The following is a 54,595-nucleotide window of genomic DNA, read 5'->3' as shown; positions in this document are numbered from 1 at the left end:
CGACCTCGGTGTCGGCGAGCACCAGCCGCGCTCCCTCTTCGGCAAAGCGGAGCGCAATGCCCTTGCCGATGCCGCGGGCGGCGCCAACGATGAGCGCCACCTTGTCCTTTAGCCGTCCTGTCATGCGAGCCGTCCTGTCATGCGAGTCTTTGGCGAATGGTTTGCTTGAAGGCGTCGAGCAGCACCGCGGCCAGCACCAGCAGGCCATGAATCACCTGGGTGAAATTGGCCGGCAGGCCCATCAAATTGATCGCCGTGTTGATGGCCGAGAGCAAAAGCACGCCGGCATAGACGCCAGGCAAGGTGCCGACGCCGCCTTTGAGGCTGACGCCGCCGATGACGACGGCGGCGAAGGCGTTGAACAAAAGGCCGACGCCGAGATTGGCGGTGGCGCCCGAGGTGCGGATGGCCAGCAGCCAGCCGGCGAGGCCGGCAATGGCGCCGGCTAGCACGAAGGCGATGATGAGATTGCGGTTCACCCGGATGCCGGCACGAAAAGTTGCCGTCTCGTTGCCACCGATCATGACGAGATGCCGGCCGAACGGCGTCTTGGCCATAATCAGAGAAAAGACGACGAAGCAAGAGACCGCGATCCAGGCGGTGAGCGGCAAGCCGACAAGGCGCTGGATGCCGAACCAACGGATGGCCGGCGCCAGGTCCTGCGCCGAGCGGCCACCCGACACGACCAGCACGAGGCCGCGCACCCAGATGTAGGACGCCAGCGTGATGATGAAGGCGCTCATCTTCACCTTGACCACCAGATAGCCGTTGAAGGCGCCGATGAGGCCGCCGACGGCCAGCGCCAGCAGCAGCGAAACCGGAACCATCAGCCATTCGGGATGCAGCTGCACGCCCATGCCTATACCTGACGAGCAGAACAGGATGCCGACCGCCATGGCGCTGAGCGCTGCGACGGATTCGACCGACAGATCCATGTGGCCGGCGATGATCACCAGCGCCAGGCCGATCGACATGACGCCGAGCACGCTGGAAGCCTCGATGATGTTGGCGAAAATGCCGAGCTGAAAGTAGTTCGGGACAAAGATGGAGAAGACCACCAGCACGAACAGCAGCATGAACCAGACGAGGTTGTCGAGTACGAACTCCAGGGCTTTGCGTGTGCGCGGGTTCATGGGCTGATCCGGTTGGCGCCCCCGCGAAATCAAAATCGATTTCGTCGGATTCAGGCGCGGATTCAAATTCGCCACGGCATCCTTTCGGACGCGGCGTTGTGAAAGGGCAGGCTCCGGGCTGCTATGGCCCGGAGCGCTTTCAATGACTATTCGACCGACTTGACGGTGTCCGTCGGTGGCTTCTGGTTGCCCCAGAAGGCCGGATTGTCGACGTTTTCCTTGGTGATGGCGGCACCGGGGATCTTGATGTTCGGACCCCAGGCTTCCGTGGTCACGGTCGATTTCAGGCCGAGCACGTCGTATTCGCCGGGCTTGATCTCCTGCTTCTTGACGATCTTGTCCATGAACATGGCGACAGCCGCGGCCTGCGCGTAGAGCGGCTGCTCGATTTCGGCGTTGAGCCAGCCCTTGCGGATCAGGTCGAGGCCGACCGGAGCGCCGTTCGAGCTCATCAGCATGACGTCGCCCGGCTTCTTCCCGGCTGCCTCGAGCGAGGCGACGGCGGCGACCGAAAGGTGCGCGGCATGGCTGAAGATCAGGTCGATGTCGGGATTCGCCAGCATCTGGTCGGCAACGATTGTGCCGGCATTGCTGGCTTCCCATTGCATGGCCGGAAGCGAGATGATCTTGACGTCCGGAAACGCCTTCATCTTCTCCTCGAAGCCCTTCTGGATGTCGAGCGTATAGGGATCGCCGGGATCGCCGAGCACCTGCAGCACCTTGCCCTTCACCGAACCGTGCTTTGCCTTCAGCAGCTTCTCGGCCTGGTCGGCGGCGACGTAGCCGATCTCGACCGTTCCGGCGACAGAGGTGAAGTCGGATGGCGTCGAGGTGATCTGGCGGTCGAACTCGACCACCGGGATGCCGGCGGCGCGGGCCGCCTCGATCGACGGTTTCAGTGCATTGAAGTCGACTGCCGCCAGGATGATGGCCGCCGGCTTCAGCGCGATGACATCGTTCATCTGCGATTGCTGGGCGTCGGTCTTGTTGTCGGCGTTCAGCGTCTTCATCTCGTAGCCGGTCTGCTTCAGGAACAGTTCCAGCGCGCTCACCGAGCCGGTCTGGAACTCGTCCAGCAGGGTCGGCACCATATAGTAGACGATACCCTTGGACTGGGCGAATGCCGGCGTGAGCGTGGCAAAGGCCAGTGCCAGGATACCGAAGACAGCAAGAAGTATTCGCTTCATGTCGTTCGCTCCTCTTAAGCCGGACCCCTCTTTTGTCCCTCAGCCCGTCGGTCCGGCACCGGCAAGCGTCTCACCGGTGATCATGTTGATCACCGCATCGGGACTTGTTTTGTTGCGCGCGACATCGCCGGCCACGACGCCTTGCCGGATCACCACGATCCGGTCGGCGACCTGGAAGGCCTGCTGCATGATATGGGTGATGATGACGACGCCGATGCCCTGGTTCGCCACCTGGCGGATCATGTCGAGGCCGCGCCGCGTCTGTTCGACACCGAGCGCTGCGAACGGTTCGTCTAGCAGCACCAGCTTGCCGCCCCAATGCACGAACCGGTTGAGCTCGATGGCTTGCCGCTGGCCGCCCGAGAGATGCTCGACATTGGCCCGCAGCGAGGGGATGCGGGTGCCGGCACTGGCCAGCGCCTTTCCGACGACGGCCTCCATGGCGCGCTCGTCGAGCACGGGAATGCCGAAAACCTTCCTGGTGATTTCGCGGCCCATGAAGAAATTGGCCACCACGTCGACATTGGTGCACAGCGACAGGTCCTGGTAGACGGTCTCGATGCCGGCTGCCTTGGCCTCTGCGGGCGACCGGGCAAGGAACTCCTTGCCCTCGAACAGCATTCGGCCGGAGGTCGGCTCCAGTCCGCCGGCGATAATCTTGACCAGCGTCGATTTGCCGGCGCCGTTGTCGCCCAGCAGCGCCACGACCTCGCCCTTGCCGATCGAGAAGCTGATGCCCTTGAGCGCTTCGATCGCGCCATAGTTCTTGGTGACGTTGTCGAGCACCAGCAGGGGTTCACTCATGCCGCAATCTCCCTGCCTTTGAGAAGGTCGCGCTCGCGTTCGCGTTCGGCCGCGAACATCTGCCCGAAGCGGGGTGACAGCACCCCGGAAACCGCAAGGGCGGCGGCGCCGCGCAGCACGGAATGCTGCCCGCCGCGTGCGACCACAACCCTGGGCGTGGTGCGGTCCTTGCGGGCCGAGACGGAGTTGTGCAGGCCTCCGGCCGAACCAGCCAGCATTTCGAGCAGGTCGGTGGACGCCAGCCCGCCGAGGATGACCGTCTCCGGGTCGAACAGGTTCTCGATGACGGCGACGGCGTTGTGAAAGATCGGCGCGACTTCGGCGACCCAATCCGCCTCGCTGCCGTTCCAGCGCCGGAGCGCTTCGAGCGACAAATATCTTTCGAGACAGCCGCTGTTGCCGCACGGGCAAGCCTGGCCGCCCGGAATGACGGGAATGTGCCCGATCTCGCCGGCATTTCCCCAGGCGCCGCGCAAGGCGCTGCCGTCATGAATCATGACACCGCCAAGGCCGACGCCGAAATAGAGATAGTAATATTCGGAAAACTGGGCGCCGAGGCCGTAGAGCCGCTCGCCCATGGCGGCCGCGGCCATATCGGTTTCAAAGAAGGCCGGCAATCCGGTGGAGGCCGCCAGCCGTTCGCGCAGCGCTACATCCTTCCAGCCGGTCATGGTGGTCGGCCCGACGAAACTCATGGACTCCACGTCGAATGGGCCGGGCAGGGCCATGCCGACGCCCAGCACTCGTCCGCCAGCCCGTAGTCTGGTCAATTCCACCACCATCGCCCCGATCAGCTCGAAGGCGTGGTCCGGCGTCGCATTCGGCGCCTCGCGGTAGATGCTCTCGATCACGTCGCCGCTCAGATTGATCAAGGCGGCGCTGATACCAAGCGGAGTGATGTGGATGCCGACGGCATAGCCGCCATCGGGGTTGATCCGGAGCGTTGCCGGCGGCAGACCGCGCCCCTTCGGCTCTTCGCGCAGCGACAGGATGTAGCCCTGATCTTCCAGCTCACGAACGATGGTCGACACCGTCTGGACGGTGAGGCCGACGCGCCGGGCGATCTCGCCGCGGGCGATCGGCCCATGCAGGCGGATGGACTCAAGCACGATGCGCCGGTTGTACGGCCGCCCGAACTCCTGATTGGTCCCCCGCAGTGCCATGCCTTGCGCCCCTTAGGAGAGAGTAGTTTCGCATTGCTTATTTATTCAGTCAAATGGAATTCAAAAATAAATTCTCGGCGAAAGCTTTCCAGGAGGAAGGCCGTGGAGGGCGTATTCGGTCCAGGACCTGCCCACGCGTCGTCCTGGCCGATTGCCGCCATGGTGAAACCTCTTCAATGGTGAGCGAACCCCGCGACCGTTGATCTGACAAAGCATGGAGCAAAGATGATCGAATTGCCGTTTGCCCGCGACGAGTACCAACAGCGGCTTCGCAAGATCCGCACCGAGATGGCGAAGCGCGATCTCGAGCTCCTTGTCGTCAACGACGTTGCCAACCAGCATTACATCACCGGCTACGATGGCTGGTCGTTTTATACGCCGCAGGTGGTGCTGGTTCCAATCGAGGATGTCGAGCCGGTCTGGATCGGGCGCGCCATGGATGCGGCAGGCGGTCTTCTGACCGCCTGGATGAAACCGGAAAACGTGGTCGGCTTTCCGGAAGATCATGTTCAGCGCGTCGATCGCCATCCCATGGACTGGATCGCGAACTGGATCGTCGCCAGGGGCTGGGGTGTCAGACATATCGGCATCGAACTCGAAGCCTATTATTTCTCCCCCAAGGCGCACGCCCGGCTTGTCGCCGGACTTCCCAACGCAAAATGGCACGATGCCGACCTGCTGGTGAACTGGATCCGCGCGGTCAAATCGGCGCCCGAGATCGCGTATTTGCGCAAGGCATCGACCCTGGCCGAAGCGGCCGTCACGCGGGCTTTCGAGGTGATTGCGCCGGGTGTTCGCGAATGCGATGCCATCGCCGCCATCCAGGCGGCGCAGATTGCGGGCAGCCCGGATTTTGCCGGCGACATCACCGCGCTTCCACCGACAATCCTCGGTGGCGAGAATGCCTCGGCGCCGCACATCATGTGGAGCGACCGGCGGTTCGGAGAAAACGAGACGATTGCGCTGGAACTTGCCGGGGTCTGCCGCCGCTATGCCGCAGGCCTCGCCAGGACCATGCAGCTTGGCAAGACGCCGACTAATGTTTCCGACACGGCAAAAGCGGTGATCGAGGGCATGGACGCGGTGCTCGACGCGGTCAGGCCGGGAACGTCAGCCGAAGCCGTCGAAGCCGCCTGGCGCAAGGTCATCCAGCGCCATGGACTGAAGAAGGAATCGCGCATCGGCTACTCCATCGGCGTCGCCTATCCGCCGGATTGGGGCGAACACACGATCAGCCTCAGGCCGGGCGACAAGACGGTGCTTGTATCAGGCAACGTCGTGCATTCCATCCTCGGCATGTGGATGGACGGCTGGGGCATCGAGATCAGCGAGACCATCCTGGTCACCGAAACCGGCCACGAGACCCTGACGAAGTTCCCGCGAGAGATCCATGTCAAATCCTGAGGGTTCGGCCACGGCGGGTGGTGTTGCGAAAACCGTGACGACCGATATCGCCGCCGGAATTCTCGACCGGATGATCGAGGTCCGCCGCCATCTGCACCGCAATCCCGAGCTCTCGAACCAAGAGGCCGGCACGCAGCGTTATCTCAGGCAGATGCTGGTGGATCAGGGAATTGCCGACATTCGCGACATCGCCGGCTTCGGCCTGGCCGTCGACATTATCGGCACCGGCAAGCCGTCAAATCGAAAGGTCGCCATTCGCGCCGACATCGATGCCTTGCCGATCGAGGAGGAGTCCGGCGTCGATTATGCATCGACGAATCCAGGCGTGATGCATGCCTGCGGTCACGACGCCCATGCATCGATGGCCTTTGCGGTCGCCGCGCATCTTCACCAGTCGCGGGAGAGTTTTGGCGGTACCGTTCGCCTGATCTTCCAGCCGGCGGATGAGGACGAACCGTCGGGCGGCAGGCGGGTGGTGGAAGAGGGGCTTCTCGACGATATCGACGCCGCCATCTGCGTCCACGTCGATCCGTACACACCGACCGGCAAGATCGCCGTCGGCTCCGGTCCCTACACTCTGGCCTGCGACACGTTCGATGTGGCCGTCATCGGCTCGGCGTCGCACGCGGCAAAACCGCATGAGGGTGTCGATGCGTTGGCCGTGGCTTGCTCCCTGGTGAGCGAATTGCAGAAGATCGTTTCGCGCGAGATCGACCCCTACGATCCGCTGGTGATCTCCGTGACGGCCATCAACGGCGGCAACGCCTACAATGTCACCGCCGGCAAGGTCACGTTGAAAGGCACCATCCGAAGCGGCAGCGACGCCACCCGCGAGCGGGCCTGGCGCCGCCTTCGTACGATAGCCGATGGGGTAGCGACAAGCCACGGCGCGCGTGTCGAGGTCGACATCCACAAGGGCGAACCGGGTGTCGTCAACGATGTCGAGATGACTGAACTGATTGCCGCCAGCGCCAAGGCCTGCATCGGTGCCGACAACATCCTCAACACGCCCGGATGGACGATCGCGGACGACTTTGGCTACTACAGCGAGAAACGTCCTTCGGTCTATTTTCGGCTGGGAATCCGAAACGAGGCGATCGGATCGGTCTTTCCGCTCCATCACGCCCGGTTTCGTGTCGACGAGGCCGCGTTGAAGGTCGGCGCGGCCACCCTGGTTTCGGCAGCGACGGCGTTTCTGTCGGCGGGAGCGCCTTAGTCAGCCATCATGATGATCATCGGCGCATGGGGCAGGAGCCCAGGATCGCTTACAGATACTGGGCGACCTTCTTGCCGACCGTGAGGAAGCGCAAGGGATCGATCGCTTCGCCATTGTGGCGGACTTCGTAGTGCAGATGCGGGCCGGTTGAGCGGCCGCTGCTGCCGGTCTTGCCGATGACGGCGCCGGCATCCAGTTTCTCGCCCACGGTGACGTCGATTTCACTGAGATGCCCGTAGCGTGTCGCAAAGCCATTGCCGTGGTCGACTTCCACCATGCGGCCATAGCCGCCGTTCCAGCCGGCCTTGGTGACGGTGCCGGGCGCGGTGACCTTGGCGGCCATGCCGATCGGCGCCCTGAAATCCATGCCGGAATGCAGTGCCGCGGTGCCGAGGATCGGGTCGGTGCGCACGCCGAACGGGCTGGTGACGGAGTGGCCCGGTGCGGGGTTGGTCAGCGGCAGCTGGCGCGCTTCCTTCTTGAGATGGTCGAGCGCGTCAAGCGCTTCGTCCAACTCCTTGACCTTGCTGTCGAACATCATCGAACTGTCGACCGGGATGAGCGGTCCGCCGACATCGCTGTCGCCCTTGCCGAAGTCGCTGTCGACGGGCAGTCCGGCCGCCTCGAGCGCCTGGGTGATGGCATCGGCGCTCTTGTAGGCATTGTCGGCAAGCGTGCTTATGCGGGTCAGTTGATCGCTCTCGATGGATCTCAGCGATTGGTTGATCGAGACGAAGAGCTTGTCGGCACGATCGGCGGCTGAATCGTTGGGCAGCGGATCGGAGCGGGTCGACCACAGCGAGAACGGCCTTGTGTCGCCGGCCCCGGGATCGGCGCTCAGGCTGGCGACCGCATAATTGCGCGCGGGCTCCTTGATGCTGCCGGTCACTTCGGCGCGTTTGTCCGGCTTCGCAACCGCTGCCGGATATTCGGCCGGCGCTGCGCCGACTTCGCTCTCGGCGCGTTCGAGCAGCGGGCCAAGGCGGCCGTGACGCTGGCTCAGCTGGCTCTGCCGTTCAAGCAGTTCGCTGACCTTGGTTTCCATCAGTTGCTGGTCGAGCAACTGCCGGCTGGTGATGCGGTCGACCTGGGCGCGAAGCGCCGAAATGCGATCTTCATATGCTTGCTGCATGCGCGCCTGACGCGCCGTGGTGGCGCCGATCAAATCGTCGCGCAGCACGAGATAGGAGGTGGCCATGAGGTAGCCTATGGCAATGGCGGCCAGCGCCGAGCCGATAAAGGCCGCCAGCCACGGTCGGATCGTAAAATGCCTGATCTCGTTGCCCCGGGCGATGATGACCGTATGGGGCTCCTTACGTCTGCCGAATACTGCGGACTGACCGGTTGCGTTCACGGGACCAAGCTTTCGTTTACGACACCACGACAGCTTGACTACACATTATTAAGGTTAACAAAGGCTTGCAGCGCCGACTTGTCCGCAGCGGTTGCCCGCCAGGCGTGCGCAAGGTTGTAAGGGAAACCGGGCCGGCCTCGCCGGTAAAATCTCAAAGCGCACGAACGGCCTCAAGCACCTCTTCCGCATGGCCCTTGACGCGGACCTTGCGCCAAATCCTGGCGATCCGCCCGTCGCGGCCGATCAGGAACGTCGCGCGCTCGACCCCCATATACTTGCGGCCATACATCGATTTCTCGACCCACAGATGGTAGGCCTCGATCACCTTGCGCTCCTCGTCGGCGGCGAGGTCGATGGTCAGATTGTACTTCGACTTGAACTTGTCGTGCTTCTTGACGGGGTCGGGCGACAGGCCGATCACCACGGCGCCGGCCTTCTCGAACTCCGGCTTCAGCTGCGAGAAGCTGATCGCCTCCTGCGTGCAGCTTGTTGTGTCGTCCTGCGGATAGAAATAGAGCACGATGGGCTTGCCGGACGATGCGGCAAGGCTGACTGATCCGCCGCCGTCCCGCGGCAGGTCGAATTGCGGCGCGAGATCGCCTACGTCGAGGTCAGCCATACCGATGCCCTTGTTTGAGGTTACGCGCGAAGCCACACCGATATAGTGTCGGACGGGGATTCGTCCACGATCGAGTTCGTACAACGGAAAATTGCGTGGATCAGGAGCGACCGCAGCACGAGAAGATCCGGTTCAGGCGTGATGAGATCACCGACCTGGGGACCTTTCCGTCCGCCTGCCGTGTGCCGCCGCTCGGTCAGGCGTCGATCGGACGCGGTTTTCGCATCCTGTCGCGACTGTTCGCAGGTCTGGTCGCTTTCGTGCTGCTGGCCGCCATGCTCGTTTATCTGGTTGGCGCCTCCGGCATCGGAGCCGACCGGCTTCGCACCGAGGCGGAAACGGCGCTCGAGAAACTGGCGGGCGTCGATGTCAATGTCGCGGTCGGGCCTGCCCGCATCACGCTCGACGGTTCGAGTTTCATCGCGCTTCAGGTCAGCGACGTCAGCTTGAAGACATCGGACGGCAAGCCGATGGCCGATGCCGGCCGCGTGCGCTTCGGCGTGCGTCTGTTCCCGCTGCTGTGGGGGGATGTGCGGCTGACCAGCGCCAGGATCTCGGATGCCCGCATCGTCGTGGCGGCGATGCCGTCAGGCGGCGACTGGACTGCCGGCCTGCGCAATGCGGACGGCCTCATCGATCCGGAGAAGCTGTCCGCCGCGGTGTTCGGAAACATCAACCACGCACTCGATGCCGTGCGGGAGGATTCGCTGCGCCGGATCGACCTTCGCAATGTCGAATTCGTGCTGCCCGAAACCGGAGCGATCAAGCTCGTCAAGATCACCGACGCCACCGTCGTGCAGTCAGGCCCGGGCGGCATGCAGTTCTCGTCCACGGCGGACATCGACGGCAGGACGGCTACCGTTGCCGCTTCCGCCTCCCGCGATATCGCGGCGCACCGCGTCACGGCACTGGATGCGAGCGTCGATCTGGCCGATACCGGCGACATGGCGGCCGCTGCCGGCAAGCTGGGAACCGTCGCGCTGAAGCTGACGGGATCGGAAGGGTTCGGCGCGAACGCATCGCGGCTGACGGCCGCTTTGTCGTCGACGGGTTCTGTCCTTGATCTCGGCACGCGAGGACTGCTGCCGGCGGACGTCGATATCAATGCGACGCTGGTTGCGGGCAGCAACAAGATCCAGGTCGACAGATTGCTGCTGAAGACCGGCCGCTCGACATTCGATTTCGCCGGGTCGATCGGGCCGAAGCCGGCAAGCGGAGCGGTGGGTGAAGAACCCTCCTATCGCTACGACCTGACCAGCGACGGGTCGTCGCTTGCGCCTTCGGAGTCGCCCGAGCCGGCACTCACCTTCCTCGCCCGGATTGCCGGGGTCTACAATACGGTGAGCCACAAACTGGTCGCCGAGCAGATCGCGCTCCGGTCCGCCGGCTCCGGCGAGATGCTTGGCACCGCCGCCGTGGCGTTCGTCGACGGCAAAGTGCCGGGGATCAATCTGGCGTTCAACATCCACGACATGCAGGTCTCTCACGTCAAGCAGCTATGGCCGTGGTTTTCGGCGCGCAATGCCCGGCTGTGGGTGCTGGCCAATCTGTTCGGCGGCCGTGTCGTCGACGCCAACCTTCAGTTCCAGGTTGTGCCGGGCCGGCTTGGCAACGGCGTGCCGCTTTCGGCCGATGAGGTGTTCGGCCGCTTCCAGATCGAGGGATCGCGCTTCGACACCGCCGGCCGCATCCCGCCGATACGCGACGCGGTCGGTGTCGTCGGTTTCCACGGCAACGATGTCGATATCTCCCTGTCCTCGGGCACCGTCTACATGCCCAGCGGCCGCACCGTGGCGGCCAGCAACGGCACGCTGACGGTCAAGGCGGCCAACCGCCCGCCGGTCGTCGGCGCGCTCGATATCGACGTCGACGGCGAAGCGTCGGCCGTCGCCGAACTCGCATCCTACGAGCCGATCAACGCCATGCGCCATGTCGGCATTCTGCCGGAAGACCTGTCGGGCAGCGTCACCGGCCACGTCAAGGCTGATATTCCGCTGCAGTCGGGCGTCGACAGTTCGAAGCTCGATTGGCTGGTGTCGCTCGACTACACCGGTATGTCCTTGGCCAAGCCCTTCGAGGGCCAGATCGTGACGGATGCCGACGGTTCGATCACCGTCGATCCGGAGAAGGCGGTGATCTCCGCCAAGGCATTGCTGAACGGCATTCCGGCCGAACTCGATCTGGTAGAGCCGCTCAGGGATGACGGGCCGGCGCGCAGCCGCAAGGTGGCTCTGGTGCTTGACGACAAGATCCGCGCCGCCGCCATGCCCGGCCTGAAGCCGCTGCTTGCCGGAACGGTAAAGGTGGCGATCGACAAGAACGGCAGCGGCGACCAGAACGTCTCGGCCGACCTGACCAACGCCAGGCTGGACATTCCCTGGGCGGGCTGGAGCAAGGGGGCAGGGGTCCCCGCCAAGGTCACCTTCGTCATGACCAGGTCCGGCGAGACCATGACGCTGTCCGATTTCGACCTCGACGGAAAGACGTTCTCCGTCGACGGCAGCATCGTGCTGGTCAATGGCGCCTTGTCGTCGGCGCGGTTCAGCAAGGTCACCTTGAACAGGGGCGACGACGTTGCCGTGTCGGTGAAGCGGTCCGGCAAGGGCTATGCGGTCGACATATCGGGCAACGCGCTCGATGCCCGCTCGCTCATCAAGCAGTTCACTTCGGACGTCGACACGGCTACCAAGACCACCGGTTCCGATGCCATTTCCGTCAGCGCCGATGTCGACCGGCTGACCGGTTTCCACGACGAGCAATTGTCCAATCTGAAGCTCGACTACAGCGCGGCCGGCTCGCGGGTGAACGGGCTGAAGGTCAGCGCCACGGCCAGTTCAGGTGCGGCCATATCAATCAGCAACACCACCGGCGCCGGCCGGCGCACGCTCAACATGCAGTCCGCCGACGCCGGCGCCATTCTGAGATTCCTCAACATCTACGAGCATATGGAAGGCGGCGCGATCACGCTCGCACTGGCCGGGCCGAGCGACGGATCGCTCAAGGGCAAGGTCGACACCAGCAACTTTTTCGTCGTCAACGAACCGAAACTCGCCTCCATCGTCTCGACCACGCCGGCCGGCGACAACCGCAGCCTCAATCAGGCGGTCAAGGGCAAGCTGGACACATCGCGGGTGAAGTTCGAACGCGGCTACGCCGAGATCGACAAGGGCAGCGGCTATCTGAAACTGGCCAATGGCGTGCTGCGCGGACCGCGCATCGGGACGACGTTCCAGGGCACGCTCTACGACCAGAACAACAACATGGACATGACCGGCACGTTCATGCCGGTCTATGGCCTCAATCGCATCTTCGGCGAACTGCCCATCGTTGGCGCGCTGCTCGGCAATGGTCGCGACCGTGGCCTGATCGGTGTCACTTACCGGCTCAAGGGCAATGCCAACAAGCCGCTGCTGGACATCAATCCGCTGTCGGTGATCGCGCCTGGGATATTCAGATCGATCTTCGAATACCGGTGATCGTTAGGCCGCCCACCTTTCGTCACGAAAGTTAGGCGGCTTCGAGTTCCATTACCTTTTCTGCGGCCTTGGCGAGGAACCCAGATCGGGTGTAGCCATGAGCCTCGGCAAATGCATCGATCCGCTGAAGAACGTCATCCGGTAGAGTGACGTTTACCCGCACCGCCTTTTTTGCCTCGGTTTTCACGCCAACCAGAATGGCCACACCATCGCGGTTGATAGCTGACGCCATAACCTCAGCCAGAGACGAGGGCTCTGGAATAGCCTCTCCGTCCTCGACGAGCCCTTCGATGTGAAAGGCAAGGGCCTCTTCGGCCATAACTCGGGCGTCGTCTAAGTCCTTACCCGCCGTAACCACGCCGGGAAAATCAGGAAAAGACACGCCGAAGTCGCTTTCGGCATCCTTATGGATAAGTCCGATATACTGCTTCATGTCTCTCACCTCAGTGTCAGTCCAGATTGCTTTTCGATGCTACGCAGGGTGCCGATGGGTATGTCTCGTTTGGGGTGTGGAACGGTGACCCGTCCCGGTTTGTCGTTGTGCTTGAATTGAGCATGACTGCCTTTTCGAGCAACTTCGAACCATCCATCAGCGACCAACTTTGCAATCACATCGGCGCTCTTCATGTGTGTATCAATACACACTGATGCGCACGATGTCAATGAAAATCGGTCTAGACCGAATTGGTTGCATATGACGTTGCGGTGATCCGCCTGATGGTCGTCGTCGCTGTCAAAGCTACCAACAAAGGTAATGCAAGTTTCGCCGCGGTTCAAATGCTGAAGTGCAGTTCTTCGAAACGACACCTGTAAGTGTAAGCAGTCATGCCATCCATCGAAACCGCATCTGGATAGCGCCAAAAGCGAGGGTGCAGAGCAGTGCTCTTTCGCCGGTTCCGTCGATCGCGTGGCCGAATGAGGACTCACCAAGCCGGTCACCGGCTACCTCTGCGTCGCGCACGTCTCAAACATCAGCTGGCGGTTATTCCTCTACTCAACTCATCAATGAACTGGCGGATGTTCTGCGCGAGCTTCAAGTCCAGATATCTCGAATTGCAGGTAGCTTTCAGCTGGGGGAGGCCGAAGGACGAGAGTCCCGTGTCTCAGGGTATCGATGCCTATGAGGGCTTGGATAGGGAAGCCATCGCTGTCCAAGCGTAGCTCTCCGATGAAGCACTCCATGGTCATCCGGGGGAAAATTTGGTAACGCATGTTGCCTGTACTGGACTTCGGTCTTCGACCAGTTACCAGTCATCTCAGCTGTCATACCCGGGTTGAGCCGCCAAGCTTGAGCCAATTCCCGTGTGACCATCGTGCCCATGCATGCAGTGTCAACGACTGCCTGAACGGAGTGCCAGAGGCCGCCCCCATTTGAAATCTCGATATCGACGAAAGGGAAAGCTGGCTCGGAAAGCGATGTGGCCGTCTGACCCGCTCGGTCAAGCCAATAAATCGGTACCTTCATCATCTCTCCACGTGGTAGTCCTCAAGCCGGCCGCACCAGAATGTGTTTTTTCTTTCCCAGAGAAAGCTTTACGACGCTTTCCGGACTCAAATCCTTTGAAGTCACCAGGCGGCGCTCGTCGCTCACCGGCTCGTCGTTCAGGCGCACGGCACCGCCCTGCACATGCCGCCGCGCTTCGCCGTTCGATGCCGCCAGTCCGGCAGTGACCAGCAGCGACAGGATACCGACGCCGGTTTCAAGCGCCGTTTTGTCGACCTCGACGGTCGGTAGCGACTCCGCGAGCGCGCCTTCCTCGAACGTCTTGCGCGCCGTATCGCTGGCTTGCTCGGCGGCTGCACGGCCGTGCAGCAGGGCGGTGATCTCGGTGGCGAGGATCTTCTTGGCCTCATTGATCTCGGATCCGCCGAGCTGTTCGAGCCGCGCCACCTCGTCCAGCGGCAGCGTCGTGTAGAGCTTCAGGAAGCGGGCGACGTCGGCATCCTCGGTGTTGCGCCAGTACTGCCAGAATTCGTAGGGGCTCAGCATCTCCGCATCGAGCCAGACCGCGCCCGAAGCCGACTTGCCCATCTTGGCGCCCGACGAGGTGGTGAGCAGCGGGGTCGTCAGCGCATAGAGCTGCGCATCCTCCATGCGGCGGCCGAGATCGATGCCGTTGATGATGTTGCCCCACTGGTCGGAGCCGCCCATCTGCAGGCGGCAGCCGAGACGCTTGTAGAGCTCGACGAAATCATAGGCCTGCAGGATCATGTAGTTGAATTCGAGGAACGACAGCGACTGCTCGCGATCGAGCCGCAACTTGACGGAATCGAACGCCAGCATGCGGTTGACGGAAAAGTGACGGCCGACATCGCGGAGGAAATTGACGTAGTTGATCTCCATCAGCCAGTCGGCGTTGTTGACCATGATGGCGTCGTTCGGACCGCTGCCGAATTTGAGGTAGGGCATGAAGTTGCGGCGGATGCCGGCTAGATTGTCTTCGATGTCCTGCGGGGTCAAAAGCTTGCGCGCCTCGTCCTTGAAGGACGGGTCGCCGATCATCGAGGTGCCGCCGCCCATCAACGCGATCGGCCGATGACCGGTCTGCTGCAGCCAGTGCAGCATCATGATTTGGATCAGCGAGCCGGCGTGCAGGCTCTTGGCGGTGGCGTCGAAGCCGATATAGGCCGTCACCGTCTCCTTGGCGAAGATATTGTCGAGGCCGGCATCATCCGAAGTCTGGTGGATGAAACCGCGCTCGCTCATCGTGCGCAGGAAATCGGATTTGAAGGCGGACATTGTTTCTTTCCCGAAAGCGCCCGGCCGCTGTGGCTCGGATGTGCATGAACGCGGGCGTTTAGCATCCAAGCGCGATCAGCAAAAGTGGTTTCCGGTTTTGCGTCTGATCGCGCGCCAGACAAAGATCCAGCGATCAGCAAAAGTGGTTTCCCGTTTTGCAGCTAGCGCGGATGGCGTTTGCGAATCCTTGCTTCGTCGTTTGGGCTGGCGTATTGAGGCGCCGCGCAGGGGCAGGGCCTGAGGCGCCGCGACGGGGCCATCCCGCAGATCAGATCCGGAAAGCTCCGCGATGAACAGGAACTATCTTTTTCTTTTTCTGTTCAGCGTGCTGATGACTTTCAGTGGACTGGCGAGCCTTCCACCCGTCGACCGGGACGAATCCCGTTTTGTCCAGGCCACCAAGCAGATGGTCGAAACCTCCGACTATGTCGACATCCGTTTTCAGGATGCCTCGCGCTACAAGAAGCCGATCGGCATCTACTGGCTGCAATCGGCGGCCGTGGCGCTGAGCGGCGAGGGGGCGGCGGCGCCGATCTGGGTCTACCGCCTGGTCTCCATGCTTGGCATTGCCTTGGCCGTCGTCGGCATTGCCTGGACAGGCACCAAGCTGTTCGGGGCCAATGCCGGTCTCGCCGCCGGCCTGATGATGGCGGCTATCTTCGCCACAGCCTTCGAGGGCCGTGACGCCAAGACCGACGCCATGCTGCTGGCCTGCTGCGTGGCGGCGCAAGGCGCGCTCGCCCAGATTTATCTGGCATCGCGCCGCAACGAACCGGTGGCCGCCCATTTGCCGTGGATCTTCTGGGCGGCTCAAGGCCTGGGAATCCTTATCAAGGGGCCGGTGGCTCCGCTCCTGTCGGTGCTGACGGTCGCCGCCCTGTTTGCCTTCGAGCGCGACTGGCGCTGGCTCCTGAAGCTGAAGCTCGTGCGCGGTGTCGCCCTGGTGCTGCTCATCGTGCTGCCCTGGGTCGCCCTCATCACCTGGAAGAGCGGCGGCGCCTTCCTCAGTGATGCCGTCGGCAAGGACATGATGGCCAAGGTCGCCTCGGGCGAGGAATCGCACGGCCTGCCGCCGGGCTTCTACATGCTGACCTATTCCTTGTTCATGTGGCCGTTCGGTCTGATCGCGGTCGGCGCCGGGCTGCAGGCCCTCAACCGTCTGCGCGACGATCCCCGGCTGCGTTTCTGCCTCGCCTGGTACATTCCGTTCTGGCTGGTGTTCGAGCTGATCCCGACCAAGCTGCCCCACTATGTCCTGCCGGCCTATCCCGGCATGGCGCTGCTGATCGGCTGGCTGCTGACCTTGCCGCCGCAGGAGGCGAATGCGCCGCTCAGGCGCTGGCAGGATTGGTTGTGGTGGTCGACCGCATTCGGTCTTGCCGTGGTCAGCCTTGGCCTGGCGGCGGTCTGCGTCGGAGCGCCGATCTATCTCACCGGCGCCTTCTCCTGGTGGAGCATTCCGGCAGCCGCGGCAGCACTGGGGGCGGGCTATCTTGCCTCCTCGCGGGAGTTGCAGGTTCCGCTTCCTCGCATCGGCGCCGTCGCGGCTTGCGCGGGCATCACCTATGGGCTGTTGTTCGGCGTCATCGCGCCTTCGCTGAAGCCGATCTGGCTGAGCCCGGCGATCGAGGCGGCGTTCCAGGCCAACAGGCCTTGCGACACCACGGTGCTCGCTTCGGCGGAATATCACGAGCCGAGCCTGGTGTTCCTGGTCGGCACCAAGACCGTCCTGACCGATGTCGATGGCGTCGCCAAGCATCTGCTCGGCGATCCTGCCTGCGCCCTGGCGCTGGCGCAGGTCGGCGACGAGCAGAAACTGAATGGGCTGCTGGCGGCGCAAGGCAAGTCGGCGAACCGCGTTGCCGAGGTCGACGGCCTCAACTATTCATCGGGAGACAAGCTGTCGCTCGGCCTCTATCGTGTAACCCAGTGACGGCTCGCCGATGCCCATGACGGCAACAATAGGGTCGAATTTCCTATGCTGGTGAAATCACGCCCGCCCGTTTCGAGCCTGCTCCTTGGGGTAGGGCGCCGGTCGCTCGACAATTTTCGCGATACGATGCAGATCGCCAAAAGCCGCCTTGCCACCCGTCCGGCCAGATACCCGAACGTTTTGTGGTCGGTCTGGGTGCTGGTGTGGATTTTGCTGACGGCGGCGGCGTTTGTTCGTCTCGACACCCCGGCCGGAATGCTTCACGGCAAGTGGTCGGCGGAATTTGCCCGGACTGCCGACTTTTTCACCCAGTTCGGCCTGGGTGGCTGGTATCTCATTCCGTCGGCGCTTCTGCTTGTCGCCGCGAACCTGACGGATTGGCGAAGCCTCTCCCGGCGCTCGCTGATGCTCCTCTACAACTGGACCTGCCTGGCTTTTCTGGTGCTGTGCGCCACCGGCCTGTCGGGAATCGCCGTCAATGTGCTGAAATATGCGATTGGCCGGGCTCGCCCGCTCTATTACGAGGACTTTGGCGTGCTTACCCTGCACCCCTTCGCTTTCGATGCGCGCTTCGCCGGCTTTCCATCCGGCCATGGTACGACGATGGGCGCGGTGTTCGGGGTCGCTTTGCTGTTGTTTCCGCGGCGCTGGTACATCGCCCTGGCGATCACTGCCTGCATCGCCTCGACCCGTATCTTCGTTGGCGCGCACTATCCCAGCGACACCGTCGCCGGCTTCGGCCTTGGCTGCGGTTTCGCGCTGGCCTGCGGGCTGGTCTTTGCCCGGCTCGGCTTCATCTTCCGGCCGATGCCTTCGGGACTGCCGGTCCGCAAGACAACGTTTTGGCTGATTGGGCGGAGAAGGAAGGCTTCCTGAGCATTCGAAGTTCAGTTGCCGTCCAGCCCGCCATAGGATCTGACCAGGCCGGCCATGCCGGGCGACTGGTGGTCTTCGCTTTCCAGCCCCTGTGCAACGCCGACGCGATCGGCGACCGGCCGGTTCTGGCTGACCTTCCACTTGCCGTGGATTTCGCTGATCTCGATTTCCAGCCCGATAATGCCTTTGATCTGCGACTGGATGAACGGCTCCGGCGCGTCGGTCACTGCCCAGGGCGCTTGGCGAGCGCCTTCCTGCGACGCCGTCAGATCGGCGATCTGCTGCGCCAGCCAGTCCTGGTCATCCATCACCTTGACTGTGCCGCGAACCTGCACGATGGCATAATTCCAGGTCGGCACCACCTTGCCGGTCTCGCGCTTGGTCTCGTACCAGGACGGCGTCACATAGGCATCGCTGCCGTGGAAGACGATCAATACCGGTGAAGCCGGATTGTCGGCCAGCAGGCGCCATTGCGGGTTGGCCCGCGCCAGATGGGCGCGCAGCCTGCCGTTAGGCCCGATTTCCGCGTCGAGCAGGAACGGGACAGCGTTGGCGACCGGCCCATCGGACCCGTTGGAAATCAACAGGCCCAGCGGATGCGTCCGGATCAGCCCGTGCAGGATTTCCGGCCGCGTTTCCCTGAAATGAGGAGGCTCGTACATCGCCGTCCGTTCTTTTCTTGTTTATCTCAGCCGCTTCGGACGCGGATCCGACAATTCGCCGGCCAGCCGGCGGTCGAGATAGTCGGCGCATTCCTCGAGCAGCAGGTCGGCATCGTTGGCGAAGAAATGGTTGGCGCCGGGCAACGTCTTTTGCGTGATGGTGATGCCCTTCTGCGTGTGCAGCTTGTCGACCAGGCCCTGCACATCCTTCGGCGGCGCCACCTTGTCGGCATCGCCATGGATGATCAGGCCCGATGACGGGCAGGGCGCCAGGAACGAGAAATCATAGGTGTTGGGCTGCGGCGCGATCGAGATGAAGCCTTCGATTTCCGGCCGGCGCATCAGAAGCTGCATGCCGATCCAGGAGCCGAAGGAGTACCCGGCGACCCAGCAACTCTTGGAATCCGGATGCAGCGACTGCACCCAATCCAGCGCCGCGGCGGCATCCGACAACTCGCCGGTGCCGTGGTCGAACTCGCCCTGGCTGCGGCCGATGCCGCGGAAATTGAAGCGCAGCGTGGTGAAATCCCGCTTCTGGAACATGTAGAAGAGGTCGTAGACGATCTTGTTGTTCATCGTGCCGCCGAATTGCGGATGCGGGTGCAGGACGATGGCAATCGGCGCGCTTTTTTCCTTGGAAGGCTGATAGCGACCCTCCAGGCGGCCGGCAGGACCGGTGAAAATGACCTCAGGCATAAAATACTCCACTTGGTAATACGAACGCGCGGTGCCTGGAACGTTTCCTCTGGCCTTGACGCAGGGCGAGCGTCTTCTTAGAAGCTAGTTTAGAATTGTTCAAAACTGGGTGGCAAGACATTGAGCCCGGCCACCCGCGCCGCAAGCCGCGTAAATAGGACGGCTCGCCTTGGAATTTCAAGGAAATAACGCCATACGACATCGGAATGGCTTCTGACGGGACTTGACGGACGAAAATGGCCGCAAAACGCGCCTATCTCGATTATAATGCCAGTGCGCCGCTGCTTGCCGCGGCCCGCGAAGCTATGGTCGGGGCGCTTGACGTCGCCGCCAATCCGTCATCGGTTCACGCCGAGGGGCGGGCGGCCCGCCGTATGATCGAAACCGCCAGGCGTGATGTTGCTGCACTGGTCAACGCCAAGCCCGAGCATGTCGTGTTCACCTCCGGTGCGACGGAAGCAGCCTCGACGCTGCTGTCACCCGACTGGCGGATGGGGCGCGGCACCGTGCGCATGAGCCGACTTTATGTGTCCGAGGCCGATCATCCCTGCCTGTTGAACGGCGGACACTTCCCGGCAGCGCAGCTCACCCGGATCGGCGTCGACGCCAACGGCATCGCCGATCTCGGCGCCTTGGAGTCGGCGCTCGGCGGTCATGACAAGAGCGAAGGCCTGCCGCTGGTCGCCATCCACGCCGCCAACAACGAAACCGGCGTCATCCAGCCGATCGATCGCATCGCCGGGATTGTCAAGGCGGCGGGCGGTATCCTCATTGTCGACGCCGTGCAGGCCGCCGGGCGTGTTTCGATCGATCTATCAGCTGGTTACGCCGATTATCTGATTCTGTCCTCGCACAAGATCGGTGGCCCCAAGGGCGTCGGCGCCATTGTCGCCGCTTCGGATCTGATGATGCCGAAGCCGTTGATCAATGGCGGCGGCCAGGAGAAGGGCCATCGCGGCGGCACCGAAAACCTCGCTGCCATTGCCGGTTTTGGCGCGGCCGCCCGCGAGGCCCTGGCCGGATTGCTGGCAATGGATGCGGTGCGCCAGCGCCGCGACGAAGTCGAGGCCATCGTCAAATCGCTGGTGCCGGACGCGGAAATCTTCGGAACCGGTGCGCCAAGGCTTGCCAATACGGCATTCTTCGTTATTGCGGGCGTCAAAGCCGAAACCGCGCAGATCGCCTTCGATCTGGCCGGTGTAGCGCTGTCGGCCGGCTCCGCCTGTTCGTCGGGCAAGGTCGGACCGAGCCATGTGCTGAAAGCCATGGGATACGGTGACAGCCTCGGCGCCTTGCGCGTGTCGATCGGGCCTGCGACCGGCGCGGAAGACATCGAGTTGTTTCGCGTTGCGCTGACGGGAATCGCTGCACGCAGGGCGGATAGGGAAAAGGCCGCGTGAGCGGTTGGACAATTTCGGGCCTTTCGGCCTGGTAGAGCCGTGCGTTTCATGCTGGCCGGGTGAATTTCCGGTCGAAGCGCACTATATGAAACTTACGCTGCCGCGAGCGCTTCTTTGGCGTTCAATTTTGGCGGTGCCATAGTTTGAAAACTGTCGGGCCTTGACCCCGGCGTGGATGGAGAACGCATATGCCTGCTGTGCAGGACACGATCGATCGGGTCCGAAAGATCGACGTCGACCAATACAAATACGGATTCCAGACCGAAATCGCGATGGACAAGGCCCCCAAGGGCCTCAGCGAAGACATCATCCGTTTCATTTCGGCCAAGAAGGACGAGCCGTCCTGGATGCTGGAATGGCGTCTGGAAGCGTATCGCCGCTGGCTGACGCTTGACGAGCCGACCTGGGCGCGCGTCCACTATCCGAAGATCGATTTCCAGGACATCTATTTCTATGCGGCGCCCAAGAGCACGCCCGGCCCGACCTCGCTCAGCGATGTCGATCCCGAACTCTTGAAGGTCTACGAAAAGCTCGGCATTCCGCTGCGGGAGCAGGAAATCCTTGCCGGTGTGCAGAAGACCGATGCCTCGGAGCTCGAGGAGGTCAGCGATAACGTCTACAAGTCGGGCCGCGTCGCTGTCGACGCCGTGTTCGATTCCGTCTCGGTCGTCACCACTTTCAAGAAGGAGCTGGCGCAGGCCGGCGTCATTTTCTGTTCGATCTCGGAAGCCATCCGCGAGCATCCGGAACTGGTGAAAAAGTATCTCGGCTCGGTCGTGCCGACCTCCGACAATTACTACGCCACGCTGAATTCGGCTGTCTTCACCGACGGCTCGTTCGTCTTCGTGCCCAAGGGCGTGCGCTGCCCGATGGAGCTGTCGACCTATTTCCGCATGAACGAGAAGAACACCGGCCAGTTCGAGCGCACGCTGATCATCGCCGAGGAGAGGGCCTACGTCTCCTATCTCGAGGGCTGCACGGCGCCGCAGCGCGACGAGAACCAGTTGCACGCCGCGGTGGTCGAACTGGTGGCGCTCGACGATGCCGAGATCAAATATTCGACGGTGCAGAACTGGTATCCCGGCGACGCCGAGGGCAAGGGCGGCATCTACAACTTCGTCACCAAGCGCGGCGACTGCCGTGGCGACCGCTCCAAGATTTCGTGGACGCAGGTCGAGACCGGCTCGGCGATCACCTGGAAATATCCGAGCTGCATCCTGCGCGGCGACGATTCCCAAGGCGAGTTCTATTCGATCGCCGTGTCGAACGGCTATCAGCAGGTCGACAGCGGCACCAAGATGATCCATCTCGGCAGGAACACGTCGAGCCGCATCATCTCCAAGGGCATCGCCGCCGGCTTCTCGCAGAACACCTATCGCGGCCAGGTCTCGGCGCATCGCAAGGCGACCAACGCCCGCAACTTCACCAACTGCGACAGTCTGCTGATCGGCGACCAGTGCGGCGCGCACACCGTGCCCTACATGGAAGCCAAGAATTCGACGGCGCAGTTCGAGCACGAAGCGACGACGTCGAAGATTTCCGAGGACCAGAAATTCTACGTCATGCAGCGCGGCATTCCCGAAGAGGAAGCGATCGCGCTGATCGTCAACGGCTTCGTCAAGGACGTCATCCAGCAACTGCCGATGGAATTCGCGGTCGAAGCGCAGAAGCTGATCGGTATTTCGCTGGAAGGTAGCGTTGGGTAACTGAGAAAATGCTGAAGGCCTTCGGAAACGTATTGGTAGGCTCATTGGCGATAGCGCTGTTTCTGGCGATCGCAGGCGCGGTGGTGGCGCTTTTTGGTTCTATCTGGGGTTTTTCGGGTTTGAAGCAGGCTGGCGCCTTTGTTTCCGCCATGGGTGCTTTTTGCTTTTTTGCTGCCCTTGTTCTGTTCCGTTACATTGGCCGGATGAAACCGAGGACACCGAGCAGAGCTGATGGCGGGAGCGTGGGGTGACAAAGCCGCCCAAACGCGAATCCACAGAAAAGCACGTCTATCTGCGGGATCGGATGAACGGTTGGTCTGCGGGTCTGGAACTGGCGTTGTGGTTGGGCGCGATGGGCGTTGCTTGGCTCGTCGCCGCCTATTCGCCGGATGGCTTTTGGCCCGGGCTTTGGGAAGCCCTGAAGCAGTTGTTAAATCGAGTTTAGCCGGGCAGACGGCTACGGACAGGACGAATAGAAATGCTTGAAATCAGAAACCTGCACGCCCGCATCGTCGATGACGGCACCGAAATCATCCGCGGCTTGACCCTGACGGTGCAAGCCGGCGAGGTCGCCGCGATCATGGGGCCGAACGGCTCGGGAAAATCGACGCTGTCCTACATTCTCGCCGGCCGCGAGGACTATGAAGTGACCGAAGGCGACATCCTCTACAACGGCCAATCGATCCTCGAAATGGATCCGGCCGAGCGCGCCACGTCAGGCATCTTCCTCGCCTTCCAGTATCCGATGGAGATACCGGGCGTCGCGACCATGGAATTCCTGAAAGTGGCGATGAACGAGCAGCGCAAGGCACGTGGCGAGGAGCCGCTGAAGATCCCGGAATTCCTGAAGCGCGTGAAGGAAGCCGCCGCCTCGCTCAGCATGGACATGGCGATGCTCAAGCGGCCGCTCAATGTCGGCTTCTCCGGCGGCGAGAAGAAGCGCGCCGAGATCCTGCAGATGAAGCTGCTGGAGCCGAAATTGTGCGTGCTCGACGAGACCGATTCCGGCCTCGACATCGATGCGCTGAAGATCGTGTCCGACGGCGTCAACGCGCTGCGCGCGCCGGACCGGGCGTTCCTGGTCATCACCCACTACCAGCGCCTGCTTGAGCACATCGTGCCCGACACCGTGCACGTGCTCTACAAAGGCCAGGTCATCAAGTCAGGCGACAAGTCGCTGGCGCTCGATTTGGAAGCCAATGGCTATGCCGGCGTGATCGGCGAAGCAGCGTGAGATGCCAGAGGGCAGTTTGATGAATATGCACGCACAACCGCAGCGAACACCGGCCGAGACAGCGTTGATCGACGCGTTCGGCGACCGATTGTCGCTGCTGCCGGGCGACGGCGCGGTGATGCTGAAGCGCGACGACGCCATCGAGACGATCAAGCACGGCCTGCCGACGCGGCGTGTCGAATCCTGGCACTATACCGACCTGCGCCGGTTGCTGAATACCGTGCCGGACTTCGACCCGGCCGCCATGGCCAAAGCCATCGCACCGATCGTCGAAGGTTCCGCCGTGGTGTCGATCCTGAACGGCAAGTCCGACGCCAAGGTGCCTGTCCTTGAAGGCGTCACCTTCCAGCGCCTTTCGGAAAAGCTGATCGACGGCAGCATCGCACCGGGGCTCGATCCCTATGGCAGCGACGACGCGATCGGCGCGCTGAACACGGCTTTCGTCGCCGACGGGTATTTTGTCGACATCGCCGATGGTGTGGAACTTGAAAAGCCGATCGAACTGCAGAACCTGCAGGCTGGCGGCCAGACGCATGTGCGCCTGCCCGTGCGCGTCGGCGCCAGCGCCAAGGCCGTCATCGTCGAACGGCAGACGGGTGATGGCGCTGCCTTGAGCAGCTCGGTAAGTCAGATCGTGCTCGACGAGGGCGCCGAGGTAACGTGGCTGGTCGTCCAGGAGCAGCCGGAAACGGCGACGCATCTGGCGCAGTTCAAGGCCCATATCGGCAAGAATGCGAAACTGACGCTGTTCGTCATGAACGCCGGCGGCAAGCTCGTGCGCCAGGAGATCATGGTCAGGACGACTGGCGAAGGCGCCGATTTCAAGCTTCGCGGCATCAACCTGCTGGCCGGCGACACCCACACCGACGTGACCATGGTGCTCGACCACGCCGTGCCGCACACGACCTCTACGGAAGTGATCCGCAATGTGGTGACGGGCAAGGCGCGCGGTGTGTTCCAGGGCCGCATCAACGTCCATCAATATGCGCAGAAGACCAACGCGAAGATGGCCTGCAACACGCTGTTGCTGTCGGACGATGGCGAGTTCTCGACCAAGCCCGAGCTTGAAATCTTCGCCGACGACGTGATTTGCGGCCACGGCGCGACGGTGACCGAGATCGACCACAACCATCTGTTCTACCTGATGGCGCGCGGCGTCGACGAGAAAAGCGCGCGGGGGTTGCTCGTGAAGGCCTTCGTCGCGGAGGTGATCGAGGAACTGGACGACGAGGCGATCGTCGAGGCGCTGGAAGCGCGGCTCGACGACTGGTTCGTGGCACACGGGTGACCTGATGAACGCTCCAGGCAAGATCGGAGATTTCTACGACGTCGAAGCGATCCGCCGCGATTTCCCGATCCTGTCGCGGGAAGTCTATGGCAAGCCGCTGGTCTATCTCGACAATGGCGCCTCGGCACAGAAGCCGCAGGCGGTGCTCGACGCCATCCAGCACGCCTATTCTCAGGAATATGCCAACGTCCATCGCGGCCTGCACTTCCTCTCCAATGCGGCGACCGACGCATATGAAAAGGCGCGGGAAACGGTGCGCCGTTTCCTCAATGCGCCGAGCACCGACAACATCGTCTTCACCTCGAACACGACGTCGGCCATCAATACCGTCGCCTATGGCTATGGCATGCCCAACATCGGCGAGGGCGACGAGATCGTGCTGTCGATCATGGAGCACCACTCTAACATCGTTCCCTGGCATTTCATCCGCGAGCGGCAGGGCGCGAAACTCGTTTGGGTGCCGGTCGACGATCTCGGCGTCTTCCACATCGAGGAATTCGAGAAGCGGTTGACCGATCGCACCAAGCTGATCGCCATCACGCAGATGTCGAATGCGCTGGGCACGGTGACGCCGATCAAGGAGATCGTGCGCATTGCGCATTCGCGTGGAATTCCCGTGCTGGTCGACGGCAGCCAGAGCGCCGTGCATATGCCGATCGATGTGCAGGATCTCGACTGCGACTTCTTCGTCTTCACCGGCCACAAGGTCTACGGCCCCTCGGGCATCGGCGTGCTCTACGGCAAGAAGGACATTCTCGCTGGCATGCGGCCCTTCATGGGCGGCGGCGAGATGATCGAGGAGGTGACGGAAGACATCGTCACCTACAACGAGCCGCCCCACCGTTTCGAAGCCGGCACGCCGCCGATCGTCCAGGCGATCGGGCTGGGTGCTGCGCTCGACTATATGGAAAAAATCGGCCGCGAGCGCATCGCCGCGCATGAGGAAGATCTCAAGAATTACGCGCATGAGCGGCTGCGCGCCATCAATTCGCTGCGCATCTTCGGCGATGCGCCTGGCAAGGGCGCCATCATCTCGTTTGAACTGCAAGGCATTCATGCGCATGACGTGTCGATGGTGATCGACAGGCAGGGCGTTGCTGTCCGCGCCGGCACCCATTGCGCCCAGCCGCTGTTGAAACGGTTCGGCGTAACCTCCACATGCAGGGCATCGTTCGGCATGTATAATACCAGGGCCGAAGTCGACGCTTTGGCCGAGGCGCTCGAAAAAGCGCGCAAATTCTTCGGATGATGATTTTTTTGGGTGACGACCATGGATGATGCAAGCATCGCTGCCGAGACCATTCCGGAAACCGCGCCCAATGCGCTGGTTTCGGGATCGGCCATTCCAGCCGACGAGCTGGCGCGGCTGACCGACGACATCGTCTCGGCGCTGAAGACCGTCTACGATCCGGAAATCCCAGCCGATATCTACGAGCTCGGCCTGATCTACAAGATCGACATCGAGGACAATCGCTCGGTCAAGATCGACATGACGCTGACCGCTCCGGGCTGCCCGGTCGCCGGCGAAATGCCCGGCTGGGTGGAGAATGCCGTCGGCGCCGTCGAAGGCGTGTCCGGCGTCGAGGTCAACATGACTTTCGACCCGCCATGGTCGGCCGACCGCATGTCGGAAGAGGCGCAGGTGGCGGTGGGTTGGTACTAGCCCGACAGAGGCTGGTGCACTTGCGCCAGGGATAAAACTTCACCATTTTAGGTGAGGAATCATTCGGCAGGCCTTGAACCTGCATGGAATGGAAGGAAAAAGAATGGGACGCTTCGCCGTCATCACGATGACCGAAAAGGCCGCCGACCGGGTGCGCGAGATCGTCGCCACCCGCGACAACGCGCACGGCATCCGCCTCGGCATCAAGAAGGGCGGCTGCGCCGGCATGGAATATACGGTCGATCTGGTGACCGAGCCCAACACCAAGGACGACCATATCGAGCGCGATGGCGCGCATGTCTATGTGGCGCCCGAGGCAGCGCTATTCCTGTTCGGCACCGAGATGGATTTCGAGCAGACGACGCTTCGCACCGGCTTCACATTCCGCAATCCGAATCAGAGTTCGGCCTGCGGCTGCGGTGAGTCCGTCGAGTTGAAGCCGGCGGACCTCAAGGCGCTGGCAGAAGCACGCGCCTCGGCCTGATCTTCCAGCCCCGTAAGCGGCAGGGGTGATCGCATATGACTGGCTTGCGCTCTACGAATACCCCCACCCTTAATCCCTCCCCACAAGGGGGAGGGAGACTCGGTAGGCGCTGATTCCGCAAATCCCCGAGGTTTCGACGCCAAAAGGATGGCGCGCGGCAGCGTTCCCTCCCCCTTGTGGGGAGGGTTAGGGTGGGGGTCCTCTTCGTAAAAACCCATATGCAATCGCCCCGCCGTAAACGAGGTGAAGGACGCTAATCCACCCACATGCCCGTCCGCTTGTGCCAGTCGACGATCGATTCCTCGGGATAGACGTCGAAGACCTTGTCATGCTTGCCAACCTCCGGCTCCACCCAGTTCGCCTTGTATTTCAGCATCAGGTGCACCTTGCTTGGCGGAATGGGTAAATCGCTGTCGACCGCCGAGGCGAAGGGATGCACCAGTTCCGGCCATGTCGGGTCGTAGAGCCAAAGGGCCGCCCCGCATTTCTTGCAGAAATTGCGCTCGCCGGTCGAGATTTCGCAATGCGGATGCTCGTCATCCTCGATCTCCGCCCGAAAGACGCCGAGGCTGCGCTTGCCCCTGATGTTCAGTGTTTCGTTGTCCGCACCGAGATTGATGGCAAACCCGCCACCGCCCTGCTGCTTGCGGCAGATCGAACAGTAGCACAGCATGAATGGCGCCGGCGTGTGGCTCTCCACCTCGAAACGCACGGCATTGCAGCGGCAGGACCCTTTGAGCAGGACGGGCATGGCGGGAAACTCCGATCGACCTCACACAACCTGTCAGCATGATTTTGGTTGCGGCGATGACAAGGCCAAACGCCGGTGACATGATCGCGGCATGGACAATGAACGCATCGCCGAACTGTTCGAGGGCCTCGGCCCTGTCAGCATCCGCAAACTGTTCGGCGGCAAGGGCATCTATTTCGACGGTGTCATCGTCGCCATCGTGCTGCGCGGTGAGTTGATGCTGAAGGCCGACGAGCAAAGCGCGCCCGAGTTCGAGGCCGCCGGCTGCACGCAATGGACCTATACCGGCTCGCGCCACGGCAAGCTGGTCGCCATGCCCTACTGGGGCGTTCCCGACAGCGCTTTCGATGATCCCGACGAGATGGCGGCCTGGGTACGGCGGGCGTATGCGGCTGGACGGCGGGCGGGGAAGTGATGCCAGCCTTGGGACGGTCGAGGGACACCACCCCCCTCTGGCCTGCCGGCCATCTCCCCCGCAAGGGGGGAGATTGGCGGTTTCACCGTCTGCCTGCTTTTTTCAACGTTGAAGATTGGCAGAGGCGTTGACGACATTCGATCTCCCCCCTTGCGGGGGAGATGTCCGGCAGGACAGAGGGGGTGCTGTCCCGCCGACGTTGGCCTACAACGCCTTCGCAATCCGTGCCGCCAGCCGCGCGTTGTTTTCCACCAGCGCGATGTTGGTCTTGAGGCTCCTGCCGCCGGTCAGTTCGAGGATTTTCGACAGCAGGAAGGGTGTCACCGCCTTGCCGGTCACGTTGAGCGCTTCTGCGGCCTTCTGCGCGGCGTCGATATAGCCCGCCATCTCCTCAGCCGGGATTTCATGGTTTTCCGGCACAGGATTGGCGATCAGCATGCCGCCGGCGAGCCCCAGCGCTGCCCTCGTCTGGTAGAAATGCGCGATCTCTTCCGGCTCGTGCAAGGTCAGCGGCGCGCGGAATGGCGAATGTCGCGACCAGAAGGCTGGCATCGTCTCGCAGCCATGGCCGATCACCGGCACGCCGCGCGTCTCCAGCACCTCCAGCGTCTTTTCGATGTCGAGGATCGCCTTGGCGCCGGCCGAGACGACGATGACCGGGGTGCGCGCCAGCTCGTCGAGATCGGCGGAAATGTCAAAACTCTTTTCGGCGCCCTTGTGCACGCCGCCAATGCCGCCGGTGGCGAACACTTTTATGCCGACCATATGCGCCGCGATCATCGTGGCGGCGACCGTGGTGCCACCGGTGCGCCCTTGCGCCACGGCAAAACCGAGATCGGCGCGCGACAGCTTCATGGCGTCGCCCGTCATCGCCAGCGATTCGCGCTCGCCGTCCGAAAGCCCGATCTTGATGCGGCCGCCAACCACGGCGATGGTCGCCGGCACGGCGCCGCCATCGGTGATGATCTTTTCGACATCGGCCGCCATGGCGCCATTGTCGGGGTAGGGCATGCCATGGGTGATGATGGTGCTTTCCAGCGCCACCACCGGCCGGCCGGCCGCCAGGGCCTGCGCCACCGGCGCGTGGATATCGATGAAGGGGCCGGCGGTCTCAGGGGTCATCAGGGTCTCCAATCCGGAATGCCGCGCGTCCGTCGGGACACCAGGCAACATCGCGGCACTATGAATTCGCCGGTCTCATGCCACTTCCCTGGCATCCGGCACAAGAGCCAATGCCTCAGTGAAATCAGCCGCGGTGAACTCCGGAACGGCGTTGGCGCTTTCGATGGCAAGCGTCGCCCCGGCAATGCCTTCGCGCAGTGCTGACCGCAGGGGCAGTCCGCGCAGCAAAGCAGCGACCGTTGCGCCCGCCAGGGCATCGCCGGCCCCGGTGACGTCAGCGACCTTTCTTGGCGGCGGCGGCAGGATCGAGAAGGCGCCGGCTTCATCGAAGCCCAGCATGGGCTCGCTGCCCGCCGTCACCACGCCGCTGATGAGGCCGCTGCATCGCAACCCGTCGACGACCTCGCGCTCCGTGGCGTTCGCGGCGACGCCGGCCAGCACCATGGCCTCGCGCCGGTTCATGAAGACCAGCGAGAGCTCCTTCAGCACCGGTATCAGCCGCGTTACCTTGGCAGGCGAAATTGCAATGGCGAAGACTGGCTTGCCGGCGGTGAGCGAAACCAGCCGCTCCAGTGCCGTCGTCGGCAGGTTGGCGTCGCAGAAAACGGCATCGGCGGCAGCGATCACCTCCCGCACCTTGGAGCGCCTGATCTGCTTGGGAAACGCCAAATCATAGAGCGCCATGTCGGCAAAGCCGACGATCAGCTCGCCTTCGCTGTCGATCAGCGCCGTGTAGCTCGGCGTTGTGCGGTCGAGGAAGACCGCCGACAGGTCGGTAATGCCTGCCTCGGCAATGGCCCGCGAAACGGTGTCGGCAGCGGCATCGCCGCCGCGAACCGACATGAGCGACGCGGAGACGCCGCGCCGAACCGCACTGCGCAAAGCGTTGAAGACCCCGCCGCCGACATCCTCGCGCATCGTGCCGGGATTGGAGGCAGCCGGCACGTAAGCGCCGGACACCTGGCCGCGCCGGTCGATATGGGCGCCGCCTACGGCCAGTATGTTCGCGGATTTCAGCATGCCGGCGATATGACCTTTGTTATTCCAGCCGCACAAGCGCTAGGCTGCGCGACGGAGCTTCGCATGCAAGGCGGCGATTCGGCAGATCGAAACAACCGAGCCGTCTGGCCCAACGTGTGGTGCATCCCTGATCGAATCCTTGGACAAAAAAAGAACAAATCCGGATATCGTTTGTTTTTCAGATATTTGATCCCTCTTGCCAAATGAGAACAAAAAAGGTACAAATAGGCAGGGATTACGGATTGTCCGGCCTTCATTGACGACCAAGGGGTGATGTATCATGGCTCAGAATTCTTTGCGGCTGGTAGAGGACAAGGCAGTGGACAAATCAAAGGCTCTGGATGCGGCGCTGTCGCAGATCGAGCGGGCTTTCGGCAAGGGCTCGATCATGCGGCTCGGCGCCAACGATCAGGTCGTCGAGATTGAAACGGTGCCGACCGGCTCGCTTGGCCTCGACATCGCGCTTGGTGTCGGTGGCTTGCCGCGCGGTCGCATCATCGAGATCTACGGGCCGGAAAGCTCGGGCAAGACGACGCTGGCGCTGCACACGGTGGCGGAAGCCCAGAAGAAGGGCGGCATCTGCGCCTTCGTCGATGCCGAGCATGCGCTCGATCCGGTCTATGCCCGCAAGCTTGGCGTCGATCTCGAAAACCTCCTGATCTCGCAGCCGGACACCGGTGAGCAGGCGCTGGAAATCTGCGACACGCTGGTGCGCTCCGGCGCCATCGACGTGCTGGTGGTCGATTCGGTCGCGGCGCTGACGCCACGCGCCGAAATTGAAGGTGAGATGGGCGATTCGCTGCCCGGCCTGCAGGCCCGCTTGATGAGCCAGGCGCTGCGCAAGCTGACCGCTTCGATCTCGCGCTCCAACACCATGGTCATCTTCATCAACCAGATCCGCATGAAGATCGGCGTCATGTTTGGTTCGCCCGAGACCACGACGGGCGGCAACGCGCTGAAATTCTACGCTTCGGTGCGTCTTGACATCCGCCGCATCGGCTCGATCAAGGACCGCGATGAGGTTGTCGGCAACCAGACCCGCGTCAAGGTGGTCAAGAACAAGCTGGCGCCGCCCTTCAAGGTGGTCGAATTCGACATCATGTTTGGTGAGGGCGTCTCCAAAACCGGCGAACTGGTCGATCTCGGGGTCAAGGCCGGTATTGTCGAGAAGTCTGGCGCCTGGTTTTCTTATAATTCGCAGCGTCTCGGCCAGGGCCGCGAAAATGCCAAGCTGTTCCTGCGTGACAATCCCGACACGGCACGCGAGATCGAGTTGTCGATCAGGCAGAATGCCGGGCTGATCGCCGAGAAATTCCTCGAGAATGGCGGCCCTGAGCGCGGCGAAGACGACGGTTTCGAGGAAGAATCCGGCGCCATGTAACAGCTTCGTGCGCGATGCCGGCCGGAGTTCGGCCATAATCGCGTTCTATTATCTCAGGCTTATGTAATTGAGTTCCGCGTTATTGCGTTTCGAAACCGCCGGCCCAGTGCCGGCGGTTTTGCGTTTTGGCGGCGAAAACAGGCCGGTTCGAATGGCCGGCAAAGGCCGTGGATTGGACCAATTCCGTGTTTCTGGACAGGGTGAGGCGCGGCGGCTAAAAGGCCAAGTCCTAATCTTCTAAAAACGCAGAGCCCATTTCCGCCGGTTTGCCGGCGGCTCTTCCGAAAAGGCAGCATTCATGAGTGGCGTGAACGAGATCCGGTCGACATTTCTCGACTACTTCCGCAAGGAGGGTCACGAGATCGTCGCGTCGAGCCCGCTGGTGCCGCGCAACGATCCGACACTGATGTTCACCAACGCCGGCATGGTGCAGTTCAAGAATGTCTTCACCGGTTTGGAGAAGCGGCCCTATTCGCGCGCGTCGACCGCCCAGAAGAGCGTGCGCGCCGGCGGCAAGCACAACGATCTCGACAATGTCGGCTACACGGCACGCCATCTGACCTTCTTCGAGATGCTCGGCAATTTCTCCTTCGGCGACTATTTCAAGGAGCGCGCCATCGAGCTTGCCTGGAACCTGATCACCAGGGAGTTCGGGCTGAACAAGGACAAGCTGCTGGTCACCGTCTATCACACGGACGACGAGGCGGCCGGTTTCTGGAAGAAGATCGCCGGGTTTTCCGACGACCGCATCATTCGCATCGCGACATCTGACAATTTCTGGGCGATGGGCGACACTGGACCTTGCGGGCCGTGCTCGGAGATCTTCATCGACCGCGGCGAGCACATCTGGGGTGGTCCTCCCGGCAGCCCGGAGGAAGATGGCGACCGTTTCCTGGAATTCTGGAACCTGGTGTTCATGCAGTATGAACAGGTGACGAAGGAGGAGCGGATCGACCTGCCGCGCCCCTCGATCGACACCGGCATGGGCCTGGAGCGCATGGCGTCCATCCTGCAAGGGGTGGAAAGCGTCTTCGAGACCGATCTGTTCCGTCACCTGATCGACGCGGCCTCGTCCGCGATCGGGCATGGTCCCGACAAGGAGACTGTCGCGTCCTACCGGGTCATTGCCGATCATCTGCGCTCGTCCTCCTTCCTGGTCGCCGATGGCGTGCTGCCTTCGAACGAAGGCCGTGGCTATGTCCTGCGTCGCATCATGCGCCGCGCCATGCGTCATGCGCAGTTGCTCGGTGCCAACGAACCGCTGATGTGGAAGCTGGTGCCGGCGCTGGTGCGCGAAATGGGTCAGGCCTATCCGGAACTGCTGCGCGGCGAACAGTTGATCACCGAGACGCTGAAGCTCGAGGAGACCAGGTTTCGCAAGACGCTGGTGCGCGGCCTCGGCCTGCTTTCGGAGGCGACCGAAACGCTTCATGCCGGCGACATGCTGGACGGCGAGACGGCCTTCAAGCTCTACGACACCTATGGCTTCCCGCTCGATCTGACGCAGGACGCGCTGCGCCAGCGCAGCATCTCTGTCGATCTTGCCGGCTTCACCAATGCGATGGAGCAGCAGAAGGCCGAGGCGCGCAAGCACTGGGCTGGGTCCGGCGACGCGGCGACCGAGACCATCTGGTTCTCCGTGCGCGAGAAGGCCGGCGCCACCGAGTTCCTCGGATATGAGACTGAAGCTGCCGAAGGCATCATCCAGGCGCTGGTCAGGGACGGCAAGACCGTCGACAGCGCCGGCAAGGGTGACGCAGTGGCGATCGTCGTCAACCAGACGCCGTTCTATGCCGAGTCCGGCGGCCAGATGGGCGACACCGGCGTTATTTCAGGCGAGGGCTTCTCGATCGAGGTTTCCGATACGCAGAAAAAGGCCGACGGGCTGTTCGTGCATATCGGCAAGGTTGCCAGCGGCACGGTCAAGACGGGCGCCGCCGTCGAACTGAAGGTAGATCATGCGCGCCGCTCCAGGTTGCGCGCCAACCATTCCGCGACGCATTTGATCCATGAGGCGCTGCGCGAGGTGCTGGGCAGCCATGTCGCGCAGAAGGGCTCGCTGGTGGCGCCCGAGCGCCTGCGCTTCGACATCTCGCACAACAAACCCATTTCATCGGAGGACCTCGAAGAGGTCGAGCGCATGGCCAACGAGATCGTCGTGCAGAACAGCCCGGTGTCCACGCGCCTGATGTCGGTCGACGATGCCATTGCCGAAGGCGCCATGGCGCTGTTTGGCGAGAAGTATGGTGACGAAGTGCGCGTCGTGTCCATGGGCACCGGGGTGCACGGCGCCAAGGCCAACCGGCCCTATTCGGTCGAGCTCTGCGGTGGCACGCATGTCCGGGCGACCGGCGATATCGGCCTGGTGCGTGTCGTGTCGGACAGCGCGGTCGCCGCCGGCGTGCGCCGCATCGAGGCGCTGACCGGCGAAGCCGCGCGCAAACATCTCGACGAGCAGGACCGGCGTTTGAAGGCGACGGCGGCCGTGCTCAAGATTTCGCCGGCCGATGTGCCGGCGCGCGTCGAGACGCTGCTCGAAGAGCGCAAGAAGCTCGAGAAGGAATTGACCGAGGCGCGCAAGAAGCTGGCGCTGGGCGGGGGATCGTCAGCCGATGCTCCAGCCGCCAATGAGACGGTCGCCGGTGTCGGCTTCCTCGGCAAGACGGTCTCCGGTGTCTCGCCGAAGGATTTGAAGCCGCTGGCCGATGCCGGCAAGAGCTCGCTCGGCTCCGGCGTCGTCGTCTTCGTCGGCGCCGGCGAAGACAACAAGGCAAGCGTCGTGGTGGCCGTCACCGACGACCTCATCGGCCGCTTCAGCGCCGTCGACCTTGTCCGCGTGGCCTCCGCCGCATTGGGCGGGCAGGGCGGCGGCGGGCGGCCCGACATGGCCCAGGCCGGTGGCCCCGACGCTTCCAAGGCCGATGATGCGATTGCAGCGGTGAGGGCGGCACTCGAAGCGGCGTAGGCTAGTGGGCTGAATTTATAGCAACGGTTGGAGGGCCAGCGCCCCCCTCTGTCCTGCCGGACATCTCCCCCACTTGGGGGGAGATCGGACGTCGCGTCGGCTTTCGCCAATCTCCCACGTGGAAATAAAACCGCGCCGGAATAGGCGCCTTAGCGGACGCTGCCAATCTCCCCACTCGTGGGGGAGATGTCCGGCAGGACAGAGGGGGGCGCTGTCCCGCAGGCCTCTCAATACTTATCGCGGGCTTGTTCAGTCCGCACGAAGCTCGGCCGAGCCGCAATGCGCGCATACCAGTCCTGGATGTCCGCGAACCGTGCCAACAGGCCTTGCCCTTCGGCGACATTGAGGAAATAGGCGATGATGGGTGCCGCGTGCAGGTCGGCCAGCGTGAGCTGGTCGCCGAGCAGCCACGGTCCGGGAGCCTTGAGTGAGGTAAGCACCCCGAGCACCGTTTCGGCCTGGCGCAGCCCGCTGGCGATCAGCGCCTCGTCGGGGGCCTCTTTCTCCAGCCGCTCGACGGCAACATCCCAGACCATCGCGCGATAGCCATAGGCGTCGAGCATGCCGATGATCTGGCCCATCCTGGCGCGGCCGCGCGCGTCGGCAGGCTGCAGCGTCGGCCCGTCGAACGCCTCCTCGACATAGCGCGCAATCGCGCTTGTCTCGAAGAGGCGAAACCCGTCATGCTCGAAGGCCGGGATGCGGCCGAACGGATGATGCTCGAAATACCAGGCGGGAACGCCATCGGCGGCAAAGACATCGACCGGCACAAGCTCGTAGTCGATGCCTTTTTCCGCGAGTACGAGGCGGACGATGCGTAGATAGACGCTGTACTCCGCCCCGTAGACGATGGGCTTGCCCATCTTGCTTACTTGTCAGGCCATCGCCTTCTGCAGGTTCTCGTCGATCTTGTCGAGGAAACCGGTGGTCGACAGCCAGGGCTGGTCGGGGCCGATCAAGAGCGACAGGTCCTTGGTCATGAAGCCGGACTCGACCGTCTGGATGCAGACCTTTTCCAGCGTTTCGGAGAAACGCTTCAGGTCGGCATTGTCGTCGAGCTTGGCGCGGTGCGCGAGGCCGCGCGTCCAGGCGAAGATCGAGGCGATCGAATTGGTCGAGGTTTCCTCGCCCTTCTGATGCTGGCGATAATGGCGGGTGACGGTGCCATGCGCGGCTTCGGCTTCCACGGTCTTGCCGTCCGGTGTCATCAGCACCGATGTCATCAGGCCGAGCGAGCCGAAACCCTGAGCAACCGTGTCGGACTGCACGTCACCGTCATAGTTCTTGCAGGCCCAGACATAGCCGCCCGACCATTTCAGGGCGGAGGCCACCATGTCGTCGATCAGGCGGTGCTCGTACCACAGCTTCTTCGACTTGAACTCGGCCTCGAATTCAGCCTCGTAGACCTCCTGGAAGATGTCCTTGAAGCGGCCGTCATAGGCCTTGAGGATAGTGTTCTTGGTCGACAGATAGACCGGATAGTTGCGCAGCAGGCCGTAGTTCAGCGAGGCGCGGGCAAACTCGCGGATCGAGTCGTCGAGATTGTACATGGCCATGGCGACACCGGCGCCGGGCGCGTCGTACACATCGTGCTCGATCACCTGGCCGTCCTCACCCACGAATTTGATGGTCAGCTTGCCCTTGCCGGGGAAGCGGAAATCGGTGGCGCGGTACTGGTCGCCGAAGGCATGACGGCCGACGATGATCGGCTTGGTCCAGCCGGGCACCAGGCGCGGCACGTTCTTCATGATGATCGGCTCGCGGAAGATGGTGCCGCCGAGGATGTTGCGGATGGTGCCGTTCGGCGACTTCCACATCTTCTTCAGCTTGAACTCCTCGACGCGCTGTTCGTCGGGCGTGATCGTCGCGCATTTCACGCCGACGCCGTGTTTCTTGATGGCGTTGGCCGAATCGATGGTCACCTGGTCGTTGGTGGCGTCGCGGTGCTCGATGCCGAGGTCGTAATATTCAAGCTTGAGGTCGAGATAAGGATGGATCAGCTTGTCCTTGATGAACTGCCAGATGATGCGGGTCATCTCGTCGCCGTCGAGTTCGACGACCGGGTTCGCCACCTTGATCTTCGCCATGGAAAGAATGCCTCGTTGCTGGGATATGGGACGGCCTTGCCCGCGTGGCGTTGGGCCGGGAGATGTCGCCCGTATATCAAAGCGCTTTTGGCCACGCAAACGGCGATCGGTCACGAATTGGAGGCCAGAGCCGTCGTCATTTGCGAATGCTTCATTTTCCCGGCCGAATGTGGCAGGGACGCTGAAATGCCGCAAACAGCAGTTCATTGACAATCATGCCCGTCATCAAAGATCCCGATAGCATTGCAGTCGCCGGCCCGGCGATCATCCTCGTCGAGCCGCAGCTTGGCGAGAACATCGGCATGGTCGCGCGCGCCATGGCCAATTTCGGTCTGTCGGAGCTGCGCCTGGTCAACCCGCGTGATGGTTGGCCGAGCGAGAAGGCACGCGCGGCGGCCAGCCGCGCCGACCATGTCATCGACGCCGTGAGAGTGTTCGACGATCTGGCCTCGGCGCTCGCCGACCTGAACTTTGTCTTCGCCACCACGGCCAGGCAGCGCGACGGCTTCAAATCCGTGCGCGGGCCGGTGGAGGCGGGCAGGCTGCTGCGGGCGCGCCACACAATGGGCCAGCGCACCGGCATCCTGTTCGGACGCGAACGCTTCGGCCTCTACAATGACGAGGTCGGCCTTGCCGACGAGATCGTCACTTTCCCGGTCGATCCCGATTTCTCCTCGCTCAACATTGCCCAGGCCGCGCTGCTGATGTCCTATGAATGGATGAAGTCCGGCCTGGAAGACGAGACCAGGACCAATTTTTCCGGCCCGGACATGAAACCGGCAAGCAAGGAAGAATTGCACGGCCTGTTCGCCTATCTCGAAGGCGCACTGGAAGCGCGCGGCTATTTCCGGCCGGCACCGAAGAAGCCGAAAATGGTCGACAATCTGCGCGCGGTGCTCACACGCCCCGGCTTTGCCGAACCGGAGCTCAAGGTGCTGCGCGGCATCATCTCGTCGCTCGACAGGTTTTCGCCGGCGATGCCGCGCGGCGACGGGTCCCCTGGCGACGATCCGCGGCGTTTGCCCGCCGCGGCCGCTGCGCGGGCCCGCAAGGCGGAAGCGGCGCGCCTTGCCGACGCCGGCAAGGACGATGACATACCGCCGTTGGGCGGAAAAGGAACCGACAATGACTGAGCGGCCGATCCTGATGTTCGATTCGGGCATCGGCGGGCTTACCGTGCTGCGCGAGGCGCGCGTGCTGATGCCCGACCGCCGCTTCATCTATGTCGCCGACGACGCTGCGTTTCCGTACGGCGCTTGGGAAGAGCCGGCGCTGAGGGCGCATATACTCGAATTGTTCGGCAAACTGCTGGAGCGCTTTGCGCCGGCCATTTCCGTCATCGCCTGCAACACCGCCTCGACGTTGGTGATCGATGCGCTGCGCGATAGATTTCCCGAGCATCCTTTCGTCGGCATGGTGCCTGCGATCAAGCCGGCGGCGGAACGCACGCGCTCAGGGCTGGTTTCGGTGCTGGCGACGCCTGGCACCGTCAAGCGCCAATACACGCGCGACCTGATCAGCAAATGGGCGCAGAAATGCCATGTCCGCCTGGTCGGCAGCGACAGGCTTGCGGGACTGGCTGAGATCTACATGCGTGAGGGCTTCGTCGATGAAGAAGCCGTGCGCACCGAGATTACGCCGTGCTTCGTCGAACATGATGCGCTGCGTACGGATATCGTCGTGCTCGCCTGCACACACTACCCCTTTCTGGCCAATCGCATGCGCAAGACGGCGCCCTGGCCGGTTGATTGGCTCGACCCCGCTGAAGCGATCGCGCGCCGGGCGCTGTCGCTTCTCGCCGACATCGATCCGAGCGGTCGTGGCGAGATGCTGCCTGAAGGCCCCGACCTTGCCGTCTTCACATCGAAAAGAGCCGATTTTCCGACCCGTCGCCTAATACAGGGCTTCGGGCTGGCGATGTCGTGATTGCGAAGCGGAACATCACGGCAGTCGTTGCGTTTTTCTCCAGATTCTAACGGGAGAAAGAGCCATGCCAGCCACCTCGAAAGCCCAGCAGAAAGCCGCCGGCGCGGCTCTGTCGGCCAAGCGCGGCGAGACCAAGAAGAGCGAACTCCAGGGCGCTTCCAAGGGAATGTACGAATCGATGAGCGAAAAGCAGCTCGAGGAATTCGCCGAGACGAAGCGCAAGGGCCTGCCGGAGAAGAAGTCGAAAGACTAAGGGTTAAGCATCCGGAATCAAAGAGCCCGCGGCCAAGACCGCGGGCTTTGAAATGATATCGGCCGCCTGAGACCGGATAGGAGCCTACCAGCGCCCGCTGCAGCGCTTGATCTTGTAGCGTATGACCTTCTTGTGGCCGTGCCGCCAGATAACCTTCTTCTTGATCACGATGCGGCAAGCCTGGTGATGCCGGTGTCCTTGCCAATGCCTGGCCTCCGCCGGCTCCGGTGTCAGGACCGCCATGGATCCCGCCAACACAGCGGCTCCTGTCAGGGTAAGGAAGAATTTCTTCATGCGAATGTAGCTCCTCTGCTCCGGTCCCTTCCTGATGCCGCTGGCGCAACCTCCCGCCACATCCGGCACTGCACTCAACCCAGAGACGCTATATCGTCGCCATGGCCTACGCCAGCCACAAGCTTGACACCGGTTAAATCTCCGTTTAATCAGCGCCCCAACACCGGGCCGCAATGCCCGGTGGTTTTCTTTATGTGCGCAAGATGCGTGGAAATCCAATTCTACTATCTTGTTTGAACTGACGTGTCCCGTGGGTTTTCCGCCGCGTTGCGTGGGAAAACCCTGTCAGGTCTCGAAAACGGAGGCCAGAGGAGGGCGCGTTTCCTTCACCCGGACCATGAGGTTCCGGGTGTATTGTTTTGAAAAGGGAATGCGATGAGCAAGCGCGAATCCGCGAAGTACAAGATCGACCGCCGTCTCGGCGAAAATATCTGGGGCCGCCCGAAGTCCCCGGTCAACAAGCGTGAATACGGTCCTGGCCAGCATGGCCAGCGCCGCAAGGGCAAGCTTTCCGATTTCGGCCTGCAGCTGCGCGCCAAGCAGAAGCTGAAGGGTCACTATGGCGATGTTTCGGAAAAGCAGTTCCGCAAGGTCTATGAAGAGGCTGACCGCCGCAAGGGCGACACCTCGGAGAACCTGATCGGCCTGCTCGAATCGCGTCTCGACGCGGTCGTCTACCGCGCCAAGTTCGTGCCGACCATTTTCGCCGCCCGTCAGTTCGTCAACCACGGCCACGTCAACGTCAACGGCAAGCGTGTCAATATCGGCTCGTATCGCTGCAAGCCGGGCGATGTCGTCGAAGTGCGCGAAAAGTCCAAGCAGCTGGTCATCGTTCTGGAAGCGGTCGGTCTCGCCGAGCGCGACGTGCCGGACTACATCGAAGCCGATCACAACAAGATGGTCGCGACCTTCTCGCGCATCCCTGGCCTTGCGGACGTTCCGTTCGCCGTGCAGATGGAACCGAACCTGGTCGTCGAATTCTATTCGCGCTAAAACGAGCGCGTTCTGCGATACCAAGCAAAGGCCGCCCGTCGAGGCGGCCTTTTCTTTGTCGGTCATGTCCGCTAATCCGGCGCTCTGGGCCACTGAAAGCGACATGCCATGAACATGCTTCCAGACATCGAACCGATCGCCGACAGCGAAGGCGGCTTCCATCCGCTGTTCGCCGACGTGCCGTCCTCGGTCGAATTCAACAAATTGCGCAAGCGGCTGCTGCGGCTGACCCGGCAGGCGATCGAGGACTTCTCGATGGTCAAGCCCGGCCAGCGCTGGCTCGTTGCCCTGTCTGGCGGCAAGGATTCCTACGGCCTGCTCGCGGTGCTGCTCGACCTCAAATGGCGCGGGCTCTTGCCGGTCGATCTTCTGGCCTGCAATCTCGATCAGGGCCAGCCCAATTTCCCCAAACATATCCTGCCGGACTATCTCGACAGATACGCCATCCCGCATCGCATCGAGTATCAGGACACCTATTCCGTCGTCACCGACAAGCTGCCTGCGGGCAGCACCTATTGCTCGCTCTGCTCTCGCCTCAGGCGCGGCCATCTCTACCGCATTGCGCGCGAGGAGGGGTGCTCGGCGCTGGTGCTCGGCCACCATCGCGAGGACATTCTCGAAACCTTCTTCATGAATCTCTTCCATGGCGGCCGTCTCGCCGCCATGCCGCCAAAACTGCTGAACGACGAGGGCGACGTCATGGTGCTGCGGCCATTGAGCTACTGCGCCGAGGCCGATCTGGAAAAATTCGCCGCCGCCATGCATTTCCCGATCATTCCCTGCGATCTCTGCGGCAGCCAGGAAGGTCTTCAGCGCAACGCCATGAAGGCGATGCTCGAGGACCTGGAAAAGCGCATGCCGGGCCGCAAGGATACGATGCTGCGGGCGCTGTCGAACAGCAGGCCATCGCATCTGCTCGACAGAAAGCTGTTCGACTTCGCTGCCCTCAACGACACCCTCACCACAAGGCAAGACATTTCCGATGACATTTGACGACACCGCAATCGATTGGCTGGCCGGCATTCTGGCCGAGGCGGCGCTGACCGAGATCATGCCGCGCTTTCGCCGGCTTGGTGAGGGCGACATCCGCCAGAAGACGTCGGCTGCCGACCTCGTGACCGAAGCCGACGTCAATGCCGAGCGGCTGATCACCGCGCGGCTGCGCGAGCGCTATCCCCAGGCGATGATCGTCGGCGAGGAGGCCTGTTCCGACAATCCGGCACTGCTCGATGGTCTGGGGGATGCCGATCTGGCCTTCGTCATCGATCCGGTCGACGGCACTTTCAACTTCGCCTCCGGCGTGCCGCTGTTCGGCGTCATGCTGGCGGTCGTGGTCCAGGGCGAGACGGTTGCCGGCATCATCCACGATCCCGTCGGCAAGGACTGGCTGATTGGTGCCAGGGGCGCCGGCAGCCATATCCGGCATGCGCATGGCAGACTGGAGAAGGTGCACGTCGCGGCACTCGCGCCGATCTCGGAAATGACCGGCTCCGTCTCCTGGCAATATATGGCCGAGCCGGAGCGGTCGCGGCTGGCGCGCAACCAGACGAAGATCCTGTCGCAATTCGCCTATCGCTGCGCCGCGCACGAATACCGCCTGTTGGCGAGCGGCCATGCCCACTTCGTCGTCTACAACAAGCTGATGCCGTGGGATCATCTGGCCGGCGTGCTGATCCATGCCGAGGCCGGCGGCCATGCGGCGCGCTTCGACGGCAGCACCTATCTGCCCTCGCATCTCGGCGGCGGCCTGCTTGTCGCGCCCGATCGCGAAAGCTGGGACGAATTGCGCCGCGAACTCTGGGCGCAATAGGATTAATTGCTGCGTTAGCCGAAGGAGCGATGCTATCTTACGCAAATCCGGAGGCTCTCGAATGAAACCTCGGTTCGCATTTGTCGCCACGGCTCTTGCCGCCGTCTTGTTTGCCAGTTCCCAGGAAGCAACATCGCAAGAGCGCAGCTGTCGCAGTCCCGATCCCGTCGATACGATAAAGGAGATGTCGGACGCGATCTATGCCTGCTGGAAGCCGCCACCCGGAACCGCGGGCATGTCCCTCACGTTGCGGTTCTCGCTTCGCCGCGACGGCACATTGATCGGCAAGCCTCGCGCCACATATTCCGATCTGGGAACCGATGCCCAGCTCAGCCGGGCCTTCGTGGCCTCAATCCTCAAGGCACTGGATGAAGCTCTGCCATTGCCCTTTTCGCACAGCATGGGTGGAGCAATCGCGGGGCGCATGCTTGCTCCTCGATTCACGGCAGCTCTTGAAGGTGCCTCCTAATGCAAGTCGGTGATGTGCCCTGAAACGGGCGGGTTCTGTGGCTGGAACATCTTGCCGCGCTCGGCGATGAAGATCATCAGCAGCGCCGCGACCGAGACGCTGCAGAAGCCGGCGGCCAGCGGCGTCACCGTGCCGTTGAAGGCCTGGCCGATCAGCGTGCCGAGAATGCCGCCGAGAAACGTCTGCATGAAACCGAGGATCGATGACGCCGTGCCGGCCAGTTGCCCGAGCGGTTCCATGGCCAGCGCGTTGAAGTTCGCGCCGAGCGCACCGAACGGAAGCATGGCACAGGCAAAGAAGGTGATGAACAGCCAGAGCGGCATCTTCATTTCCAGCGAAACGACCAGCCAGGCAAGGCTGATGACCAGGAACAGCAGCAGCGCGCTCTGCGACAGGCGGCGCATGCCAATACGGCCGACAAGGCGCGAATTCAGAAAGTTGGAGAAGGCGAGCACGCCCGCAACCCCGGCGAAGATGACCGGGAACATCTCGCCGACATGGAAGATGTCCACATAGATCTGCTGCGCCGAAGCGATGAAGCCGAACATGGCGCCGAAGATGAAGGTGCTGGCGAAGGCATAGCAGATCGCAATGCGGTTGGTGAGCACGATGCGAAACCCACCGACAATCGAGTTCACGGTCAGCGGCCGGCGATGTTCGGGATGCAGTGTTTCAGGCAGGCGCAGCAGCGACCAGGCCGAGACGAGGAGCGCACCGACGGCCATGGTGACGAAGATCCAATGCCAGGTCGCAAACAGCATGATGAACTGGCCGATGCCGGGAGCAATGACCGGTATCGCCATGAACACCATGAAGATCAGCGACATCACCTCGGCCATGCGCCGGCCGTCGAACGTATCGCGCACGATCGAGACGGCGATGACGCGGGTGGCGGCCGCACCGATGCCTTGCACGGCCCGGCACAGCAGAAGTGTTTCAAAGCTTGGCGCAATGGCGGCAGCCGCCGCCGCGGCGACATAAATCACCAGCCCGGCGACCAGCGGTGCGCGACGCCCGAAGCGATCCGAGATCGGCCCGAAGAACAACTGTCCGCCGCCGAAGCCCAGAATGTAGGCCGTTATGACGTACTGCCGGTGGTTTTCATTTTCGACGCCGAGCGAGGCGCCGATCTGCTGCAGCGCCGGCAGCATGATATCGATGGCCAGCGAGTTCAGCGCCATCAGCGCCGCGCACAGGGCTATGAACTCCCAGCGCGGAATGGGCAGTTTGCTTGCCGATTGCGGCTCTGGTTTTGACTGGTCCACGGCAAGTCCGATCTTTCAAACGAAAATGCGCCGGCGGGCCGGCGCATTGGCTCGTCTTGGTCCTGGGTTCAGGACATGAAAATTGCCGAGGTGGGCTGCTCCCGGCGCCTTTGTGCATGACCCCGAAAATCAAAATCAACCTTCGGATGGCAATATGCACAAACAGAATCAGGCGGCGCCTTTGACGCTGACGCCCTTCTCGACGAGGAACGTCTGCAACTCACCGGCCTGGAACATCTCGCGGATGATATCGCAGCCGCCGACGAATTCGCCCTTGACGTAGAGCTGCGGGATCGTCGGCCAGTTGGAATATTCCTTGATGCCCTGGCGCAGTTCAGCCGAGTCGAGAACGTTCACGCCTTTGTAGTCGGCGCCGATATAGTCGAGGATCTGGACGACCTGGCCGGAAAATCCGCATTGCGGGAAACCGGGCGTGCCCTTCATGAAAAGGACGACATCGTTGCCCTTCACTTCATTGTCGATGTAGTCGTTGATACCGCTCATGGAAAATCCTTTCCCGCCTGTGGGAGTCAGGCTCGAAACATATCCCTTCAAATAAACCCAACGATTGCTCGAAACAAGACGTTAGCCGTGCCGTGGCTGAAATGGCGCAAAGGATGAGCCGTGTTGGGCCAAGGCTAACGGTCAGTCCGGGACGCTGGTCTGCAAGGCGAGTGCGTGCAGCACGCCACCCATATTTCCTTTCAGCGCGTCATAGACCATCTGGTGCTGCTGCACGCGGCTTTTCCCTCGAAAGCTCTCGGCCACCACCTCGGCCGCATAATGGTCGCCGTCGCCGGCGAGATCGCGGATCGTCACCTTGGCGTCCGGAATGCCGTCCTTGATCAGTTTTTCGATGTCGTGGGCATCCATTGCCATGGCAAAATCCTGTTTCGAGCGGCCGGCAGCCGACCATAAGATGAGAGTCGGGCGAGCCTAAAGCCTTTCCGGTCCGGATTGAAGCCGTTCTGTCCCACCAACGGCAAGACGGCCCGACGGCTTCAGAGAAAGACTAGGCCGGTGGGCTTGCTTCATCCTCGGCAACGTCGTCACGTGTCGAGAAAGCACGGCCAAGGCTGAAGGCAAGTACATAGAGCGGCAAGTTGAGCACGAGGCTGACAATGGGAAGATAGCTCGTCATTTGCCAAGCCGGCGAGAAGAACGCCTGGCCGTAGCCGTCGCAGGTCAACGACGAGCCGTACTCCCACAACGCCCCTACGACCACCGCGCTGGCAAAAAGCTTGATGCAGGTGACAATGTGCCTTGTTCGCGCCGGATCCGGCGCCAGGCGGTCCCACAGAACCAGGCAGACGATCGGGATCGTGTAGATGAGATTCTGCGCGATGAGCATGGGGATGGCGCCATTGGCCGCGGCAAGGAACTCCGCGCGCGTTTCCAGCCGCATGCACACCTCGCTTGAGGTTGTCGACAGCAGGAAAAAGACGAACGGTCCCAGGAACCAGAAGAAGAACAACGACGGCCAGAAGACGACTGCAAGCAGCGCCCGGGCAGCCAGTTTCCTGTGATTGATCATGAGTTGCCCGAAAAACCGCTCCCACTTTTCGGGATCATGCTCTCGTCAACTGGCTTGGTCCATGAAGCGGGGGAACCAGCCTTCGTGCGCCGCGGAGAGGTCGCTGACCGGGATTGCCCTGGCGTCGCCAAGCTTCAGCGCGCTGCCCCCGGTCGAGCCGATCCACGGCGCGAAGATGCCGAGTTCGCCCTGCTGCTTGCGAATGGCATCCCATTCGTCACTATGCGGATCGATCGACAGCGTCAGGAGATAACGGCCCTGATCCTCGCCGAACCAGACCGGGATCGGGTCGGTGCCGACAAGCCCGGGAACGGCGGCGCCGATTCCGGACGCCATCGCCATCTCGGCAAGTGCAACGGCGACACCGCCATCGGAAACGTCGTGCGCCGCCGTGACGATGCCGGAGGCGATGAGCGCTCGCACATGGTCGCCGACGCGTTTTTCGTGATCGAGATCGACCGGCGGCGGCGGGCCATCCGTGCGGCCGTGTACGTCCCTGAAATAGACCGATTGGCCAAGATGCGTTCCCCAGGACGCCGGTGCGCCGACCAGCAGGATCATCTGGCCCTCGGCCGCAAAGCCGATCCGCACCATCTTCGACCAATCGGCGATCAGCCCGACGCCGCCTATGGTCGGGGTTGGCAGGATGCCTTGGCCGTTGGTCTCGTTGTAGAGCGAGACATTGCCGGAGACGATCGGGAATCCGAGCGCACGGCAGGCGTCGCCTATGCCTTTCACCGCGCCGACCAGCTGGCCCATGATCTCAGGCCGTTCCGGGTTGCCGAAATTGAGGTTGTCGGTTGCGGCCAGCGGCAGAGCGCCGGTGGCGGTCAAATTGCGCCAGCATTCGGCCACCGCCTGCTTGCCGCCCTCATAGGGGTCGGCCTCGCAATAGCGCGGCGTCACGTCGGAGGAGAAGGCGAGCGCCTTGGTCGCATGGCCTTCGACCCGGACCACGCCGGCATCGCCGCCTGGAAGCTGCAGCGAATTGCCCTGGATCAACGTGTCATACTGTTCCCACACCCAGCGCCGCGAAGACAGGTCGGGCCCGCCGAGCAGCTTCAGCAGCGCGTCGGCAACGTCGGCTTGCGGAATGTCATTGGCGGCCAGCGGCGCCGGCTTCTTCGGTTCGGTCCACGGCCGATCATATTCCGGAGCCTTGTCGCCAAGATCCTTGATCGGCAGGTTGGCGACCTCGTCGCCCTGGTGCAGAACGCGGAAGCGCAGATCGTCGGTGGTCTTGCCGACGATGGCGAAATCGAGCCCCCATTTGTGGAAGATCGCCTCGGCTTCCTTTTCCTTTTCCGGGCGCAGCACCATCAGCATGCGCTCCTGGCTTTCCGACAGCATCATCTCGTAGGCGCTCATGCGCTCTTCGCGCACAGGAACCTTGTCGAGATCGAGCTCGATGCCGAGGTCGCCCTTGGCGCCCATTTCGACCGCCGAGCAGGTGAGACCGGCGGCACCCATGTCCTGGATGGCGATGACGGCGCCCGAGGCCATCAGTTCGAGGCTGGCTTCCAGCAGGCACTTTTCGGTGAAGGGATCGCCGACCTGCACTGTCGGGCGCTTCTCATCGATCTTGTCGTCGAATTCAGCCGACGCCATGGTGGCGCCACCGACGCCGTCGCGGCCGGTCTTGGCGCCGAGATAGACGACCGGCAGGCCGACGCCCTTGGCTTCCGACAGGAAGATCGCATCGGTCTTGGCAAGGCCCGCCGCAAAGGCGTTGACCAGGATGTTGCCATTGTAGCGGGCGTCGAAATTGACCTCGCCACCGACTGTCGGCACGCCGAAGGCGTTGCCATAGCCGCCGACGCCGGAAACCACGCCTGAAACGAGGTGCCGGGTCTTGGGGTGGTCAGGCGAGCCGAAGCGCAGCGCATTCATCGCCGCGATCGGCCGCGCCCCCATGGTGAAGACGTCGCGCAATATGCCGCCGACGCCGGTCGCCGCGCCCTGGTAGGGCTCGATATAGGACGGGTGGTTGTGGCTCTCCATCTTGAAGACGACGCAGTCGCCGTCGCCGATGTCGACCACGCCGGCATTCTCGCCCGGCCCCTGGATGACTTGCGGGCCGGTGGTCGGCAGTGTGCGCAGCCACTTCTTCGAGGATTTGTAGGAGCAGTGCTCATTCCACATCGCCGAGAAGATGCCGAGTTCGGTGAAGCTCGGCTCGCGCCCGACAAGATCGAGGATGCGCTGATACTCGTCGGGCTTGAGCCCGTGTGAGGCAATGAGCTCAGGGGTGATCGGCACGGAATTGGAAATGGTCATGGGCGGCGATTTATATCCGGGACGTTGGGATTTTGAGTCCCGTCTTATCGCAAGCCTTGCGGCCGATACACCCATGGATTGACGAAAAACGACGGAAAACCGGACAAGGCCACGCAGTGTCAGGAGAAGCTGTCGTAGCCGGCGCGGCCTTCATCGAGAAGTCGCCGGATCGCCGCGACGCCTTCGGCTATGTCCTCGCGCTGTCTCGGCTGCGAAACGCCAAAGCGGACGCCATGGAAAACCTGCTCGGAGCGTCCGGCCTTGAATTCGTCCTCGTCGTCGATCAGCACGCCGTGCTCAAGGCAGGCGTTCTTGAAGGTGCCGGAAAGCCAGGGGTCGGGCAGGGTCAGCCAGACAAAGGGCACCCTGTCATGCGACTTGAATGCGAAGCCGGCCAAAGTCTCGCGCACGATGGCGATGCGGGCGCCGATTTCGGCGATGCTGCGCTTGCGTATCTCATCCGCCTGACCTGAAAGCACCAGCCTTGTATTCACCTCCGCCAGCAGGAAGGGCATGCCGCCGGTCATCATCTTGTGAGCGACACGGATGCGGTGGCGGTAGGCGGGCGGGCAAGAAAGCCAGCCGCCGCGTACACCGGCTGCGACCGACTTCGACAGGCCGCCCGCGACAATGGTGCGTTCAGGCGCATACTCGGCCAGCAATGGTGTCGGATCATCGGTCAGATTGCCATAGAGGTCGTCCTCGATGAGGACGACGTTGTATTCGCGTGCGACATGGGCGATCGCCTCGCGGCGCGCCGCCGACAAGGTGGCCAGCGTCGGATTCTGCGCAGTCGGCATCAGGAAGATCATCTTGGGATGCTTTTGCGCGCAGACGCGCTCGAAATCCTGCGGATCGATGCCTTCCTCGTCCGATGCCACCAGCGCGGTGCGCCTGCCGATCAGGCCGGCACTGCGGGAAATCTGCGAGTAGGTGAGGTGCTCGAAGGCAACATAGTCGCCAGGCATGGTGAGCGCCGCGATTGCCGCCATCACCGCCGCATGGGTGCCGAGCGTGGGAACGATGGTGTCGGCACTCGGACGAAACGAATTGCGCGCCAACCAGCGGGCGCCGGCTTCGTACCAGCGGTCGGGAAACTCCCGCGTGTAGCTTGAAATCTCATGTGGATGGTCCTGCGCCGTGCGCGACAGGACACCGGCGACGATGTCGCCCTGGCCGATATCGGGTGCTGCGGTGCTGTCGAAACGCAGCTTGCCTTTAGGCGCATCGATATAGCGTGTGCCTTCGCCGCCGACGTCCGGAGCCGGAAAATCCGGCTTCGCGCGCTGGCCGAGCACATAGGTTCCACGCCCGACTTCGCCGCTCACCAGCCCACGCTCGCGCAGCAATTGATAGGCCCGGCCGACCGTGCCGACGGTGGTGCCGATGTCGTAGGCGAGGTCGCGTTGCGGCGGCAGCTTTGCGCCGGCATCGATCACGCCGCGATCGATGTCCGTCTCGATGGAATCCGCCAGCCGCTGATACAGCGGGCCGGAGCCGGCAGTGAGATCTGGAAGCCAATTTGTCATGGTGACAATTTTCTATATTGCACCGGCACATGAGTCAATACATATCAATCGCGTGCAAAAAAGGGTACAATTTAGAACGTCGGCAGAAAGAAAATGAATACAATCGCGACAATACGTCATTCGAGCGCTGCATTATCAGGCCAATCGATACGCCCGTCGGTTCAGCGCGGCTTTGTCAGCCGCCTTGTGCGCGTGCTGAGGTCGCTGGCAAGATGGATCGACAACCTGCTGGATCGCCGCCGCAGCCGGTTGGCGCTGCTGGAGATGACCGACGACCAGCTCAAGGATATCGGCATCTCGCGCTGCGATGCCCACCGCGAGGGCATCAGGCCGTTCTGGGACTGACCGTGATCCCAAAAGTGGGAACCGGTTTTTGGGAAAGATAATGGTCCCTGGAAATGCGGACAGGACGTCCGCATAGTTCTAACGGACGCTCGATGCCCTGGTGCGAGCAACGGCATGGTCCGCAAGGACGGCGACCACGCACAGCACGAGGAAAAGTCCGGTGATGGCTGCGGCCGAGATGACGACGCTGGTCGCGCCGTTCTTGGCGATGTCCAGGAAAGGGTAGGGCACCTCGCCGGCAAACGGCGCCCGCACCAGCGCATAGACCAGATAAGCGATGGGATAGATCACCCACCAGGAAATGTCGCTCCAGCGCGTCCTGCCGTCAGCGCCCGATATCAACCACCACAGCACGAAGAGCACCGGCGTCACATAATGCAGCAGGACGTCGCAGAGCAGGAACAGCCCCTGCGGCTGCCAGAGTTGTGCCAGGACCGTTGCATAGATGATAAAAACCAGCGCGATCGAAGCGGCAACGCCGGCCCGCATCCGCGCGCCTGCAAAGGCCGGCACCCAGGCATAGAAGGTGGGTGACAGCAGCGACATGTACACCAGCACCGCGCCGATGTTGGTCAAGATGGTGAAGAAGCTGAAGACGAAAATGACGGAGCCAAGCAGGCTGCGGCCTGCTTCCATCGATGCCGGAATGCTGATGCAGAACTGCAGGATGAGCCCGGCCAGACCGATGACCAGCCCCACAATCTGCAGAAAGCGGCCCATGGGCTAGGCCGTCGCGGCGCAGGCCGGATTGCCGGTCTGCCAACGAGCGATGTCCGAGCCGATGCGGGCGCCGAGCGGATCGTTCATCAGCGGTCCGAAGACGTCGACACGGCTAGAATTGCCTTGCGCCTGCACGACCAGCAGTGGTTTGCCGCCATAGTGCTTGGCCGGCACCAGCAGGAAACGCGGCGTGCCGCTGAACGAGTTCAGTTCATTGGCCATCTGGTACGGTTTGAAGGCCGGGTCCTTGCTGGCGATCCAGCATTTGTGGGCAGCGATCGCCACTTGTTCCATGGCCAGCAGCGCAGCACTTTTGCCTGAGGGAACAGGCGTGCTCTTTGACGTCGACTGGCAAGATGCCAGCACAAAGCCCGCCGCGGCGACCAGCGTGATCGTCTTCGACTTGATCAAGCGGCACCCATCTCAAGTTCGGACAGAAAAATCTTCAAACCATCGGTCATCTCGCCCCACACCCTCGACAATGCCGGGTGTTGCGAGGCGATCTGCTGGTAGGCGTCGAATTTGGGATAGGCGTCGAGCAGGTCGTGGCGTCCCGTCATGGCCCGGAAATTGTTGAAGATGAACCGCGTCGGCGTCAGCCAGGCATCGGCGAAACTAATGTCGTCGCCGAGTGCGAAGGGCCCTTGCGCCATGCGGGCCTCGATCGCCGCCAGTCCATGATGCAGGCGGGCGAACTGGGCGTCGATCTCGGCATTGTTTCGCTTCGGCACGGAATGAAGCTCGAAAAGCTTCATCATCGGTGTCAGCACATCGAGATCGGTGATACGGGCGAACATACGCACCAGCGCGCGATCCTTGGAGTCGGGCGGCAGCAGCGCCGGCTCCGGAAACCGTTCCTCGAGATATTCGGCGATGACCACCGATTCGACGATCGTCTCGCCCGAGCCGGTGATCAGCACCGGAATCCGGTTCATCGGTGAGATGGCGCGAAACTCTTCCGGGATGGGGAAACCGGGCGGCGGCGCGATGATCTTGAGTGGTACGTCCTTGATGTAGGCCAGTGCCCGCACGATCGACGAGTAGGGCGACAACGGCCGCGAATAGAGTTTCATGACCGTCTCTCTCCCCAATGAACCAGACTTGCTCCAAAGAGACAGGAATGTCCGGCTGTTTTCAAGCTGTTCGCTTCGATATCGTCAGGCGGCGATGCCGAGGGCGCTCTCGAACAGTCCGCGGCCGTCGGTGCCGCCATGGGCTGCTTCGATCAGGTTTTCCGGGTGCGGCATCAGCCCGAGCACATTGCCTTGGCTGTTGATGATGCCGGCAATGTCGTTGATCGAGCCATTGGGGTTGGTGCCCTCGGCATAGCGGAACACCACTTGGCCTTCGCCTTCGAGGCGGGCAAGCGTGTCGGCGTCGGCGAAATAATTGCCGTCATGATGCGCGACCGGCGAGCGGATGATCTGGCCCGGCTGATAGCGGCGGGTGAACATGGTGTTGGCATTGGTGATTTCGAGCTTCACCTGCCGGCAGACGAATTTCAGCGAGGTGTTGCGCATCAAGGCGCCCGGCAACAGGCCGGCCTCGACCAGGATCTGGAAACCGTTGCAGACGCCGATGACCGTAACGCCGGCGGCCGCTTTTTCGGCCACAGCCCGCATGACCGGCATGCGCGCCGCGATCGCGCCGCAGCGCAGATAGTCGCCGAAGGAAAAGCCGCCTGGAATGGCGATCAGGTCGACATCGGGGATTTCGGTATCGGTCTGCCAGACGGTGACTGGCGGTGTTCCCGAAATCTTGGTCAACGCTGCGATCATGTCGCGGTCGCGATTGAGGCCGGGCAGGAGGACGACGGCTGATTTCAATTTAGGCGATCTCCACCGCGTAATTCTCAATAACCGTATTCGCCAGCAGCTTGTCGCACATGGCCTTGAGGTCGGCCTCGGCCTTGGCCTTGTCACTTTCGCCCAGTTCGACGTCGAAAACCTTGCCCTGCCGCACCGCGCCGACGCCGCCGAAGCCAAGGCCCGACAATGCGTGTTCTATCGCTTTGCCCTGCGGGTCGAGCACGCCGTTCTTGAGGGTGACGGTAATGCGGGCCTTGATCACGCTGGACATGCTCCTGTTCGAATCCGGGTTAGTGCGGCTTGCCTTTGAGGCCGTCGGTCGAGGCGACAAGCACCGGGCCGGTCGGGCGCGGCGGCTCGTTCTCGTTCATGATGCCGAGGCGGCGGGCAACTTCCTGGTAGGCCTCGACGAGGCCGCCCATGTCGCGGCGGAAACGGTCCTTGTCGAGCTTGTCCTGTGTCGCCACGTCCCACAAACGGCAGGAGTCCGGCGAGATCTCGTCGGCGACGACGATGCGCATCATGTCGCCTTCGAACAGGCGGCCGCATTCGATCTTGAAGTCGACGAGCTGGATGCCGACGCCCATGAACAGGCCGGAGAGGAAGTCGTTGACGCGGATGGCCAGCGCCATGACGTCGTCGATTTCCTGCGGGCTCGCCCAGCCGAACGCGGTGATGTGTTCTTCCGACACCATCGGGTCGTCGAGCGCGTCGGCCTTGTAATAGAATTCGATGATCGAGCGCGGCAAAACGGTGCCTTCCTCGATGCCGAGCCGCTTGGACAGCGAGCCGGCGGCGACATTGCGCACCACCACTTCGAGCGGAATGATCTCGACTTCCTTGATCAGCTGCTCGCGCATGTTGAGCCGGCGGATGAAGTGGGTCGGGATCCCCATACGGTTGAGATGGTTGAATATGTACTCGGAAATGCGGTTGTTGAGGACGCCCTTGCCGTCGATGACCTCGTGCTTCTTCTTGTTGAACGCGGTTGCATCATCCTTGAAGAACTGGATAAGCGTGCCCGGTTCGGGTCCCTCATAGAGTATCTTGGCCTTGCCTTCATAAATGCGGCGGCGATTTTTCATCTGATTTTTCTCTGGGGTTCCGGACAGGCGGTATCAGACCATTTCCTGTCCGTCTGCCTGAAATAGTGCGGCTACGGTAGGGTTCAATGCCGGGTCTATCCCAATCACATCGTTTGCTCAATCGGCAAATCCTTCCAATCAACCGCTTTCGGGACTGAAATGCCGCAGCGCAGCATGCGATGAAGCGTATTGACCGGCCCGCGACCTTTTGGTTTGTGCTTTGGCAACGCACATATTCACCGCCACCGAATCGAATTTGACCGGAGGGACGCCATGAGCAGCATGAAAGACCGCGAAGAGGGCTTTGAGCGTAAATTCGCATTCGACGAGGAGCTTCGGTTCAAGGCCTCGGCGCGCCGCAACAAGGCGCTCGGCCTGTGGGCCGCCGAAAAGCTCGGAAAGTCCGGCGCTGATGCCGACGCCTATGCCAAGGAAGTGGTTATCTCCGACATCGAGGAAGCCGGCGACCACGACGTGTTCCGCAAAATCCGCGGGGATTTCGACGCGGCCGGCGTCGAGCAGTCGGACCACCAGATCCGCCGCACCATGGACGAACTGATGGCGCAGGCGATCGAGCAGATCAAGAACACCTGATCCCGGCCATGCGCTGATCCCGCGGCCATACGCTGGACCAATCGACCGCCCGGCCTATCCGGGCGGTTTTTCTTTGCCTTTGTCACGATTTCCGGCTGAAACTGCCGGAGTTAACAAGGAAAGTACCCATGTCCCTGAAGTCCCGCCTCGCGGCCGATGAAACGTTGTTCACCGCATGGTCCGGCGTGCCGGATGCCTTGACCGTCGAGATCGTCGCCAAGCAGGGCTTTGATGCCGTCACGCTCGACATGCAGCATGGCGGCCATCACGAAGACAGCGTGCTGCGTGGCCTGGTGCCGGTGCTCGCCGCCGGCAAGCCGGCGCTGGTGCGCATTCCCGTTGGCCGTTTCGACATGGCAAGCCGCGCGCTCGATTTCGGCGCCGAGGCGGTCATCGCGCCGATGGTGAATTCGGTTGCCGATGCAAAATTGTTCGCCGCCGCCATGAAATACCCGCCACTCGGCGAGCGCTCCTGGGGTCCGACCTACGCTTTTCCACGCCACGGCAAGGGCGACCAGGCCGAGTGGCTGCGCGACACCAACCAACGCACCATGGCCTTCGCCATGGTCGAGACGCGTCCGGCCCTCGATGCGCTCGACGGCATCCTCGACACGCCCGGCATCGACGGCATCTTCCTCGGCCCATCGGATTTCTCGATCGCCTGGAGCAATGGTGCGACCGTCAATTCGACGCTGGAAAGCATGATGGAGACGGTGGCATCGGTGGCCGAGCGCACCCGCAAGGCCGGCAAACATGCGGCGATCTACGTTGTCGAGCCGGCAATTGCCGGCCGGGTTGTGTCGATGGGCTATCGCCTGCTGGCCATGGGCTCCGAGCATTCGCTGATCGGGCTTGGCGCAAAAACGCTGATCAAGAGCGTCCGCGATTCGATTGGGTCCTGAAGAAACTCAGGG

General features: G+C 62.4%; 59 protein-coding genes (2 of these 59 only partly in view). 28 read left to right on the top strand and 31 right to left on the bottom strand.

From position 1 onward, the window contains the following. From NKI21_RS11935 to NKI21_RS11915, 5 genes are all read right to left on the bottom strand, one after another. Nucleotides 1–124: the 5' portion of an SDR family oxidoreductase gene (locus NKI21_RS11935; RefSeq protein WP_352865671.1), read on the bottom strand. It extends 647 nt beyond the left edge of the window; 124 of the gene's 771 nt are visible here — the first part of the coding sequence; the start codon lies at nt 122–124; its stop codon lies off the left edge, out of view. Nucleotides 125–137: 13 nt separating this feature from the next. Beyond that, complete coding sequence (locus NKI21_RS11930) at nt 138–1,133, bottom strand: ABC transporter permease (protein WP_352440127.1); 996 nt, start codon at nt 1,131–1,133, stop codon at nt 138–140. Between the two features lie 146 nt (nt 1,134–1,279). Further along, nucleotides 1,280–2,320, bottom strand: a complete 1,041-nt coding sequence (locus tag NKI21_RS11925) for a sugar ABC transporter substrate-binding protein (protein ID WP_352440128.1) — start codon at nt 2,318–2,320, stop codon at nt 1,280–1,282. A 39-nt stretch (nt 2,321–2,359) separates the two neighbouring features. Further along, a complete protein-coding gene (locus NKI21_RS11920; RefSeq protein ID WP_352440129.1) occupies nt 2,360–3,124 on the bottom strand; it encodes an ATP-binding cassette domain-containing protein in 765 nt (254 codons plus the stop codon). Then, on the bottom strand, nt 3,121–4,287 hold the full coding sequence (locus NKI21_RS11915) for an ROK family transcriptional regulator (protein WP_352440130.1): 1,167 nt from the start codon (nt 4,285–4,287) through the stop codon (nt 3,121–3,123). The genes NKI21_RS11920 and NKI21_RS11915 overlap by 4 nt, the downstream gene beginning before the upstream one ends. Before the next feature lie 225 nt (nt 4,288–4,512). Between NKI21_RS11915 and NKI21_RS11910 the strand changes: the two genes are divergently transcribed. Both NKI21_RS11910 and NKI21_RS11905 read left to right on the top strand, forming a co-directional pair. Next, nucleotides 4,513–5,691, top strand: coding sequence for a M24 family metallopeptidase (locus NKI21_RS11910; protein ID WP_352440131.1), 1,179 nt, complete (start codon nt 4,513–4,515; stop codon nt 5,689–5,691). Next, nucleotides 5,678–6,907, top strand: a complete 1,230-nt coding sequence (locus tag NKI21_RS11905; RefSeq protein WP_352865665.1) for a M20 metallopeptidase family protein — start codon at nt 5,678–5,680, stop codon at nt 6,905–6,907. The genes NKI21_RS11910 and NKI21_RS11905 overlap by 14 nt, the downstream gene beginning before the upstream one ends. 49 nt (nt 6,908–6,956) lie before the next feature. Here NKI21_RS11905 and NKI21_RS11900 read toward each other — a convergent pair whose 3' ends face one another. Together NKI21_RS11900 and NKI21_RS11895 are read right to left on the bottom strand one after the other, a co-directional pair. Next, nucleotides 6,957–8,261 carry a M23 family metallopeptidase gene (locus NKI21_RS11900; protein WP_352865662.1) on the bottom strand — a complete coding sequence of 435 codons (1,305 nt, stop codon included), beginning with the start codon at nt 8,259–8,261 and terminating at the stop codon, nt 6,957–6,959. A 151-nt stretch (nt 8,262–8,412) separates the two neighbouring features. Then, a complete protein-coding gene (locus NKI21_RS11895; RefSeq protein ID WP_023810305.1) occupies nt 8,413–8,880 on the bottom strand; it encodes a peroxiredoxin in 468 nt (155 codons plus the stop codon). 95 nt (nt 8,881–8,975) lie between these two features. Between NKI21_RS11895 and NKI21_RS11890 the strand changes: the two genes are divergently transcribed. Next, the gene (locus tag NKI21_RS11890) at nt 8,976–12,356 is read left to right on the top strand and encodes a hypothetical protein (protein WP_352865658.1); all 3,381 of its coding nucleotides are present in this window, start codon (nt 8,976–8,978) and stop codon (nt 12,354–12,356) included. Between the two features lie 31 nt (nt 12,357–12,387). On the opposite strand, the gene NKI21_RS11885 is transcribed toward NKI21_RS11890, so the two are convergent. The 3 genes from NKI21_RS11885 to tyrS form a co-directional block, all read right to left on the bottom strand. Then, nucleotides 12,388–12,789, bottom strand: a complete 402-nt coding sequence (locus NKI21_RS11885; protein WP_352673856.1) for a type II toxin-antitoxin system HicB family antitoxin — start codon at nt 12,787–12,789, stop codon at nt 12,388–12,390. Between the two features lie 5 nt (nt 12,790–12,794). Continuing rightward, nucleotides 12,795–12,983 carry a type II toxin-antitoxin system HicA family toxin gene (locus NKI21_RS11880; RefSeq protein ID WP_352673854.1) on the bottom strand — a complete coding sequence of 63 codons (189 nt, stop codon included), beginning with the start codon at nt 12,981–12,983 and terminating at the stop codon, nt 12,795–12,797. An 859-nt stretch (nt 12,984–13,842) separates the two neighbouring features. Beyond that, a complete protein-coding gene (gene tyrS, locus NKI21_RS11875) occupies nt 13,843–15,096 on the bottom strand; it encodes a tyrosine--tRNA ligase (RefSeq protein ID WP_352865653.1) in 1,254 nt (417 codons plus the stop codon). Here tyrS and NKI21_RS11870 point away from each other — a divergent pair. Genes NKI21_RS11870 through NKI21_RS11860 form a run of 3 tightly spaced genes read left to right on the top strand, consistent with a single transcriptional unit; the run spans nt 15,083 to nt 17,905 of the window. Next, a complete protein-coding gene (locus tag NKI21_RS11870; RefSeq protein WP_352865650.1) occupies nt 15,083–15,337 on the top strand; it encodes a hypothetical protein in 255 nt (84 codons plus the stop codon). The genes tyrS and NKI21_RS11870 overlap by 14 nt on opposite strands. A 48-nt stretch (nt 15,338–15,385) precedes the next feature. Continuing rightward, nucleotides 15,386–17,029 (top strand): ArnT family glycosyltransferase, encoded by a 1,644-nt coding sequence (locus NKI21_RS11865; RefSeq protein ID WP_352865647.1) that lies wholly within the window; start codon nt 15,386–15,388, stop codon nt 17,027–17,029. A gap of 45 nt (nt 17,030–17,074) precedes the next feature. Then, nucleotides 17,075–17,905, top strand: a complete 831-nt coding sequence (locus NKI21_RS11860) for a phosphatase PAP2 family protein (protein WP_352865644.1) — start codon at nt 17,075–17,077, stop codon at nt 17,903–17,905. Nucleotides 17,906–17,916: 11 nt separating this feature from the next. Here the strand turns inward: NKI21_RS11860 and NKI21_RS11855 are convergent, their stop codons facing one another. Both NKI21_RS11855 and NKI21_RS11850 read right to left on the bottom strand, forming a co-directional pair. Further along, complete coding sequence (locus tag NKI21_RS11855; RefSeq protein ID WP_352865641.1) at nt 17,917–18,567, bottom strand: FMN-binding negative transcriptional regulator; 651 nt, start codon at nt 18,565–18,567, stop codon at nt 17,917–17,919. Between the two features lie 21 nt (nt 18,568–18,588). Next, nucleotides 18,589–19,263, bottom strand: a complete 675-nt coding sequence (locus NKI21_RS11850) for an alpha/beta hydrolase (protein WP_023669128.1) — start codon at nt 19,261–19,263, stop codon at nt 18,589–18,591. A gap of 236 nt (nt 19,264–19,499) precedes the next feature. Here NKI21_RS11850 and NKI21_RS11845 point away from each other — a divergent pair, with 236 nt between their 5' ends. From NKI21_RS11845 to sufA, 9 genes are all read left to right on the top strand, one after another. Continuing rightward, complete coding sequence (locus NKI21_RS11845; RefSeq protein WP_352673845.1) at nt 19,500–20,663, top strand: cysteine desulfurase family protein; 1,164 nt, start codon at nt 19,500–19,502, stop codon at nt 20,661–20,663. Nucleotides 20,664–20,851: 188 nt separating this feature from the next. Continuing rightward, a complete protein-coding gene (gene sufB, locus NKI21_RS11840) occupies nt 20,852–22,369 on the top strand; it encodes a Fe-S cluster assembly protein SufB (protein WP_352865638.1) in 1,518 nt (505 codons plus the stop codon). An 8-nt stretch (nt 22,370–22,377) separates the two neighbouring features. Continuing rightward, complete coding sequence (locus NKI21_RS11835; RefSeq protein ID WP_352720373.1) at nt 22,378–22,620, top strand: hypothetical protein; 243 nt, start codon at nt 22,378–22,380, stop codon at nt 22,618–22,620. Next, nucleotides 22,617–22,814 carry a hypothetical protein gene (locus tag NKI21_RS11830; protein ID WP_352720371.1) on the top strand — a complete coding sequence of 66 codons (198 nt, stop codon included), beginning with the start codon at nt 22,617–22,619 and terminating at the stop codon, nt 22,812–22,814. The genes NKI21_RS11835 and NKI21_RS11830 overlap by 4 nt, the downstream gene beginning before the upstream one ends. Before the next feature lie 33 nt (nt 22,815–22,847). Then, a complete protein-coding gene (gene sufC / locus NKI21_RS11825; protein ID WP_352720369.1) occupies nt 22,848–23,603 on the top strand; it encodes a Fe-S cluster assembly ATPase SufC in 756 nt (251 codons plus the stop codon). 19 nt (nt 23,604–23,622) lie between these two features. Further along, nucleotides 23,623–24,891: a Fe-S cluster assembly protein SufD gene (gene sufD, locus NKI21_RS11820; protein WP_352720367.1), complete on the top strand. Its 1,269-nt coding sequence runs from the start codon at nt 23,623–23,625 to the stop codon at nt 24,889–24,891. Nucleotides 24,892–24,895: 4 nt separating this feature from the next. Next, nucleotides 24,896–26,140, top strand: coding sequence for a cysteine desulfurase (locus NKI21_RS11815; protein ID WP_352440141.1), 1,245 nt, complete (start codon nt 24,896–24,898; stop codon nt 26,138–26,140). A gap of 21 nt (nt 26,141–26,161) precedes the next feature. Next, complete coding sequence (locus NKI21_RS11810; RefSeq protein ID WP_023810315.1) at nt 26,162–26,554, top strand: SUF system Fe-S cluster assembly protein; 393 nt, start codon at nt 26,162–26,164, stop codon at nt 26,552–26,554. Nucleotides 26,555–26,657: 103 nt separating this feature from the next. Continuing rightward, on the top strand, nt 26,658–27,038 hold the full coding sequence (gene sufA / locus NKI21_RS11805) for a Fe-S cluster assembly scaffold SufA (protein ID WP_023810316.1): 381 nt from the start codon (nt 26,658–26,660) through the stop codon (nt 27,036–27,038). A 253-nt stretch (nt 27,039–27,291) separates the two neighbouring features. Here sufA and NKI21_RS11800 read toward each other — a convergent pair whose 3' ends face one another. Next, the gene (locus tag NKI21_RS11800; protein ID WP_352720364.1) at nt 27,292–27,789 is read right to left on the bottom strand and encodes a GFA family protein; all 498 of its coding nucleotides are present in this window, start codon (nt 27,787–27,789) and stop codon (nt 27,292–27,294) included. A gap of 91 nt (nt 27,790–27,880) precedes the next feature. Here NKI21_RS11800 and NKI21_RS11795 point away from each other — a divergent pair, with 91 nt between their 5' ends. After that, nucleotides 27,881–28,204: a TfoX/Sxy family protein gene (locus tag NKI21_RS11795; protein ID WP_128303267.1), complete on the top strand. Its 324-nt coding sequence runs from the start codon at nt 27,881–27,883 to the stop codon at nt 28,202–28,204. A 204-nt stretch (nt 28,205–28,408) separates the two neighbouring features. Here the strand turns inward: NKI21_RS11795 and NKI21_RS11790 are convergent, their stop codons facing one another. Together NKI21_RS11790 and NKI21_RS11785 are read right to left on the bottom strand one after the other, a co-directional pair. After that, nucleotides 28,409–29,326 carry a pseudouridine-5'-phosphate glycosidase gene (locus NKI21_RS11790; RefSeq protein ID WP_352440142.1) on the bottom strand — a complete coding sequence of 306 codons (918 nt, stop codon included), beginning with the start codon at nt 29,324–29,326 and terminating at the stop codon, nt 28,409–28,411. A 75-nt stretch (nt 29,327–29,401) separates the two neighbouring features. Further along, nucleotides 29,402–30,346, bottom strand: a complete 945-nt coding sequence (locus NKI21_RS11785) for a carbohydrate kinase family protein (RefSeq protein WP_352440143.1) — start codon at nt 30,344–30,346, stop codon at nt 29,402–29,404. 280 nt (nt 30,347–30,626) lie between these two features. Between NKI21_RS11785 and recA the strand changes: the two genes are divergently transcribed. Beyond that, nucleotides 30,627–31,727 (top strand): recombinase RecA, encoded by a 1,101-nt coding sequence (gene recA, locus NKI21_RS11780; RefSeq protein ID WP_023810321.1) that lies wholly within the window; start codon nt 30,627–30,629, stop codon nt 31,725–31,727. Between the two features lie 298 nt (nt 31,728–32,025). Beyond that, complete coding sequence (gene alaS / locus NKI21_RS11775; RefSeq protein WP_352440144.1) at nt 32,026–34,692, top strand: alanine--tRNA ligase; 2,667 nt, start codon at nt 32,026–32,028, stop codon at nt 34,690–34,692. A 227-nt stretch (nt 34,693–34,919) separates the two neighbouring features. Here the strand turns inward: alaS and NKI21_RS11770 are convergent, their stop codons facing one another. Both NKI21_RS11770 and NKI21_RS11765 read right to left on the bottom strand, forming a co-directional pair. Next, nucleotides 34,920–35,555, bottom strand: a complete 636-nt coding sequence (locus NKI21_RS11770) for a glutathione S-transferase family protein (protein WP_352440145.1) — start codon at nt 35,553–35,555, stop codon at nt 34,920–34,922. A gap of 12 nt (nt 35,556–35,567) precedes the next feature. Beyond that, nucleotides 35,568–36,779, bottom strand: a complete 1,212-nt coding sequence (locus NKI21_RS11765) for an NADP-dependent isocitrate dehydrogenase (RefSeq protein WP_127321786.1) — start codon at nt 36,777–36,779, stop codon at nt 35,568–35,570. A gap of 215 nt (nt 36,780–36,994) precedes the next feature. Here NKI21_RS11765 and NKI21_RS11760 point away from each other — a divergent pair, with 215 nt between their 5' ends. The 3 genes from NKI21_RS11760 (at nt 36,995) to NKI21_RS11750 (ending at nt 38,958) form a co-directional block, all read left to right on the top strand. Continuing rightward, nucleotides 36,995–37,912, top strand: a complete 918-nt coding sequence (locus tag NKI21_RS11760) for an RNA methyltransferase (protein WP_352440146.1) — start codon at nt 36,995–36,997, stop codon at nt 37,910–37,912. Beyond that, nucleotides 37,905–38,705: a glutamate racemase gene (murI, locus tag NKI21_RS11755; protein ID WP_023810327.1), complete on the top strand. Its 801-nt coding sequence runs from the start codon at nt 37,905–37,907 to the stop codon at nt 38,703–38,705. Before NKI21_RS11760 ends, murI begins: the two co-directional genes overlap by 8 nt. 64 nt (nt 38,706–38,769) lie before the next feature. After that, nucleotides 38,770–38,958 (top strand): DUF3008 family protein, encoded by a 189-nt coding sequence (locus tag NKI21_RS11750; RefSeq protein ID WP_023810328.1) that lies wholly within the window; start codon nt 38,770–38,772, stop codon nt 38,956–38,958. Between the two features lie 84 nt (nt 38,959–39,042). Here NKI21_RS11750 and NKI21_RS11745 read toward each other — a convergent pair whose 3' ends face one another. Beyond that, complete coding sequence (locus NKI21_RS11745; RefSeq protein ID WP_023810329.1) at nt 39,043–39,252, bottom strand: hypothetical protein; 210 nt, start codon at nt 39,250–39,252, stop codon at nt 39,043–39,045. A 375-nt stretch (nt 39,253–39,627) separates the two neighbouring features. Between NKI21_RS11745 and rpsD the strand changes: the two genes are divergently transcribed. The 4 genes from rpsD to NKI21_RS11725 all read left to right on the top strand — a co-directional run bounded on the left by rpsD (nt 39,628) and on the right by NKI21_RS11725 (nt 42,524). Next, entirely contained in the window at nt 39,628–40,245 is a 618-nt protein-coding gene (gene rpsD / locus NKI21_RS11740) for a 30S ribosomal protein S4 (RefSeq protein WP_023759539.1), read from the top strand. A gap of 108 nt (nt 40,246–40,353) precedes the next feature. Next, complete coding sequence (gene ttcA, locus NKI21_RS11735) at nt 40,354–41,238, top strand: tRNA 2-thiocytidine(32) synthetase TtcA (protein ID WP_128303274.1); 885 nt, start codon at nt 40,354–40,356, stop codon at nt 41,236–41,238. Continuing rightward, the gene (locus NKI21_RS11730; RefSeq protein ID WP_352440147.1) at nt 41,228–42,055 is read left to right on the top strand and encodes an inositol monophosphatase family protein; all 828 of its coding nucleotides are present in this window, start codon (nt 41,228–41,230) and stop codon (nt 42,053–42,055) included. Before ttcA ends, NKI21_RS11730 begins: the two co-directional genes overlap by 11 nt. A gap of 61 nt (nt 42,056–42,116) precedes the next feature. After that, a complete protein-coding gene (locus tag NKI21_RS11725; RefSeq protein ID WP_352440148.1) occupies nt 42,117–42,524 on the top strand; it encodes a UCP034077 family protein in 408 nt (135 codons plus the stop codon). On the opposite strand, the gene NKI21_RS11720 is transcribed toward NKI21_RS11725, so the two are convergent. The 6 genes from NKI21_RS11720 to NKI21_RS11695 all read right to left on the bottom strand — a co-directional run bounded on the left by NKI21_RS11720 (nt 42,521) and on the right by NKI21_RS11695 (nt 49,129). Beyond that, the gene (locus tag NKI21_RS11720; RefSeq protein ID WP_245486115.1) at nt 42,521–43,705 is read right to left on the bottom strand and encodes a multidrug effflux MFS transporter; all 1,185 of its coding nucleotides are present in this window, start codon (nt 43,703–43,705) and stop codon (nt 42,521–42,523) included. The genes NKI21_RS11725 and NKI21_RS11720 overlap by 4 nt on opposite strands. A gap of 252 nt (nt 43,706–43,957) precedes the next feature. Next, complete coding sequence (grxD, locus tag NKI21_RS11715; RefSeq protein WP_006332883.1) at nt 43,958–44,293, bottom strand: Grx4 family monothiol glutaredoxin; 336 nt, start codon at nt 44,291–44,293, stop codon at nt 43,958–43,960. A 141-nt stretch (nt 44,294–44,434) separates the two neighbouring features. Continuing rightward, the gene (locus NKI21_RS11710; RefSeq protein WP_010909092.1) at nt 44,435–44,668 is read right to left on the bottom strand and encodes a BolA/IbaG family iron-sulfur metabolism protein; all 234 of its coding nucleotides are present in this window, start codon (nt 44,666–44,668) and stop codon (nt 44,435–44,437) included. A 133-nt stretch (nt 44,669–44,801) separates the two neighbouring features. Further along, nucleotides 44,802–45,323, bottom strand: a complete 522-nt coding sequence (locus NKI21_RS11705; protein ID WP_352440149.1) for a hypothetical protein — start codon at nt 45,321–45,323, stop codon at nt 44,802–44,804. Nucleotides 45,324–45,368: 45 nt separating this feature from the next. Continuing rightward, a complete protein-coding gene (purL, locus tag NKI21_RS11700) occupies nt 45,369–47,600 on the bottom strand; it encodes a phosphoribosylformylglycinamidine synthase subunit PurL (protein WP_352440150.1) in 2,232 nt (743 codons plus the stop codon). A 119-nt stretch (nt 47,601–47,719) separates the two neighbouring features. Then, nucleotides 47,720–49,129, bottom strand: coding sequence for an aminotransferase-like domain-containing protein (locus NKI21_RS11695; RefSeq protein ID WP_352440151.1), 1,410 nt, complete (start codon nt 49,127–49,129; stop codon nt 47,720–47,722). Nucleotides 49,130–49,222: 93 nt separating this feature from the next. On the opposite strand from NKI21_RS11695, the gene NKI21_RS11690 reads away from it, so the two are divergent. Next, nucleotides 49,223–49,474 (top strand): DUF1127 domain-containing protein, encoded by a 252-nt coding sequence (locus NKI21_RS11690; protein ID WP_128303279.1) that lies wholly within the window; start codon nt 49,223–49,225, stop codon nt 49,472–49,474. A gap of 78 nt (nt 49,475–49,552) precedes the next feature. On the opposite strand, the gene NKI21_RS11685 is transcribed toward NKI21_RS11690, so the two are convergent. The 6 genes from NKI21_RS11685 to purC all read right to left on the bottom strand — a co-directional run bounded on the left by NKI21_RS11685 (nt 49,553) and on the right by purC (nt 53,087). Then, nucleotides 49,553–50,194, bottom strand: a complete 642-nt coding sequence (locus NKI21_RS11685) for a Pr6Pr family membrane protein (protein WP_352440152.1) — start codon at nt 50,192–50,194, stop codon at nt 49,553–49,555. Nucleotides 50,195–50,197: 3 nt separating this feature from the next. Continuing rightward, nucleotides 50,198–50,605 carry a hypothetical protein gene (locus tag NKI21_RS11680; protein WP_352865627.1) on the bottom strand — a complete coding sequence of 136 codons (408 nt, stop codon included), beginning with the start codon at nt 50,603–50,605 and terminating at the stop codon, nt 50,198–50,200. Then, the gene (locus NKI21_RS11675) at nt 50,602–51,267 is read right to left on the bottom strand and encodes a glutathione S-transferase family protein (protein WP_127810643.1); all 666 of its coding nucleotides are present in this window, start codon (nt 51,265–51,267) and stop codon (nt 50,602–50,604) included. Before NKI21_RS11675 ends, NKI21_RS11680 begins: the two co-directional genes overlap by 4 nt. Before the next feature lie 84 nt (nt 51,268–51,351). After that, nucleotides 51,352–52,020, bottom strand: coding sequence for a phosphoribosylformylglycinamidine synthase subunit PurQ (gene purQ / locus NKI21_RS11670; protein WP_352440154.1), 669 nt, complete (start codon nt 52,018–52,020; stop codon nt 51,352–51,354). A 1-nt stretch (nt 52,021) separates the two neighbouring features. After that, nucleotides 52,022–52,264, bottom strand: a complete 243-nt coding sequence (gene purS, locus NKI21_RS11665; protein WP_352440306.1) for a phosphoribosylformylglycinamidine synthase subunit PurS — start codon at nt 52,262–52,264, stop codon at nt 52,022–52,024. Between the two features lie 28 nt (nt 52,265–52,292). Next, nucleotides 52,293–53,087 (bottom strand): phosphoribosylaminoimidazolesuccinocarboxamide synthase, encoded by a 795-nt coding sequence (purC, locus tag NKI21_RS11660; protein WP_013532127.1) that lies wholly within the window; start codon nt 53,085–53,087, stop codon nt 52,293–52,295. Nucleotides 53,088–53,360: 273 nt separating this feature from the next. Between purC and NKI21_RS11655 the strand changes: the two genes are divergently transcribed. Together NKI21_RS11655 and NKI21_RS11650 are read left to right on the top strand one after the other, a co-directional pair. Then, a complete protein-coding gene (locus NKI21_RS11655; protein ID WP_013532126.1) occupies nt 53,361–53,681 on the top strand; it encodes a DUF1476 domain-containing protein in 321 nt (106 codons plus the stop codon). A gap of 128 nt (nt 53,682–53,809) precedes the next feature. Next, a complete protein-coding gene (locus NKI21_RS11650) occupies nt 53,810–54,583 on the top strand; it encodes an HpcH/HpaI aldolase family protein (RefSeq protein ID WP_023810343.1) in 774 nt (257 codons plus the stop codon). A 6-nt stretch (nt 54,584–54,589) separates the two neighbouring features. Here the strand turns inward: NKI21_RS11650 and NKI21_RS11645 are convergent, their stop codons facing one another. After that, nucleotides 54,590–54,595, bottom strand: the end of a protein-coding gene (locus NKI21_RS11645; protein WP_352630255.1) for an RBBP9/YdeN family alpha/beta hydrolase. The gene runs 549 nt beyond the window's last position; the window shows 6 of its 555 coding nt (coding positions 550–555); the start codon falls outside the window, past its right edge; its stop codon occupies nt 54,590–54,592.

The sequence above is a fragment of the Mesorhizobium sp. M0715 genome (genome assembly GCF_040320355.1).
GTDB lineage: Bacteria > Pseudomonadota > Alphaproteobacteria > Rhizobiales > Rhizobiaceae > Mesorhizobium.
This window is presented reverse-complemented; position numbering and strand designations above follow the sequence as displayed.

What these genes read in the sequence shown, in the direction of transcription:
- NKI21_RS11685 (WP_352440152.1), bottom strand. Translation starts at nt 50,194, where the DNA reads ATGGGCCGCTTTCTGCAGATTGTGGGGCTGGTCATCGGTCTGGCCGGG.
- NKI21_RS11850 (WP_023669128.1), bottom strand. Translation starts at nt 19,263, where the DNA reads ATGCCTGAGGTCATTTTCACCGGTCCTGCCGGCCGCCTGGAGGGTCGC.
- NKI21_RS11855 (WP_352865641.1), bottom strand. Translation starts at nt 18,567, where the DNA reads ATGTACGAGCCTCCTCATTTCAGGGAAACGCGGCCGGAAATCCTGCAC.
- NKI21_RS11835 (WP_352720373.1), top strand. Translation starts at nt 22,378, where the DNA reads ATGCTGAAGGCCTTCGGAAACGTATTGGTAGGCTCATTGGCGATAGCG.
- alaS (WP_352440144.1), top strand. Translation starts at nt 32,026, where the DNA reads ATGAGTGGCGTGAACGAGATCCGGTCGACATTTCTCGACTACTTCCGC.
- ttcA (WP_128303274.1), top strand. Translation starts at nt 40,354, where the DNA reads ATGAACATGCTTCCAGACATCGAACCGATCGCCGACAGCGAAGGCGGC.
- NKI21_RS11865 (WP_352865647.1), top strand. Translation starts at nt 15,386, where the DNA reads ATGAACAGGAACTATCTTTTTCTTTTTCTGTTCAGCGTGCTGATGACT.
- NKI21_RS11930 (WP_352440127.1), bottom strand. Translation starts at nt 1,133, where the DNA reads ATGAACCCGCGCACACGCAAAGCCCTGGAGTTCGTACTCGACAACCTC.
- NKI21_RS11675 (WP_127810643.1), bottom strand. Translation starts at nt 51,267, where the DNA reads ATGAAACTCTATTCGCGGCCGTTGTCGCCCTACTCGTCGATCGTGCGG.
- NKI21_RS11845 (WP_352673845.1), top strand. Translation starts at nt 19,500, where the DNA reads ATGGCCGCAAAACGCGCCTATCTCGATTATAATGCCAGTGCGCCGCTG.
- murI (WP_023810327.1), top strand. Translation starts at nt 37,905, where the DNA reads ATGACTGAGCGGCCGATCCTGATGTTCGATTCGGGCATCGGCGGGCTT.
- sufB (WP_352865638.1), top strand. Translation starts at nt 20,852, where the DNA reads ATGCCTGCTGTGCAGGACACGATCGATCGGGTCCGAAAGATCGACGTC.
- NKI21_RS11745 (WP_023810329.1), bottom strand. Translation starts at nt 39,252, where the DNA reads ATGAAGAAATTCTTCCTTACCCTGACAGGAGCCGCTGTGTTGGCGGGA.
- NKI21_RS11760 (WP_352440146.1), top strand. Translation starts at nt 36,995, where the DNA reads ATGCCCGTCATCAAAGATCCCGATAGCATTGCAGTCGCCGGCCCGGCG.
- NKI21_RS11795 (WP_128303267.1), top strand. Translation starts at nt 27,881, where the DNA reads ATGGACAATGAACGCATCGCCGAACTGTTCGAGGGCCTCGGCCCTGTC.
- purL (WP_352440150.1), bottom strand. Translation starts at nt 47,600, where the DNA reads ATGACCATTTCCAATTCCGTGCCGATCACCCCTGAGCTCATTGCCTCA.
- NKI21_RS11905 (WP_352865665.1), top strand. Translation starts at nt 5,678, where the DNA reads ATGTCAAATCCTGAGGGTTCGGCCACGGCGGGTGGTGTTGCGAAAACC.
- NKI21_RS11790 (WP_352440142.1), bottom strand. Translation starts at nt 29,326, where the DNA reads ATGACCCCTGAGACCGCCGGCCCCTTCATCGATATCCACGCGCCGGTG.
- rpsD (WP_023759539.1), top strand. Translation starts at nt 39,628, where the DNA reads ATGAGCAAGCGCGAATCCGCGAAGTACAAGATCGACCGCCGTCTCGGC.
- NKI21_RS11655 (WP_013532126.1), top strand. Translation starts at nt 53,361, where the DNA reads ATGAGCAGCATGAAAGACCGCGAAGAGGGCTTTGAGCGTAAATTCGCA.
- NKI21_RS11925 (WP_352440128.1), bottom strand. Translation starts at nt 2,320, where the DNA reads ATGAAGCGAATACTTCTTGCTGTCTTCGGTATCCTGGCACTGGCCTTT.
- NKI21_RS11705 (WP_352440149.1), bottom strand. Translation starts at nt 45,323, where the DNA reads ATGATCAATCACAGGAAACTGGCTGCCCGGGCGCTGCTTGCAGTCGTC.
- sufC (WP_352720369.1), top strand. Translation starts at nt 22,848, where the DNA reads ATGCTTGAAATCAGAAACCTGCACGCCCGCATCGTCGATGACGGCACC.
- NKI21_RS11730 (WP_352440147.1), top strand. Translation starts at nt 41,228, where the DNA reads ATGACATTTGACGACACCGCAATCGATTGGCTGGCCGGCATTCTGGCC.
- NKI21_RS11915 (WP_352440130.1), bottom strand. Translation starts at nt 4,287, where the DNA reads ATGGCACTGCGGGGGACCAATCAGGAGTTCGGGCGGCCGTACAACCGG.
- tyrS (WP_352865653.1), bottom strand. Translation starts at nt 15,096, where the DNA reads ATGTCCGCCTTCAAATCCGATTTCCTGCGCACGATGAGCGAGCGCGGT.
- NKI21_RS11885 (WP_352673856.1), bottom strand. Translation starts at nt 12,789, where the DNA reads ATGAAGCAGTATATCGGACTTATCCATAAGGATGCCGAAAGCGACTTC.
- NKI21_RS11910 (WP_352440131.1), top strand. Translation starts at nt 4,513, where the DNA reads ATGATCGAATTGCCGTTTGCCCGCGACGAGTACCAACAGCGGCTTCGC.
- NKI21_RS11750 (WP_023810328.1), top strand. Translation starts at nt 38,770, where the DNA reads ATGCCAGCCACCTCGAAAGCCCAGCAGAAAGCCGCCGGCGCGGCTCTG.
- NKI21_RS11725 (WP_352440148.1), top strand. Translation starts at nt 42,117, where the DNA reads ATGAAACCTCGGTTCGCATTTGTCGCCACGGCTCTTGCCGCCGTCTTG.
- NKI21_RS11815 (WP_352440141.1), top strand. Translation starts at nt 24,896, where the DNA reads ATGAACGCTCCAGGCAAGATCGGAGATTTCTACGACGTCGAAGCGATC.
- NKI21_RS11800 (WP_352720364.1), bottom strand. Translation starts at nt 27,789, where the DNA reads ATGCCCGTCCTGCTCAAAGGGTCCTGCCGCTGCAATGCCGTGCGTTTC.
- NKI21_RS11920 (WP_352440129.1), bottom strand. Translation starts at nt 3,124, where the DNA reads ATGAGTGAACCCCTGCTGGTGCTCGACAACGTCACCAAGAACTATGGC.
- NKI21_RS11895 (WP_023810305.1), bottom strand. Translation starts at nt 8,880, where the DNA reads ATGGCTGACCTCGACGTAGGCGATCTCGCGCCGCAATTCGACCTGCCG.
- recA (WP_023810321.1), top strand. Translation starts at nt 30,627, where the DNA reads ATGGCTCAGAATTCTTTGCGGCTGGTAGAGGACAAGGCAGTGGACAAA.
- NKI21_RS11785 (WP_352440143.1), bottom strand. Translation starts at nt 30,346, where the DNA reads ATGCTGAAATCCGCGAACATACTGGCCGTAGGCGGCGCCCATATCGAC.
- purC (WP_013532127.1), bottom strand. Translation starts at nt 53,087, where the DNA reads ATGAAAAATCGCCGCCGCATTTATGAAGGCAAGGCCAAGATACTCTAT.
- NKI21_RS11770 (WP_352440145.1), bottom strand. Translation starts at nt 35,555, where the DNA reads ATGGGCAAGCCCATCGTCTACGGGGCGGAGTACAGCGTCTATCTACGC.
- NKI21_RS11695 (WP_352440151.1), bottom strand. Translation starts at nt 49,129, where the DNA reads ATGACAAATTGGCTTCCAGATCTCACTGCCGGCTCCGGCCCGCTGTAT.
- NKI21_RS11765 (WP_127321786.1), bottom strand. Translation starts at nt 36,779, where the DNA reads ATGGCGAAGATCAAGGTGGCGAACCCGGTCGTCGAACTCGACGGCGAC.
- sufA (WP_023810316.1), top strand. Translation starts at nt 26,658, where the DNA reads ATGGGACGCTTCGCCGTCATCACGATGACCGAAAAGGCCGCCGACCGG.
- NKI21_RS11860 (WP_352865644.1), top strand. Translation starts at nt 17,075, where the DNA reads ATGCTGGTGAAATCACGCCCGCCCGTTTCGAGCCTGCTCCTTGGGGTA.
- NKI21_RS11710 (WP_010909092.1), bottom strand. Translation starts at nt 44,668, where the DNA reads ATGGCAATGGATGCCCACGACATCGAAAAACTGATCAAGGACGGCATT.
- NKI21_RS11720 (WP_245486115.1), bottom strand. Translation starts at nt 43,705, where the DNA reads ATGGCGCTGAACTCGCTGGCCATCGATATCATGCTGCCGGCGCTGCAG.
- NKI21_RS11650 (WP_023810343.1), top strand. Translation starts at nt 53,810, where the DNA reads ATGTCCCTGAAGTCCCGCCTCGCGGCCGATGAAACGTTGTTCACCGCA.
- NKI21_RS11810 (WP_023810315.1), top strand. Translation starts at nt 26,162, where the DNA reads ATGGATGATGCAAGCATCGCTGCCGAGACCATTCCGGAAACCGCGCCC.
- sufD (WP_352720367.1), top strand. Translation starts at nt 23,623, where the DNA reads ATGAATATGCACGCACAACCGCAGCGAACACCGGCCGAGACAGCGTTG.
- NKI21_RS11690 (WP_128303279.1), top strand. Translation starts at nt 49,223, where the DNA reads ATGAATACAATCGCGACAATACGTCATTCGAGCGCTGCATTATCAGGC.
- grxD (WP_006332883.1), bottom strand. Translation starts at nt 44,293, where the DNA reads ATGAGCGGTATCAACGACTACATCGACAATGAAGTGAAGGGCAACGAT.
- NKI21_RS11880 (WP_352673854.1), bottom strand. Translation starts at nt 12,983, where the DNA reads ATGAAGAGCGCCGATGTGATTGCAAAGTTGGTCGCTGATGGATGGTTC.